General features: G+C 68.2%; 44 protein-coding genes and 1 pseudogene. 22 read left to right on the forward strand and 23 right to left on the reverse strand.

Features of this window, described 5'->3' with window-relative positions; genetic code table 11:
• Window positions 1-381: 381 nt before the first annotated feature.
• Window positions 382-1,755: an RsmB/NOP family class I SAM-dependent RNA methyltransferase gene (locus FV242_RS14885; RefSeq protein WP_246692714.1), complete on the reverse strand. Its 1,374-nt coding sequence runs from the start codon at window positions 1,753-1,755 to the stop codon at window positions 382-384.
• A gap of 57 nt (window positions 1,756-1,812) precedes the next feature.
• Here FV242_RS14885 and FV242_RS14890 point away from each other — a divergent pair, with 57 nt between their 5' ends.
• On the forward strand, window positions 1,813-2,037 hold the full coding sequence (locus FV242_RS14890) for a DUF1674 domain-containing protein (protein WP_147897031.1): 225 nt from the start codon (window positions 1,813-1,815) through the stop codon (window positions 2,035-2,037).
• 14 nt (window positions 2,038-2,051) lie between these two features.
• Here the strand turns inward: FV242_RS14890 and FV242_RS14895 are convergent, their stop codons facing one another.
• Window positions 2,052-3,062, reverse strand: a complete 1,011-nt coding sequence (locus FV242_RS14895; RefSeq protein WP_147907942.1) for a 2-keto-3-deoxygluconate permease — start codon at window positions 3,060-3,062, stop codon at window positions 2,052-2,054.
• 219 nt (window positions 3,063-3,281) lie between these two features.
• Between FV242_RS14895 and FV242_RS14900 the strand changes: the two genes are divergently transcribed.
• Window positions 3,282-3,590, forward strand: a complete 309-nt coding sequence (locus tag FV242_RS14900) for a cupin domain-containing protein (protein WP_147856879.1) — start codon at window positions 3,282-3,284, stop codon at window positions 3,588-3,590.
• Between the two features lie 10 nt (window positions 3,591-3,600).
• Here the strand turns inward: FV242_RS14900 and FV242_RS14905 are convergent, their stop codons facing one another.
• Both FV242_RS14905 and bluB read right to left on the reverse strand, forming a co-directional pair.
• Window positions 3,601-4,110 carry a L,D-transpeptidase gene (locus FV242_RS14905; RefSeq protein WP_147907943.1) on the reverse strand — a complete coding sequence of 170 codons (510 nt, stop codon included), beginning with the start codon at window positions 4,108-4,110 and terminating at the stop codon, window positions 3,601-3,603.
• Between the two features lie 150 nt (window positions 4,111-4,260).
• On the reverse strand, window positions 4,261-4,899 hold the full coding sequence (gene bluB / locus FV242_RS14910) for a 5,6-dimethylbenzimidazole synthase (RefSeq protein ID WP_187278428.1): 639 nt from the start codon (window positions 4,897-4,899) through the stop codon (window positions 4,261-4,263).
• Between the two features lie 457 nt (window positions 4,900-5,356).
• On the opposite strand from bluB, the gene FV242_RS14915 reads away from it, so the two are divergent.
• Complete coding sequence (locus FV242_RS14915; protein ID WP_147857607.1) at window positions 5,357-5,731, forward strand: DUF2794 domain-containing protein; 375 nt, start codon at window positions 5,357-5,359, stop codon at window positions 5,729-5,731.
• Window positions 5,732-5,747: 16 nt separating this feature from the next.
• Here the strand turns inward: FV242_RS14915 and FV242_RS14920 are convergent, their stop codons facing one another.
• The 4 genes from FV242_RS14920 to FV242_RS14935 all read right to left on the reverse strand — a co-directional run bounded on the left by FV242_RS14920 (window position 5,748) and on the right by FV242_RS14935 (window position 11,156).
• Window positions 5,748-6,644 (reverse strand): dihydrodipicolinate synthase family protein, encoded by an 897-nt coding sequence (locus tag FV242_RS14920; protein ID WP_147939459.1) that lies wholly within the window; start codon window positions 6,642-6,644, stop codon window positions 5,748-5,750.
• Window positions 6,645-6,741: 97 nt separating this feature from the next.
• Window positions 6,742-7,512 (reverse strand): Bax inhibitor-1/YccA family protein, encoded by a 771-nt coding sequence (locus FV242_RS14925; RefSeq protein WP_147907945.1) that lies wholly within the window; start codon window positions 7,510-7,512, stop codon window positions 6,742-6,744.
• A gap of 381 nt (window positions 7,513-7,893) precedes the next feature.
• Window positions 7,894-10,473 carry an ABC transporter permease gene (locus FV242_RS14930; RefSeq protein WP_147939460.1) on the reverse strand — a complete coding sequence of 860 codons (2,580 nt, stop codon included), beginning with the start codon at window positions 10,471-10,473 and terminating at the stop codon, window positions 7,894-7,896.
• Window positions 10,473-11,156 (reverse strand): ABC transporter ATP-binding protein, encoded by a 684-nt coding sequence (locus FV242_RS14935; protein ID WP_147907994.1) that lies wholly within the window; start codon window positions 11,154-11,156, stop codon window positions 10,473-10,475. Before FV242_RS14935 ends, FV242_RS14930 begins: the two co-directional genes overlap by 1 nt.
• A gap of 231 nt (window positions 11,157-11,387) precedes the next feature.
• Here FV242_RS14935 and FV242_RS14940 point away from each other — a divergent pair, with 231 nt between their 5' ends.
• Together FV242_RS14940 and thpR are read left to right on the forward strand one after the other, a co-directional pair.
• On the forward strand, window positions 11,388-11,987 hold the full coding sequence (locus tag FV242_RS14940; RefSeq protein WP_147939461.1) for an arylesterase: 600 nt from the start codon (window positions 11,388-11,390) through the stop codon (window positions 11,985-11,987).
• Window positions 11,987-12,526 (forward strand): RNA 2',3'-cyclic phosphodiesterase, encoded by a 540-nt coding sequence (gene thpR, locus FV242_RS14945; protein ID WP_147907948.1) that lies wholly within the window; start codon window positions 11,987-11,989, stop codon window positions 12,524-12,526. Before FV242_RS14940 ends, thpR begins: the two co-directional genes overlap by 1 nt.
• Before the next feature lie 61 nt (window positions 12,527-12,587).
• Here the strand turns inward: thpR and coaA are convergent, their stop codons facing one another.
• The 3 genes from coaA to FV242_RS14960 form a co-directional block, all read right to left on the reverse strand.
• Window positions 12,588-13,577, reverse strand: a complete 990-nt coding sequence (gene coaA / locus FV242_RS14950; RefSeq protein WP_147907949.1) for a type I pantothenate kinase — start codon at window positions 13,575-13,577, stop codon at window positions 12,588-12,590.
• A complete protein-coding gene (locus tag FV242_RS14955; protein WP_147907950.1) occupies window positions 13,574-13,897 on the reverse strand; it encodes a phosphoribosyl-ATP diphosphatase in 324 nt (107 codons plus the stop codon). Before FV242_RS14955 ends, coaA begins: the two co-directional genes overlap by 4 nt.
• A gap of 256 nt (window positions 13,898-14,153) precedes the next feature.
• Window positions 14,154-15,101 (reverse strand): aspartate carbamoyltransferase catalytic subunit, encoded by a 948-nt coding sequence (locus FV242_RS14960; protein WP_147907951.1) that lies wholly within the window; start codon window positions 15,099-15,101, stop codon window positions 14,154-14,156.
• Between the two features lie 192 nt (window positions 15,102-15,293).
• Here FV242_RS14960 and FV242_RS14965 point away from each other — a divergent pair, with 192 nt between their 5' ends.
• The 3 genes from FV242_RS14965 to topA all read left to right on the forward strand — a co-directional run bounded on the left by FV242_RS14965 (window position 15,294) and on the right by topA (window position 20,212).
• A complete protein-coding gene (locus FV242_RS14965; RefSeq protein WP_147939485.1) occupies window positions 15,294-16,157 on the forward strand; it encodes a cytochrome b/b6 domain-containing protein in 864 nt (287 codons plus the stop codon).
• On the forward strand, window positions 16,154-17,119 hold the full coding sequence (locus tag FV242_RS14970; RefSeq protein ID WP_147939462.1) for a molybdopterin-dependent oxidoreductase: 966 nt from the start codon (window positions 16,154-16,156) through the stop codon (window positions 17,117-17,119). The genes FV242_RS14965 and FV242_RS14970 overlap by 4 nt, the downstream gene beginning before the upstream one ends.
• 405 nt (window positions 17,120-17,524) lie before the next feature.
• Window positions 17,525-20,212, forward strand: a complete 2,688-nt coding sequence (topA, locus tag FV242_RS14975) for a type I DNA topoisomerase (protein WP_147939463.1) — start codon at window positions 17,525-17,527, stop codon at window positions 20,210-20,212.
• Between the two features lie 46 nt (window positions 20,213-20,258).
• On the opposite strand, the gene FV242_RS35485 is transcribed toward topA, so the two are convergent.
• Window positions 20,259-20,624: a hypothetical protein gene (locus tag FV242_RS35485; protein WP_246692715.1), complete on the reverse strand. Its 366-nt coding sequence runs from the start codon at window positions 20,622-20,624 to the stop codon at window positions 20,259-20,261.
• A 168-nt stretch (window positions 20,625-20,792) separates the two neighbouring features.
• Between FV242_RS35485 and parE the strand changes: the two genes are divergently transcribed.
• The gene (gene parE / locus FV242_RS14985; protein WP_147939464.1) at window positions 20,793-22,853 is read left to right on the forward strand and encodes a DNA topoisomerase IV subunit B; all 2,061 of its coding nucleotides are present in this window, start codon (window positions 20,793-20,795) and stop codon (window positions 22,851-22,853) included.
• 203 nt (window positions 22,854-23,056) lie between these two features.
• On the opposite strand, the gene FV242_RS14990 is transcribed toward parE, so the two are convergent.
• Window positions 23,057-23,563, reverse strand: a complete 507-nt coding sequence (locus tag FV242_RS14990; protein WP_147907955.1) for a PRC-barrel domain-containing protein — start codon at window positions 23,561-23,563, stop codon at window positions 23,057-23,059.
• 354 nt (window positions 23,564-23,917) lie between these two features.
• On the opposite strand from FV242_RS14990, the gene FV242_RS14995 reads away from it, so the two are divergent.
• Window positions 23,918-24,577 carry a hypothetical protein gene (locus FV242_RS14995; protein ID WP_147939465.1) on the forward strand — a complete coding sequence of 220 codons (660 nt, stop codon included), beginning with the start codon at window positions 23,918-23,920 and terminating at the stop codon, window positions 24,575-24,577.
• A 34-nt stretch (window positions 24,578-24,611) separates the two neighbouring features.
• On the opposite strand, the gene FV242_RS15000 is transcribed toward FV242_RS14995, so the two are convergent.
• The 7 genes from FV242_RS15000 to FV242_RS15025 all read right to left on the reverse strand — a co-directional run bounded on the left by FV242_RS15000 (window position 24,612) and on the right by FV242_RS15025 (window position 33,938).
• On the reverse strand, window positions 24,612-26,507 hold the full coding sequence (locus FV242_RS15000; RefSeq protein ID WP_147939466.1) for a TniQ family protein: 1,896 nt from the start codon (window positions 26,505-26,507) through the stop codon (window positions 24,612-24,614).
• Complete coding sequence (locus tag FV242_RS34565) at window positions 26,504-27,595, reverse strand: ATP-binding protein (protein WP_187278429.1); 1,092 nt, start codon at window positions 27,593-27,595, stop codon at window positions 26,504-26,506. Before FV242_RS34565 ends, FV242_RS15000 begins: the two co-directional genes overlap by 4 nt.
• Complete coding sequence (locus FV242_RS15005) at window positions 27,592-29,835, reverse strand: hypothetical protein (protein WP_187278430.1); 2,244 nt, start codon at window positions 29,833-29,835, stop codon at window positions 27,592-27,594. The genes FV242_RS34565 and FV242_RS15005 overlap by 4 nt, the downstream gene beginning before the upstream one ends.
• A gap of 87 nt (window positions 29,836-29,922) precedes the next feature.
• Window positions 29,923-30,615 (reverse strand): hypothetical protein, encoded by a 693-nt coding sequence (locus FV242_RS15010; protein WP_147939467.1) that lies wholly within the window; start codon window positions 30,613-30,615, stop codon window positions 29,923-29,925.
• 636 nt (window positions 30,616-31,251) lie between these two features.
• Window positions 31,252-31,491, reverse strand: coding sequence for a hypothetical protein (locus FV242_RS15015; RefSeq protein WP_147939468.1), 240 nt, complete (start codon window positions 31,489-31,491; stop codon window positions 31,252-31,254).
• Complete coding sequence (locus FV242_RS15020) at window positions 31,484-33,565, reverse strand: AAA family ATPase (RefSeq protein WP_147939469.1); 2,082 nt, start codon at window positions 33,563-33,565, stop codon at window positions 31,484-31,486. Before FV242_RS15020 ends, FV242_RS15015 begins: the two co-directional genes overlap by 8 nt.
• A 157-nt stretch (window positions 33,566-33,722) precedes the next feature.
• Window positions 33,723-33,938: a hypothetical protein gene (locus FV242_RS15025; protein WP_147939470.1), complete on the reverse strand. Its 216-nt coding sequence runs from the start codon at window positions 33,936-33,938 to the stop codon at window positions 33,723-33,725.
• Between the two features lie 502 nt (window positions 33,939-34,440).
• Between FV242_RS15025 and FV242_RS15030 the strand changes: the two genes are divergently transcribed.
• The 7 genes from FV242_RS15030 to FV242_RS15060 all read left to right on the forward strand — a co-directional run bounded on the left by FV242_RS15030 (window position 34,441) and on the right by FV242_RS15060 (window position 41,701).
• Window positions 34,441-35,133, forward strand: coding sequence for a DNA-binding protein (locus FV242_RS15030; RefSeq protein ID WP_187278431.1), 693 nt, complete (start codon window positions 34,441-34,443; stop codon window positions 35,131-35,133).
• Window positions 35,134-35,413: 280 nt separating this feature from the next.
• Entirely contained in the window at window positions 35,414-37,411 is a 1,998-nt protein-coding gene (gene qatA, locus FV242_RS15035; protein WP_147939472.1) for a Qat anti-phage system ATPase QatA, read from the forward strand.
• A 1-nt stretch (window position 37,412) separates the two neighbouring features.
• The gene (qatB, locus tag FV242_RS36280; protein WP_187278432.1) at window positions 37,413-38,363 is read left to right on the forward strand and encodes a Qat anti-phage system associated protein QatB; all 951 of its coding nucleotides are present in this window, start codon (window positions 37,413-37,415) and stop codon (window positions 38,361-38,363) included.
• On the forward strand, window positions 38,360-39,736 hold the full coding sequence (gene qatC, locus FV242_RS15045) for a Qat anti-phage system QueC-like protein QatC (RefSeq protein ID WP_147939474.1): 1,377 nt from the start codon (window positions 38,360-38,362) through the stop codon (window positions 39,734-39,736). Before qatB ends, qatC begins: the two co-directional genes overlap by 4 nt.
• 20 nt (window positions 39,737-39,756) lie before the next feature.
• The gene (qatD, locus tag FV242_RS15050) at window positions 39,757-40,569 is read left to right on the forward strand and encodes a Qat anti-phage system TatD family nuclease QatD (RefSeq protein WP_147939475.1); all 813 of its coding nucleotides are present in this window, start codon (window positions 39,757-39,759) and stop codon (window positions 40,567-40,569) included.
• 78 nt (window positions 40,570-40,647) lie between these two features.
• On the forward strand, window positions 40,648-41,376 hold the full coding sequence (locus FV242_RS15055; protein WP_147939476.1) for a nucleotidyltransferase domain-containing protein: 729 nt from the start codon (window positions 40,648-40,650) through the stop codon (window positions 41,374-41,376).
• Window positions 41,377-41,485: 109 nt separating this feature from the next.
• Window positions 41,486-41,701: a hypothetical protein gene (locus FV242_RS15060; RefSeq protein WP_147939477.1), complete on the forward strand. Its 216-nt coding sequence runs from the start codon at window positions 41,486-41,488 to the stop codon at window positions 41,699-41,701.
• Window positions 41,702-41,749: 48 nt separating this feature from the next.
• Here the strand turns inward: FV242_RS15060 and FV242_RS15065 are convergent.
• The 3 genes and pseudogenes from FV242_RS15065 to FV242_RS15075 form a co-directional block, all read right to left on the reverse strand.
• Window positions 41,750-43,335, reverse strand: a pseudogene (locus FV242_RS15065) (DUF2235 domain-containing protein).
• A 38-nt stretch (window positions 43,336-43,373) separates the two neighbouring features.
• Window positions 43,374-44,021 (reverse strand): toll/interleukin-1 receptor domain-containing protein, encoded by a 648-nt coding sequence (locus FV242_RS15070; protein ID WP_246692716.1) that lies wholly within the window; start codon window positions 44,019-44,021, stop codon window positions 43,374-43,376.
• Between the two features lie 383 nt (window positions 44,022-44,404).
• Entirely contained in the window at window positions 44,405-47,143 is a 2,739-nt protein-coding gene (locus tag FV242_RS15075; RefSeq protein ID WP_147939478.1) for a PAS domain-containing sensor histidine kinase, read from the reverse strand.
• Between the two features lie 271 nt (window positions 47,144-47,414).
• Between FV242_RS15075 and FV242_RS15080 the strand changes: the two genes are divergently transcribed.
• The 5 genes from FV242_RS15080 (at window position 47,415) to FV242_RS15100 (ending at window position 50,953) form a co-directional block, all read left to right on the forward strand.
• A complete protein-coding gene (locus FV242_RS15080) occupies window positions 47,415-47,789 on the forward strand; it encodes a response regulator (RefSeq protein WP_147939479.1) in 375 nt (124 codons plus the stop codon).
• A gap of 166 nt (window positions 47,790-47,955) precedes the next feature.
• A complete protein-coding gene (locus tag FV242_RS15085; RefSeq protein WP_147939480.1) occupies window positions 47,956-48,426 on the forward strand; it encodes a regulator in 471 nt (156 codons plus the stop codon).
• 423 nt (window positions 48,427-48,849) lie between these two features.
• Window positions 48,850-49,080, forward strand: coding sequence for a hypothetical protein (locus tag FV242_RS15090; protein WP_147939481.1), 231 nt, complete (start codon window positions 48,850-48,852; stop codon window positions 49,078-49,080).
• Between the two features lie 71 nt (window positions 49,081-49,151).
• On the forward strand, window positions 49,152-50,033 hold the full coding sequence (locus tag FV242_RS15095; protein ID WP_246692717.1) for a cytochrome b/b6 domain-containing protein: 882 nt from the start codon (window positions 49,152-49,154) through the stop codon (window positions 50,031-50,033).
• Window positions 50,030-50,953 (forward strand): molybdopterin-dependent oxidoreductase, encoded by a 924-nt coding sequence (locus FV242_RS15100; protein ID WP_147939482.1) that lies wholly within the window; start codon window positions 50,030-50,032, stop codon window positions 50,951-50,953. Before FV242_RS15095 ends, FV242_RS15100 begins: the two co-directional genes overlap by 4 nt.
• Window positions 50,954-51,323 lie beyond the last annotated feature (370 nt).

Raw genomic sequence — 51,323 nt, forward strand, 5'->3', positions numbered from 1 at the left:
GGGGCATTTCCGCACCCCGCCGGGCAGACTACCGCCCGATCTTCACGCCCGTATCCGAGACACGCCCTGCATCGGCACGCCGCCCGGGGCGATGGCGGCTGAGAGCCACCGACGCGGGCATCGCCCCATCCCCCGAGCCCGCCGGTCAGCCACCGGACGGACCCCCGAGGAGCGCCGTGGAGTCACCCCCACACCGCCGAAGGACAGGTGACGGCTAATGAGCACAAAATAGGAACATTGTCAAGAGGCAGCGTAGGGTGCCGATCGGCCTGCACCCGGTCGCGCGCGGTCCCTCGCCCAAGGATCCGCCGTTCTCGAGCGCGTGCTCTGCTCGGATGCGTCGCTGCGCCCGCGATGACGGAAAGGGCCGCGGGGCGCTCCTCACCCCACGCGTTCGAGCCGGCTCGCGAAAAAGCCGTCCAGGCCGCCGCGGGCGCCCGGGACCTCGGGCAGGTGGCACGGCAGGGTGCGCAGGTCCCCGTTGCCGTCGATCATCTCGGCGGCGCCGCCGATCTCCTCCGGCCGCACCGACACGCGCGCGAAGCGGGTGTCCCGGGCCAGGAAGGCGGCGATCTGCGCTTCGCCCTCCTCGGGCTCCAGTGAACAGGTGCAGTAGACCAGCCGGCCGCCCGGGCGCACCAACTCGGCCGCGCTCTGGAGGAGCCTGACCTGGAGCAGCGACAGCCGGATGATGTCGGACTTCGACTTGGTCCAGGCCACGTCGGGGTGGCGCCGGATCGTGCCGGTGGCCGAGCACGGGGCGTCGAGCAGCACCGCGTCGTGGTCCTGGGCCTGGAAGGCCAGGGCGTCGGAGACCGCGATCTCGACGTCGAGGCCGAGGCGGGCGACGTTCTCGCGGAGGCGCTCCAGCCGCGGCGCCGAGCGGTCGACCGCCGTCACCCGCGCGCCGGTGGCAGCGAGCTGCATCGTCTTGCCGCCCGGGGCGGCGCAGAGATCGAGCACCCGGGCGCCCGCCTGCGGGGCGAGCAGCCGCGCCGGGATCGCGGCGGCGGCGTCCTGAACCCACCAGGCGCCCTCCTGGAAGCCCGGCAGGTCGGGAATCGCCGGCCCGTTCTCCGGCAGCCGGAGGGAGCCGGTCGGCAGGCGCACCGCACCGAGCGGCTCGACCCACGCGGCCGCGTCGCCGCGTGGGGTCAGGTCGATCGCCGCCCCGGCGAGATGGGCCTGCGCGATGGCGGCCGCCCGCTCCGGTCCGTAGGCCGCGACCCAGCGGCTCGCCAGCCAGTCCGGCGTGTTGACGGCCAGCGCGTCGGCGGAGGCGGCCAGGATCGCGTCGCGCTCCCGCACGACCCGGCGCAGCACCGCGTTGACCAGGCCGGCCAGATGCGCGGTGCGGTTGTCCCCCTTGGCGAGTCGCACCGCGCAATCGACCGCGGCGTGGTCGGGGACCGCGAGGTCGAGGATCTGGGCCGTCGCGGTGGCGAGCAGCGCGGTGAGCCGCGGCTTGTCGACCGGCAGGCCGCGCTCGAGCCGGGCGGCGAGGGCCGCCCGGATCAGGCCGTAGCGCCGGAAGGTCGCCACCGCGATCGCCCGGGCCAGGCCCGCATCGGCGGGGCTCAGGTTCTCCGTCCGGATCGCCTGGGCCAGGGTCTCCTCGAGGGCCGGGGGGCGCTCCTGGCCGATGATCTCGGCCACCGCATTCAGGGCGGCCCGCCGGGCGCCGAGCCCCGCGGTGTCGGGCGTACCCGTCGATGTGTCGACCGGAATGTTGCGGCCTGTGTCCCGCGATGCCACTTCTACTCCTGAACCCAATGATCCGCTGACACACGCCCTCACACCCGAGCGACCGCGATGCAAGACCCGAACGGACAGGATGCGACCGATGGCGCCGCCGCGGCCCCGCGCAAACTCAGCCCTGCGGCCGAGCGTGCCCTGGCCGAGGCGGCCGAGCGCCGGGCCGCGATCGACGCCCGCGCGGCTGCGATCCGCGCCGCGCCGGAGCATCTCGGCCGCGGTGGCCTGGAGCCGGTGCGCTACCAGGATTGGGAGGTGAAGGGTCTCGCGGTCGATTTCTGAGCCGCCCCCCGACCCTACTCCGCGGGCACGCCCTCGAAGGGCGTCGGCGGCGGCTCGGCCCTGGCCTCCGCCGCGCCCGCCCCGAACCGGCGGTACCAGAGCCCGGTGAGGATCGGCACCAGGATCGACGTGACGATGATGCAGATCGTCACCAGCACCGTGGCGGTCTGCGCCGCCGGGGCGAATTGCGGCGCCACCGCCGCGATCGCCAGCGGGTTGGCGGCGGCCGCCCCGGCGGTGGACGAGGCCGCGAGCCCCGCCGTCCCGGTTCCGCCCCCGATGGCCTTGTCGGCCAGGATCAGCGGTATCCCGGTGAGCACGATGACGGCCAGCGCGAGCACGATCCCGAGTCCGGCGAGGGGCGAGAGCAGGTTGTTGAGATCCACCGTGTTGCCCAGCGCGAAGGCGAAGAACGGGATCATCAGCTGGCCGCCCGGGGCGAACAGGGCGCGCAGTTTCGGATCGAGGTTGCCGAGCAGGAATCCGACCAGGAACGGCAGCACCGCGCCGACGAAGATCTGCGGCTCGAAATGCGCCGCCCCGGAAGCGCCCAGGATGATCATGCTCATCAGCGGGCCGGACTCGATCGAGGTCAGGATGAACGCGCCCGCCTCCTCCCGGCTGCCGTAGGTCTGCATCAGGGAGGCGTAGAGCCCGCCATTGGTCATATCCATCGCGCAGACGATCGCGAGGATCGAGAGGCCCGCGAAGAAGCCGGTCTGGATGCCCTCGGGCGGGATGAACAGCGCAGCCACCAGCACGATCGCCCAGGCCGACAGCAGCTTGGTCAGCACGAGGGTGCCGGACTTGCGCAGGACGGTGCCGGTCGCTTTCAGGCTGACCGACGCGCCCATGCAGAAGAACCAGACCGCCAGGATCGGGATCACCCCGGTCATGATCCCCTGCGTGAAGCCTTTGAAATAGGCCGGCGCTCCCGGCGCGAACGTCTTGCACAGGGCGCCCAGCAGGAGCGGGACCAGCATGAGCCCGCCGGGAATCCTGTCGATCGCCGCCTTGATCTGCATGGCGCGTCCCTCCGGTCGATTCGGCGACGCGCCGGACCCGAACGGATTCGCGGCGTCGCACCGGCCCACGCCTCTGTCGGGCGCCTTGTCGGACCGGTACCGCATCCTGTTGTCGCCCCCGGGAGGCGTCAAGCGGCGACCCAGGCCGAGGCCGCGACACCGGGCGCGGAACGTCGCGGGCCGGGCGCCGTTGGGCTGGTTCACCGACAGGAGACGATGATGGCGACGAAGGTATCGGCCCACGGCGCGGCCGCGGGACCGCACGGCGAGATCACCCTGGCCCGCGGCGAGCGACTCGGCATGCGCATGTGGCGGGCCGAGGAGCCGAACGCCGACAAGCCGATGACGTCCTCGCCCCACGAGACCGTGGGCTACGTCATCAGCGGCCGGGCGGAGCTGGTGGTCGGCGGCGAGACGGTCGCGCTCGCGCCGGGGGATTCCTATTGTGTGCCGGCGGGCGCCGAGCACACCTACCGGATCCTCGAGACCTTCACGTCCGTCGAGGCGACGGCGCCGCCGGCGAAGTAAGGGAAATCCCTCACCGGGTCATGTAGACCTGCGCGCCGACATCGACCCGGGCGTAGAGATCGACCACATCCTGGTTGTACATCCGGATGCACCCGTAGGACGCGTAGGTCCCGACCGAGTTCGGCCGGTTGGTGCCGTGGATCGCGTACTCTCCGCCGGCCAGCGTCATCGCGGCCGCCCCCATCGGGTTGCTGGGCGAGCCGCCCGCGATGACGTTCGGCAGCCGGGGGTTGTCGCGCTTGACCTCGGCCGGCGGCGACCAGGCCGGGGCGACGTACTTGCCGTCGATCGCGGCCGTGCCGAACCATTGCTTGCCGGGCTTGCCCACCGCCACGGGATAGCGGATCGCGGTGCCGTCGCCGTTCACCAGGTAGAGCTTGCGCTGGGACACGCTGATCACCACCGAGCCCGGCGCGACGCCGTTCTGGAACGGCACCACCTCCCGCGCCTGGGCCGCCCCGAAGCAACCCGCCAGCATCGCGCCGGCCAAACCGAATAAAGCCGTCACCCGACCCGACATCCTGGACTTCCTCGACAAGCGTGAGCGTATGCCGGCCAGTAATCCACGGCCGCGCTTGCCGTTCCCTTGAGCGCTATGGTTGACGCTCTGCTTCTCCCGGGAAGTCTTGGGGAGGGTAAAGAAGTAGCCTCAATCGTGAGGCCGGACGGCTCAGCGCTCAAACAACTCGGTGCCGCGGGGGTCTTCCGCCTGCCAGCCGTGGCGCTCCAGTTCCGGGTCGCGATGCTCCTCGACCGGATGGCCGACGCACAGGTAGGCGACGAGCCGCCAGGTCTCCGGCACCGCAAGGATCCCGGCGACGCGGGCGGGCTCCAGGATCGAGACCCAGCCGACCCCGAGTCCGCGCGCCCGCGCCGCCAGCCAGAAGCACTGAACCGCCCCGACCACCGAATAGGCCAGGGTCTCCGGCATGCTGGCGCGGCCGAGGCCGAGGCCGGTCTCGGTGGCGTCGTCGCAGAACACCGCGAGGTGTTCCGGCGCCTCGTTCAGGCCGGCGAGCTTGAGCGCCCGGTAGCGGGCGGCCCGTGCCGCGTCGTAGCCCTCCGCGGCTGCCGCGTTGCAGCGGGAGAAGTCGCTTGCCACGGCAGCGCGCCGGGTCGGGTCGGACACGCGTACGAACCGCCAGGGCCGGCTGTTGCCCACCGACGGCGCCCGGTGCGCCGCGGCCAGGCAGGCGCGCAGGGCGTCCGGGTCCACGGCGTCCGGCCGGAACCGACGCACGTCGCGGCGCCACGCGAACAGCGTGTCGAGGGCCTGGATGAAGCTGACGTCGAAGGCGGGCGGACCCATGATGCGGCTCGCCTTACCTGCATCCGGCGTCAAACGGGAGAACGAAAACACCCCGGCCGCGCATCGGGCCGCGCATCGGGCCGCATGTCGGAGCCGGCAGCGGCCTCTCGGGACGACCCTCCTGCCGGGGCGCGGGACAGGCCACGAAAAAAGGCCGCCCAGAGGGGCGGCCTGAAGTCATTGGGTCTCGAAACCTCGGAGTGCCGAATTCTGGAATCCCGACCGGCGACCGAAGGCTGGGGAGCTGGGTTTCGGCCGCTGGTCCGGCAGGAGCCGGCGAGGTTCAGGCAGTGTTGTGCCAGTGCAACGCGGCCCGGGAAAGGCGGCATTCGGGCGGAACCGTGTTTTTTGTCGCTTGGATGTGTCGTGGGCGACACGGGGTCCCGGCGCGGCCACCCTTGCGGGTCGCGGGCGCGGGGGCCATCATTCGGCACAGCATGGGCACCACGGAGTGACGATGACGGAGCGGACGAGCGCGGAGTCGAGGCCCGAGGAAGCGGCGGGCCATGTCATTCCGTTCCCCGCCCGTGCGGAACCCCCGCAGATCGCCTTCAACCGGGACGAGCTGCGCACGATCTTCAACCTCTACGGCCGGCAGGTCGCGGCGGGCGAGTGGCGCGACTACGCCATGGATTTCCGCCGGGACAAGGCGGTGTTCTCGATCTACCGCCGCGCCTCCGAGATGCCGCTCTACCGGATCGAGAAGGACCCGAAGCTCGCCCGCCGCCAGGGCGCCTACGCGGTGATCGCCGCCAGCGGACTGGTGATGAAGCGCGGGACCGAGCTGGCCCGGGTGCTCGCCGTGCTGGAGCCCCCTCCCCGGGCGGTGTGAGTGTTCCAGGATCGCCTCAGGCGAGGTTCAACCGCTCGACGGTGCTGACGATGTCAGCCTGAACCTCCGGCGGCAGCGGCAGGATCGGCCGTGGTGGTTCGGCGCGGCAGAGGCCGAGATGGTCGGCGAGGGCGTAGACCACCCGCAGGCTCGAATGCGCCTTGAACAGCGTCCAGAGCGGCGCGAGCGCTTCGTTCAACGCCCGGGCCTGCGCGGCGTCGCCGGCCTCGGCGGCGCGCACGATTGCCAGGCAGGTTTTCGGAAACAGGCCGCCGGCCACGCTGAACCAGGCCGTACCGCCCGCGAGCAGCGCCTCGGTCACGTTCCAGTCTCCGCTGAACCCGACCGGAAACTCCGCCGGGACCGCTTCCGTCAGACCGGCAACTCCCGCTTCGGCCGCCGCCGGCTCCGGCGCGGGGCACTTGGCCGCCACGACGCCCGGCAGGCGCGCGATCCGGCCGATCAGCGTCGGCGAGAACTGGAAATGCGTGGTCGCCGGGTTGTCGTAGATCACGAGCGGCAGGCCGCCCTCCCCCGCCACGGCCGCGAAATGCCGATACACCTCGTCGTCGGTGAGCGGCGTGTACGAGACGGGGGCAAGCAGGCCCACGTCGGCCCCCGCGGCCCGGGCCGCCCGAGCGTGCCGGATCGCGTCGTCGGTGCGCAGCGCCCCGATCCCCACCAGAAGCGGCACGCGGCCGGCCACCGCCTCCGCGGCGATCTCGACGACGCGGCGCCGCTCGTCCGGGGACAGGTAGGCGTAGGTCCCGGTGCTGCCGAGCAGGCCGATCGAATCGACCCGTGCATCGACGAGGCGTTCCAGCAGCCGGCACATGGCGGCGGCATCGACGCGGCCGTCCGCGTCGCTCGGGGTGATCGGGAAGGCGGAGAGGCCGGAGATCGGTTGGGGCATGCCGGCATGATAGCCGCCCTCACCTGATCCGCGCAGGCCAAAAAAGAAGCCCCGGCGGTTTCCCGCCGGGGCTTCTGGATCCGGGTTCGTGCAGGACTTAACGGCGGTCGCCGACCAGGCTGAGCAGGAACTGGAACATGTTGATGAAGTCGAGATAGAGGGTCAGGGCGCCGTTCACCGACATCTTGGCCGCCATCTCACCATCGAAGCTGCTGGAGAGATACATCTCCTTGAGCTTTTGGGTGTCGTAGGCGGTCAGGCCCGCGAAGATCAGCACGCCGAGCACCGAGATGGCGAACTGCAGTGCCGACGAGGCGAAGAAGATGTTCACCAGCGAAGCCAGGATGATGCCGATCAGGCCCATCATCAGGAACGAGCCCATGCCCGACAGGCTGCGCTTGGTCGTGTAGCCGTAGAGGCTCAGCGAACCGAACGCCGCCGCCGTGATGAAGAACACCCGCACCACGCTCGCCCCGGTGAAGACCAGGAGGAGCGAGGACATCGAGGCGCCCATCACCGCCGCGAAGGCCCAGAACATCGTCCGGGCCGACGAGGCCGACATCCGGTCCATCCGCATCGAGAAGACGAAGATGAACGCGAGCGGGGCCAGCATCAGAACCCACTTGAGCGGGCTCGTGTAGAGGGTCTGACCGAAGGAGGTCAGGATCGGGCGCGTACCCTGGTAGGACGCAACCGCGGCCATGTTCAGACCGAGGGCGACGAGGCCGGAGATGCCGAGCCCGACGACCATGTTGTTGTAGACGCCGAGCATGAAGGTGCGCAGGCCCTGATCGACATCGACCTGGGTGCCGGCGTACCCGGACGGCTGCTGGGCGCCGTACCGGAAGGGAGAGTTCTCGAATGCCATGGGAGTTTCCTTGCGGAGGCTCTCTCAGCGTGGTGTTTCGGGCGAGGCCCACGCAGGACCTCTGGCGCCAGGCTGGCACCTCGCACAGGAATATGTTGCGCGGCCGCCGCCCGCACAAGTCCCCAGCCACGGTTGCGGGGGCGCTTTTCCGGTGTCGGAGGATGTATTTTTGTCCATGAAGTCAGGGATTAAAACGGATTCCCGCGCTCACGGCCCCGGGTTCGACTGGCGGTTGCCCGGATCGCATCGGGTCGATGTCTCTCCGCCCAAGTCTTAACCATGCGCGGAGACCGGAAGCGGGGCCGCGAAGACCAGCGGTCAGAGCGCGCACCGCCGAAATGGGTACCGGTCCGGCGTCAGCGAGTGCGACTAATCAAGGCTCTAGATCTGCCGGAGATACGGCGCCGGCTTCTGGCCGAGGATGCGCCACGTGCCGGCCAGCCCGAGCAGGATCGCCAGCGCCACCGCGGCGGTCGCCGCCACAAGCGCGCCGGACAGGTCGAGGCGGAAGTCGAGGTGCATGACCTTCGCGACGATCACCCAGCCGGCGAGGCTGCCGGCGGCGAGGCCGAATACGGCCGTGGCGAGCCCCAGGGCGGCGTACTCGATGGCGTAGGCGCTGAGTAGCCGTGTCCGGCTGGCGCCCAGGACCTTCAGCACCACGGCGTCGTAGAGGCGGGCCCGGTGGCCGGCCGCAATGGCCCCGGCCAGCACGAACAGGCTCGCCAGCACCGCCACCGCGCTCGCCCCGCGGATCGCCAGGACCAGGCGGCCGACGAGGTCGCCGATCGCGTCGAGCGCGTCCTTCACACGCACGGCGCTCACCGACGGGAACGTCTTGGCGACGTCGCGCAGGATGCGGTTCTCGGCGCCGGCATCGGTACCGCCGGGCAGCGACAGGGTCGCGAGATCCGAGTGGGGGGCGCCCCGGAAGGTGCCGGGCGAGAACACCATGACGAAGTTGATGCCGAGGTTGCGCCACTCCACCCGGCGCAGGTTGAAGATCGTCGCGGTCAGGTCGCGCCCGAGCACGTTGACGGTGACGGTGTCGCCGACCTTCAGCCCGAGCTGGCGCGCGAGGTCCGCCTCGAACGAGACCAGCGGCTTGGCCCCCTGCTCGGCGCTCCACCACGCCCCCTCGGTGAGGGTCGAGCCTTCCGGCACCGTGTCGCCGTAGGTGATGCCCCGGTCGCCGTCGAGGACCCAGGCGGCGTCCTCCGGGGGGCGGATCTTGTTGGCCGGCACGCCGTTCAGGGCGACGATCCGGCCGCGCATCATCGGCACGTCCTCGATCTTGCCGTTGGGGGCCGAGCGCGCCAGGAACGCGCGGAATTCGGCGGCGTCGCGGGACGGGATATCGAGGAAGAACAGGTTCGGCGCACGCGCCGGCAGGGTCGCGCTGATCGTCCGGCGGACGTTGGCGTCGATCAGGCTGAGGGTGACCAGCAGGGTCACGCCGAGCCCGAGGGACAGCACGATGGCGGGGGTCAGCGCGCCCGGCCGGTGGAGGTTCGCCAGCGCCATCCGGGGCGCCGGCCAGCGCGGATGCGGCAGGCGGCGGGCGAGCGCCATCAGGCCGAGCGCCACCCCGTGCAGCAGCGCGAACGCGATAGCGGCGGCCGCGATGAAGATCAGGGCCACGCGCCGGTCGAACGCCGTGCCGACCGCCAGGCCGACCAGGGCGGCGAGGCTGAGGGCCAGCCAGATCCGGTAGCGCCAGCGCGGGCTGACCCGGGCAGGATCGACCGTGTCGCGGAACAAGCCCGAGACCGGCACGTCGTGGGCACGGCCGAGCGGCGTGATCGCGAACGCGAAGGCGGTCAGCAGCCCGTAGGCGGCGGCGAGCAGCAATTCCCCGGGCGCCAGCGTCGGGTTCAGGGGCAGCGGCAGGTCGGCGGAGAACAGCGCATCCAGGACGAACGGCAGGCTCGCACCGACCGCGAGGCCGATCGCCGTGCCGATGCCCGCGATCAGCATCACCTGGGTCAGGTAGAGGGCGACCACCTGCGAGCCCGGGGCGCCGACGCTCTTGAGCGTCGCGATCGAGGGCCGCTTGCGCTCCACGAAGGCGTGGACCGCGTTGCCGACGCCCACGCCCCCGACGATCAGCGCCGTCAGTCCCACCAGGGTCAGGAACTGGGTGAAGCGCTCGATGCTCTTGGCGAAGCGCGGGTCGGCGTTGCCGCGAGACCGGATCTCCCAGCCGGCCTCCGGAGTCGCGGTTCGGATCCGCACCTGCGCGGCGTCGAGGTCCGGGTCCCGGGCGGCGTCTTTCGGCAGGACGATCCGGTAGCTCCAGCGGTTGAGGCTGCCCGGCTGGACGAGGCCGGTGGCGCGCAGCGTCGGCTCCGAGATCATCAGCCGCGGGCCGAAGCCGATGCCGCCGGCGATCTTGTCGGGCTCGGAGGTAAGCGTGCCGCGGATCACGACCGGGTGCCCGGCGAGCGCGATCCGGTCGCCGACCTTGACGTCGAGGCGGGTGAGCAGGGCCGGGTCCGCGAGGGCGCCGGGCGTCCCGTCGCGTTCCGCCAGCAGGTCGGCGAGCCGGCCCGGCGGATCTGTGACGAGTTCGCCGGCCGCCGGGTAGGTCGCGGGATCGACGGCCTTCAGCTCCACCAGCGCGGCTTCGCCACCGGCCGCCACCGCCATGGCACGCAGGGACGCCACGGCGTCGACCGTGCCCTCGCGCGACAGGGCCTGCCGCTCCGCGTCGGTCGCCTCGCGGTTGATCAGGTTGTAGGCGAGGTCGCCCCCGAGGATCCGCCGCCCCTCCCGGCCGAAACCGTCGGAGAGCGAGCGCGAGATCGACGCCACGCCGGCGATCGCCGCGACGCCGAGCGCGATGCAGGCGAGGAACACCCCGAAGCCGGACAGGCCCGCGCGCAATTCGCGCACGGCCAGACGCAGGGTGAGCGGGATGCGCCGAGGCGCGGGCTCGGGATGCGAGATCGTGCCGTGCATCAGGCGCTCACCGCCTCCTCGACCCGGCCGGAGCGCAGGCGCACGGTGCGGTCGCACAGGCGGGCGAGGCCGTTGTCGTGGGTGACCAGCACCAGGGTGGCGCCCCGGTCGCGCTTCAGCCGGAACAGCAGGTCCACGATCTGCCGGCCGGTGGCCTCGTCGAGGTTGCCGGTGGGCTCGTCGGCCACCAGGATCGCCGGATCGGGGGCGACTGCCCGGGCGATGGCGACGCGCTGCTGCTCGCCCCCGGAGAGCTGGGCCGGATAATGGTGCAGCCGGTGCCCGAGGCCGACCGCCTCCAGCTCGGCGCGGGCCCGCTCCAGGGCGCCGGGCCGGTCGGCGAGCTCGAGCGGCAGCGCGACGTTCTCCAGCGCGGTCATGGTCGGAACGAGGTGGAAGGCCTGGAACACGATTCCGATCCGCCGGCCCCGGAACCGGGCGAGCGCGTCCTCGTCGAGGCGGGCGAGGTCGGTGTCCTCGATCACCACGCCGCCGGAATCGGGTCGCTCCAGCCCGGCCATGACCATCAGCAGCGTCGACTTGCCCGAGCCCGAGGGGCCGACCAGCCCGACCGCTTCGCCGCGATCGACGGTGAGCGAGATTCCGCGCAGGACGTGGACCCGGGCGGCACCGCGTCCCAAGCTGAGATCGATGTCGGACAACGCGATCGCCGGCTCGCGCAGCACCTTGCCGTTGCTCACCGGGCGGCCGATCTGTGGGCGATGACGAGCATGGCGCGCGAGGTCCTGACTTGGCTGCTGACTTGGCCGCTGACGTGGCGACGAACTTGGCGGCACCGCCCGTTGATGCACCGCGATATGGGGGGCGCATTGGGGCTACGCCATGACGGCGCCGGCCGCGTGCGGCGGGCCGCCCTGTTTGTCGCAGCGCTAGCGGGTCTGATATTCCCTTTCATGACAGCGACTCACGCCGCCACCACCGGCCCGGTCAAGCTCGTCGCCCTCGGGGACAGCCTCACCGCCGGCTACCGCCTGCCATCCGACGCAGCCTTCCCGACCGTGCTGGAGCGCCTGCTCAAGGCCAAGGGCGCGGACGTGACCGTCGCCAATGCCGGCGTCTCCGGCGACACCGCCACGGGCGGCCTCGACCGGGTCGACTGGTCGGTGCCGGACGGGACCGCCGGGGTGATCCTGGAACTCGGCGCCAACGACATGCTGCGCGGCACCGACCCGAAGGTCACCGAGGGGGCGCTCGCGGCGATCATCGAGCGGTTGCAGGCCAGGGGGATCCCGGTGCTGCTCGCCGGCATGCAGGCCGCCCCCAATCTCGGGCCGGACTACAAGGCGCGGTTCGACGCGATCTACCCGACCCTGGCCAAGCGCTACGGGCTGACCCTCTACCCGTTCTTCCTCGACGGGATCATCGGCGACCGGGCCCAGCACCTCGACGACGGGCTGCACCCGAACCGGCAGGGCGTCGAGACCATCGCGGCCCAGATCCTCCCCACGGTCGAGACTTTCTTGGGCGGCCTCCGGCAGGGGGCGTCGCGGTAATGCCGCGCCTGTTCACAGGGCTCGCGATCCCGACGGAGATTGCCGAGGCGCTGCGGATCTACCGGGGCGGCCTGCCCGGCGCGCGCTGGATCGAGCCCGGCGACTACCACGTCACCCTGCGGTTCCTCGGCGATGTCGAGGTGCCCGCGGCCGAGGACGTGCTGGAGGCGATGGCCGAGATGCGGGTGCGCCCCGCCCTCACGGTGACCCTCGACGGGCTCGGAATCTTCGGAGGCGACAGGCCGCGGGCCCTCTACGCGTCGGTGGCACCGAGCCCGGAGCTGATCGACCTCCAGGCCGAGCAGGAGCGGCTGGTGCGGCGCACCGGCATCGCGCCCGAACGCAGGAAGTTCACACCCCACGTCACCCTGGCCCGCCTCAAGCGCGACGCCAGCCCGGAGGCGGTGGCGATGTATCTCTCCCAGGCTCCGGCCTTCGCGCCCCTGGCCTTCACCGCCGACCGGGTGACCATGTTCTCGGCCAAGGAATCGACCGGGGGCGGGCCGTACCTCGCGGAGGCTGAGTTTCCGTTCGTCTAACGCCCGCAGTCCAACCCACCACCTCAGGATGAGGGCGTTGGGTTGGATGCCCGGACTGGACCTACAGCCGCCGCAGCGCCACGCTCTCGATCCGGTGGCTCGCGCCCTTGGTCAGGATCAGGCTCGCCCGCTGTCGGGTCGGTAAGATGTTCTCGCGCAGGTTCGGCAGGTTGATCGTGGTCCAGAGCCGGTCGGCGATGTCCAGCGCCTCGGTCTCCGGCACCTCGGCGTATTTCCGGAAGTACGAGCGCGGGTCCCGGAACGCGGTCTGGCGCAGCTTCATGAACCGGGTGACGTACCAGCGGTGCAGGTCGTCCTCGTGGCCGTCGAGATAGATCGAGAAGTCGAAGAAGTCGGAGACGAACGGGATCGCGGTGCCGTCCCGCGGCAGGCGGGCGGGCTGGAGCACGTTCAGGCCCTCGACGATCAGGATGTCGGGGCTCTCGACCACCCGCTCCTCCCCCGGCACCCGGTCGTAGACCAAGTGGGAGTAGAGCGGTGCGGTCACGCGCTTGTGCCCGGCCTTCACGTCGTGGAGGAAGCGCAGCAGCGAGGCGGTGTCGTAGCTCTCCGGGAACCCCTTGCGCTCCATGATGCCGTTGGCGGTGAGCGCGGCGTTGGGGAGCAGGAAGCCGTCGGTGGTGACGAGGTCGACCTTCGGGGTGTTGGGCCAGCGGGCCAGCAGCGCGGCCAGGATGCGGGCGGTGGTCGACTTGCCCACCGCCACCGATCCGGCCAGGCCGATGATGTAGGGGGCCTTGGTCTCGCGCTCGGCCAGCAGGAAGCGCTGCGTCGCCTTGAACAGCCCCTGCGTCGCCGCGACGTAGAGCGAGAGCAGCCGCGACAGCGGCAGGTAGATCGCCACCACCTCCTCGACCGAGATCGGGTCGTTGATCGACTGCAGCCGCTCGATGTCCTCGGCCTTCAGGGTCAGCGGCGTGTCGGCGCGCAGCTGCGCCCATTCCTCGCGGCTGAACCGGCGATACGGCGAGAGCCGATCCGATCCGTCGAGGATCGCCTCGACGGAGCCCGGCAGCGCGGCCGCGTTCACGCGGGCTGCCTCGCGGCCTTCTCGGCGATCCCGCTCTGGGCGGTGCGGCGTTCCAGCTCCGCCATCACGGCGTCGAGCTCGACGCCGCCGGCGCGGAGCAGAACAACCAGGTGGTAGAGAACGTCCGCGGCCTCGTTCCGGAGGCCGGTCTTGTCGCCCTGCACGGCCGCGATGGCCGCCTCCACGGCCTCCTCGCCGAGCTTCTTCGCCGCCTTCGCTGGGCCTTCCGACAGGAGCTTGGCCGTGTAGGAGGTCTCCGGGTCGGTCCCGGCGCGGCTCGCGACGAGCTTGGCGAGGTCGTCGAGCGTGTAGGCGGTCATGACGCGATCTGCATGTGAGGTCGTCTGTAGAGCAACGTCCTGGATATCCGATCCGGTACGATGCGCCAGCGTTTGATGGTGCATCATCGTTCCCCGAAAGCCGGCAACCGCCGCTCGGGATGATGCTTGAAGGTCCGGCCGAGGCCGTATTCGGCAGGAAACTGCGCTGCAGCCGCCCGGCGATCAAGCCGCGCGGGTGAAAGCGCCCCGGCTTTGTCGGGCTTATGCGGGGTCGAAATCGATCCGGGGACGGTGCTCAGCCGTTCGGCAGGTGCCGGGCCAGCGATTCCAGCACGGCCATGCGCACCGCCACCCCCATCTCGACCTGCTCGCGGATCAAGGACTGCGCGCCGTCTGCGATCTCCGAGGAGATCTCGACCCCGCGGTTCATCGGACCCGGATGCATCACCAGGGCGTCCGGTTTGGCGAGCGCCAGCTTCTCGCCGTCCAGGCCGAAGTACCGGAAATACTCTTTCACGGAGGGCACGAACGAGCCGTTCATGCGCTCGCGCTGGAGGCGCAGCATCATCACGATGTCGCAGCCGTCCAGGCCCTTGCGCATGTCCGTGAAGGTCTCGACGCCGAACCGCTCGATTCCCGCGGGCAGCAGCGTCGAGGGCGCGATCAGGCGGACCCGGGCGCCCATCGCCTGCAGCAGGATGATGTTCGAGCGCGCCACCCGCGAGTGCAGGACGTCGCCGCAGATCGCGACCTGAAGCCCTTCGATCCGGCCCTTGTTGCGGCGGATCGTCAGCGCGTCGAGCAGCGCCTGGGTCGGATGCTCGTGCGCCCCGTCGCCGGCATTCACCACCGCGCAATCGACCTTGCGGGCGAGCAGATGCACCGCACCGGCCGATTCGTGGCGCACCACGATGATGTCCGGCCGCATGGCGTTCAGCGTCGCCGCGGTGTCGATCAGGGTCTCGCCCTTCTTCACCGAGGACGAGGCCACCGACATGTTCATCACGTCGGCGCCGAGTCGCTTGCCGGCGAGTTCGAACGACGACTGCGTCCGGGTGGAGGGCTCGAAGAACAGGTTGATCTGCGTGCGGCCCCGCAGGGTCGTGCGCTTCTTCTCCACCTGCCGCGAGATGTCGACGGCGGCGTCGGCGGCGTCGAGCAGCCCCTCGATGTCGGGGCGGGTCAGGCCCTCGATGCCGAGGAGATGCCGGTGCGGGAAGGCCGGGGGCGCGGGGCTCGTCATGATGAGACCGGGGTGTAGGTCCGGCCGGTCGTTCCGGCAAGGCGGACGAGCGCCTGCGGCCCTTTTCATGGCCTGTGCCGGCGGCCTTTTTTCACCGGCTGGTAACTTCGGCGCCCGCGCCACGTATCAGCCGGATCGCGCGGCATCCGCGCCGCCATCGCCTCGCGAGACGCACGCTTGAGAACCGATACTCTGGACGCCGCCCCGGCGCTCGAAGCCCCGGAGACCGTCGACGCCTCCGGGCGGCGCTGGTTCTACCGGCACCCCGCGGTGATCCGGGTGGCGCATTGGGTCAACGCGGGGGTGCTGCTGGTGCTGCTGATGAGCGGCCTGCAGATCTTCAACGCCCACCCGGCGCTGTACTGGGGGGCGGTCTCGACCTTCGACGATCCGGCCCTGGCGATCACCAGCGAGCAGGGACGCGACGGCACGAATCGCGGTGTGGTGACGGTCGGATCGCACAGCTTCGACACGACCGGGGTGCTCGGCCTGTCCCGGGAGGGCGGCACCGCGGTGGACCGGGCCTTCCCGGCCTGGGCGACCCTTCCGGCCGATCAGGACCTCGCCACCGGGCGGCGCTGGCATTTCCTGTTCGCGTGGCTCCTGGTGATCAACGGCGCGGTCTATCTGCTCTACGGGCTGTTCAGCGGCCAGCTCCGCCGCCGCCTGATCCCGGACGGCGACCAGATCCGCGACTTCGCCGGCTCCGTGAAGGAGCACCTGCTCTTACGCTTCCCCGAAGGCGAGGAGGCCAAGCGTTACAACGTGATCCAGAAGCTGACCTACCTCGTCGTGGTGCTGGGCCTCCTGCCCGCCATGGTGCTGGCGGGGCTCGCCATGTCGCCCGGTGTCGACGCCGCCTGGCCCTGGCTGCCGGAGCTGTTCGGCGGCCGGCAATCGGCGCGCAGCATCCACTTCATCGCCGCCGGGCTGCTGGTGCTGTTCGTCGTCGTACACGTGCTCCTCGTTCTGGTCTCCGGCCTCGTCAACAACATGCGCGGCATGCTCACCGGCTGGTTCAGCCTCGGCCGTCCCGAGAAGGAGACCGCGCGATGATCCTGCACCGCCGCAAGCTGCTCACCGCCGGCGCCGGATTGGCGGGGACCGTCCTGCTCGGCGGCTGCGACCGCTTCGCCGGGACCGAGACCGGGCGCCGCACCCTCAAGGTCGGCGAGGATGCCAACCTGTTCGTTCAGCGGCTGCTGATGTCCCCCGCCACCCTGGCCCGGGAATATCCGGCCGCGATGATTTCGCCGTGGTTCAAGCCGAACGGCACCATCGACCCGCCGGACAGGGATTTTCGCGCCCTGGCGGCCAAGAAATTCGCCGACTTCAAGCTGACGGTCGACGGGCTGGTGCAGACGCCGCTGTCGCTCAGCCTTGCGGACCTGCGCGGGTTGCCGGCGCGCACTCAGATCACCCGCCACGATTGCGTCGAGGGCTGGAGCTGCATCGGCCAATGGTCGGGCGTGCCGCTGGCCGAGCTGCTCACCCGGGCCGGCCTGAAGCCGCAGGCGCGCTACGCCGTGTTCCATTGCGCCGACACGCTGGAATATGCCGGCGGCGGCCTCGAGGGCGGCGACGGCGCCTCCCTGTGGCGCCCCGAGCATCCGGGCTCGGTCCGCGACGGCATGATCCAACTTGCCGCCGCCGAGGATTGGGGCGGTGCTCCGCCCAAGGCCGACAAAGGCACGGACGACAAAGGCACGGACGATTGGGGCCAGGGCGCGCCGGAGCCGGAGGCGCCCGAGGATAAGCGGACCCCGATCCGCTACTACGAGAGCATCGACCTGTTCGACGCCGTCAACCCGCAGACGATCCTCGCCTACGACCTCAACGGCAAGCCGCTGCCGGTCTCGAACGGCGCCCCCCTGCGCCTGCGCGTCGAGCGCCAGCTCGGCTACAAGCAGGCCAAGTACGTGATGCGGGTCGAGCTGGTGGACTCGCTGGCGGGCTTCGGCCAGGGCAGCGGCGGCTACTGGGAGGATCGCGGCTACGAGTGGTACGCGGGGATCTGAACAGGTCGAGCCCGCCCCGCCGTCAGTGCGCGCGCGGCGGGGCAACCCGGTCTGGCGCGCGATCCCCGCGTGTAGCGCTGGGCAGGTCGCTTAGCTGGGCGCGTCGCTTGGCTGGGCAGGTCGCTTGGCTGGGCAGGTCGCTTGGCTGGGCGTCCCACGACGGCATGAGGCAAGCCGGCCAGGTCGACGGTGATTGCCGGCGATCCGCAATACTGTCGGATTCGCGCCCCGCGCATGACAGCCCCGGCGAGCCGTTCGGCGACCGTTGCCATTTGACAACCCGTGCCCCGTAACCCACTTGTCCCCGGCGCGCGGCCCCGGCCCGACGGCGGGCACTTGTCCCACGCGAATTTCGAACAGAATTCGTCCGTCGCGCCCAGGCCCCGTCGAGGGGCAGAGGTCTGAATGAAAGTCGTCGTCGTCGAGTCGCCGGCCAAAGCCAAGACGATCAATAAGTATCTTGGCCGCGACTATGAGGTGATCGCCTCCTTCGGGCACATCCGCGACCTGCCGGCCAAGGACGGCTCGGTCGATCCCGAGCAGGATTTTCACATGGTCTGGGAACTCGCGGACCGCGGCGCCAGCCGCGTCAGCGAGATCGCCAAGGCCTGCAAGGGCGCGGACAAGCTGATCCTGGCGACCGACCCGGATCGCGAGGGCGAGGCGATCTCCTGGCACGTCCTGGAGGCGCTGAACGCCCGAAAGGCGCTCAAGGGCATCCCGGTCGAGCGCGTCACCTTCAACGCCATCACCAAGGCCTCGGTCGAGGCGGCGATGCGCAAGCCGCGCGAGATCGACCAGGCGCTGGTGGACGCATACCTGGCGCGCCGAGCGCTCGATTACCTCGTCGGCTTCAACCTCTCGCCGGTGCTGTGGCGCAAGCTCCCCGGCGCCCGCTCGGCCGGCCGCGTGCAGTCCGTGGCTCTGCGGCTCGTGGTCGAGCGCGAGATGGAGATCGAGAGCTTCAAGCCGCGCGAGTATTGGTCGATCGTCGCGACCCTGACCACCAAGGACGGCGCGACCTTCGAGGCCCGCCTGGTCGGGGCCGACGGCAAGCGGATCCAGCGGCTCGACGTCGGCACCGGCGCGGACGCCGCCGCATTCAAGCGCGACCTCGAGCTCGCGAGCTTCCAGGTTGCGAGCGTCGAGGCGAAGCCCGCCAAGCGCCACCCGCAGCCGCCCTTCACCACCTCGACGTTGCAGCAGGAAGCATCGCGAAAGCTCGGGATGGCGCCGGCGCAGACCATGCGGGTCGCGCAGCGCCTCTACGAGGGCGTGGACGTCGGCGGCGAGACGGTCGGCATCATCACCTACATGCGGACCGACGGCGTCGACATGGCGCCGGAGGCGATCCAGGACACCCGCAAGGTCATCGGCACCGAGTTCGGCGACCGCTACGTGCCGGACGTCCCGCGCAAGTACAGCGTCAAGGCCAAGAACGCGCAGGAGGCCCACGAGGCCGTGCGCCCGACCGACATGAGCCGCCTGCCCAAGATGGTGGCCCGCCACCTCGAGCCGGAGCAGGCCAAGCTCTACGACCTGATCTGGACCCGCACGATGGCGAGCCAGATGGAATCGGCTGAGCTGGAGCGCACCACCGTGGAGGTGGCGGCGAGCGTCGGCCCGCGCCGGATCGACCTGCGCGCCACCGGCCAGGTCGTGAAGTTCGACGGCTTCCTGGCCCTCTACCAGGAGGGCAAGGACGACGAGGAGGACGAGGAGAGCAAGCGCCTGCCGCCGATGAAGGCCGGCGACCCGCTCACCCGTGAGCGTATCACCTCGACCCAGCACTTCACCGAGCCGCCGCCGCGCTATTCCGAGGCGAGCCTGGTCAAGCGCATGGAGGAGCTCGGCATCGGCCGGCCGTCCACGTACGCCGCCGTTCTCCAAACCCTGCGGGATCGCGAATACGTCAAGATCGAGAAGAAGCGGCTGCAGCCGGAGGACAAGGGACGCCTCGTCACCGGCTTCCTGGAGAGCTTCTTCCGGCGCTATGTCGAGTACGATTTCACGGCCGACCTCGAAGGCCAGCTCGACCGGGTCTCCAACGCCGAGATCGACTGGCGGGCGGTGCTGCGCGACTTCTGGAAGGACTTCTCCGCGGCGATCGGGGAGACCAAGGAGCTGCGCGTCACCGACGTGCTGGAGGCGCTCAACGGCCTTCTCGGTCCGCACATCTTCCCCGACAGGGGCGACGGCGCGAACCCGCGAACCTGCACGGTCTGCGGCACCGGCCAGCTCTCGTTGAAGCTCGGCAAGTTCGGCGCCTTCATCGGCTGCTCGAACTATCCGGAGTGCAAGTACACCCGTCAGCTCTCGGCCTCGGGGATCGACGGCGACGGCGACGGCTCCTCGGGCGAGGGTGGCCAGCCGGGCGTCCGGGTGCTGGGCGACGATCCGGTGACCGGGATGCCGGTGACGATCCGGGACGGGCGTTTCGGGCCGTTCGTGCAGCTCGGCGAAGCCTCCACCGAGAAGGACGCCGCGAAGCCGAAGCGCTCGTCGCTGCCCAAGGGGCTCTCGCCGTCCGAGGTCGGCCTCGACAAGGCCCTGGCGCTGCTGGCGCTGCCCCGCGAGGTGGCGCGCCACCCCGAGACCGGCGAACCGATCCTGGCCAATCTCGGCCGGTTCGGTCCGTACGTGCAGCACGGGAAGATGTACGCCAACCTCGGCAAGGACGACGACGTGCTGGAGATCGGCGCCAACCGCGCCATCGACCTGATCGTCGCCAAGGAGCAGGGCGGTGGCCGCGGCCGGGCTGCCGCGGATCCGGGCCGCCCGCTCGGCAAGGACGAGACGAGTGGGCGGGACCTCGTGGTCAAGGCCGGCAAGTACGGCCCCTACGTCACCGATGGCGAAGTCAACGCGACGCTGCCGAAGACGATGAATTCCGAGGCGCTGACCCTCGATGAGGGGATCGCGCTGGTGAACGCCAAGCGGGCGTCGGGCGGCGGCAAGCCGGCCAAGCGCAGCTCGGCCCGGAAGGCGCCGGCGCGCGCGGCGGCGGGCGAGAAGAAGCCGGCGGTGAAGAAGACGGCCGCGAAGAAGCCAGCGGCCAAGAAGACGACGGCGAAGAAATCCGGGGCCGGCTGAGCGCCGGACCCGCTAACCGCGAAGAAAGCGTCGCAGTTCGTCGCGTTCAGGCCAGGTAGGTGATCGTGGCCGCCAACGCGGTCGCGACGGTCGCCAACGCGATGGTCAGGCCGTTCACGAGGATGCGGGCCTGCGGAACGACCGAGGGCGCATCGTCCTCGCACCCGAATACGGTGCCGGCGGCTCGCTCGAAGCGGATCAGGGTGAGGCGGCGGGCCTCGATCGCGGCGTTGCTCATCGACGGCGGCTCCCGGACCACGGCCAAGTTCTTTTCCGACAGAACGCGGTCGGAGCCGCCCGGTTCCGATCCGGGCGGCGGCGGAGAAACCGTTAACCCACGATTGTGCAACGTGGCGATGACGGCGCCTTCGCGCCGCGCCGGCCGCGGCCCTCGCTCGCGGCGGCGCAGCATGCGATGGTGGGGCGGTCCGGCGACGCACCGGACCCTCTGGATGTTTCTGTTTTGTTCCGCTATCATGCGGGGATGAAGGCGCATGCTGCACGATCCCAGGTCCGATCGCCAAAGGCCCGTCCGCCCGACGCCGAGCCGGCCGACGCGCCGCGCGCGCGGAGGCCGCGCGTGAGCGATCCGGCGCGCGACCTGTTCGGGCCTGGCGGCAAGCCCCCTGCCCCGCGTCCGGCGGAGCCGCGGCGGCGGCTGGCGAAATCGGCCTCGGTCCCGGCCATCGCGGCGGCCGAGCCGGAGGCCGGCTACACGGCTTCCGACATCGAGGTGCTGGAGGGCCTGGAGCCGGTCCGGCGCCGGCCCGGCATGTATATCGGCGGCACCGACGAGCGGGCGCTGCACCACCTCTTCGCCGAGGTGATCGACAATTCCATGGACGAGGCGGTGGCCGGCCATGCCAGCTTCATCGAGGTCGAGCTGGAGGAATCCGGCTCCCTGGTGATCACCGATAACGGCCGCGGCATCCCGGTGGACCCGCACCCGAAATTCCCCGGCAAATCGGCGCTTGAAGTCATCATGACGACGCTGCATGCGGGCGGTAAGTTCGACTCGAAGGTCTACGAGACCTCCGGCGGCCTGCACGGCGTCGGCATCTCGGTGGTGAACGCCCTGTCCGACCTCCTCGAAGTCGAGGTCGCCCGCAACCAGACCCTCTACCGCCAGACCTTTTCGCGCGGCCACGCGCAGGGGGCCCTCGAACTCGTCGGACGAGTCCAGAACCGGCGCGGCACCCGGGTGCGGTTCCACCCCGATGCCGAGATCTTCGGCTCCCTGAAGTTCGACCCGCGCCGCCTGTTCAAGATGGCGCGCTCCAAGGCCTACCTGTTCGGCGGCGTCGAGATCCGCTGGCGCTGCGCCCCCGCCCTGCTCGAAGGGCTGGAGGGCGTACCGGCCGAGGCGGTGCACCGGTTCCCGGACGGGTTGCGCGACTACCTGGCCCGGGACATCGAGGGCAAGGACCTGGTCACCGACGCGATGTTCACCGGCAAGGTGACCAAGCCCGGCTCCCACGGCTCGCTCGAATGGGCGGTGGCCTGGATGGTCGCCGAGGACGGCTTCTCGCATTCCTACTGCAACACCATCCCGACGCCGGAGGGCGGCACCCACGAGGCCGGCCTGCGGGTCGCGCTGCTGCGGGGCCTGCGCGAGCACGCCGAGCGCGTGAACCAGGCCAAGCGCATGACGGCCGTGACCACCGACGACGTCATGGCGACCTGCGCGTCGATGATGTCGGTGTTCATCCGCGAGCCGGAATTCCAGGGCCAGACCAAGGACAAGCTGGCCACCGTCGAGGCGCAGCGGATCGTCGAGACGGCGGTGCGGGACGCCTTCGACCATTGGCTGGCGGCCTCCCCGGCCCAGGCCAACAAGCTGCTGGACTGGGTGATCGACCGGGCCGAGGAGCGGTTGCGCCGGCGCCAGGAGAAGGAGGTCGCCCGCAAGAGCGCGACCCGCAAGCTGCGCCTGCCCGGCAAGCTGGCCGACTGCTCGGCCGCCGGAACGGCCAACTCCGAGATCTTCATCGTCGAGGGCGATTCCGCCGGCGGCTCGGCCAAGCAGGCCCGGGACCGGACGACCCAGGCGATCCTGCCCCTGCGCGGCAAGATCCTCAACGTCGCCTCGGCCTCCCGGGACAAGCTCGGGGCCAACCAGCTGATCTCGGACCTCACCCTGGCACTCGGCTGCGGCACCGGCGCGGCCTTCCGTGAGGCGGACCTGCGCTACGACAAGGTGATCATCATGACGGACGCCGACGTGGACGGCGCCCACATCGCATCGCTGCTGATCACGTTCTTCTACCGGCAGATGCCGAAGCTGATCGATCGCGGCCACCTCTACCTGGCGATCCCGCCGCTCTACCGGCTGCAGCAGGGCTCGAAGGTCGTGTATGCGCGGGACGACGCCGACCGGGAGCGGATCACCAAAACGGTGTTCAAGAGCGGCAAGGTCGAGATCGGGCGCTTCAAGGGCCTGGGCGAGATGATGCCGGCCCAGCTCAAGGACACCACCATGGATCCGAAGAAGCGCACGCTCCTGCGCGTCGCGATCCTCGAGGAGGCCCGGGAATCCACCGGCGATACGGTGGAGCGCCTGATGGGCAACAAGCCCGAAGCCCGCTTCGCCTTCATCAGCGAGCGCGCCGCCTTCGCCGACGGGGTCGATCTGGATATCTGAGGCGACACGGCGGCCGTAAAACGACGCTTCGTCAGCGTGGCCGCAGCGAAGCGATTCGGGGAAACGCGACACCTGGGGGTCGCGATACCTGGGGATCGCGCGCGACACTGGGTTGCTTCGCGACGGTCGCACTGACGGACTTGCAGACCGCTTTCGGGTCGAAGCGCCTGGATCGCGTCCGCGTCAAGCGATTGCCGGCGAGGCTACTCCGACGCCATGGCCTTGGCCGGATCGAAGGGCTGGGCGGCCGCGACGGTGTCGGTGCTCATGTTGAGAACGGCCGAGAACCGCTCCCCGCCCGGACGCAGCACGAGGGCGCCGGGCTCCACGGCGATCCGTTTGCTGCCGAGGCCCAGCGGGCCGCCGACATCCAGCACGACCGCCTTCAGGGCACCGCCATCGGCGATCAGCAGGTCGTCGATGGTGCCGACATTGTCGCCGGCCGCGTTGCGGACCGTCACGCCGATCATCTTGGAGGCCAGGAACGCCGCCGGCTTGAGGCCCTGGCGCCTGGCCGCGGCCTCGGCGCTGGCCGCCGTCATCAGCCGGCCGCCGCCCTCCCCGCTGGTGGAGGTGCCCGGCCCGGTCCCGGGCAGCACCGTCTTGGTGCCGATCACGCTGGCATCCTGAGCCGGAGCCGGGAGTCCGGACAGGGACAGGACAGTCAGCGGCAGCAGCAGACGGGACGTGATCAGTCGGATCTTGCGCATCGGGATCGCTCCGGCGCGGCCGAGCCATCCGGGCGCCGACCGTGAAAGGCGCCGGCGGCGACGGGTGTTCCTGTCGCCCCTGTCGCACCGGGCCTCGGTGGTCCTGAAACGCAGAAGGGCCCGACCTTGCGGCCGGGCCCCGGGTCACGATGGCGCCTGCACCGCGTCTCAAAGTTGTGTTTTCTCCTCGGAGGGAGACCGCGGTTTTCGTCGCATAGTTCTGGTCATTGCAGAGCCAGAGTTCCGTTTCCCCATCGGCGTGATGCGGCAAAACCGAGGGCCTCGGTTTGTGGCTTGCAAGCCTCGGGATGACATTCGAGCGGGCGCCCCGGGGCGTCGTGCGAGGATGGACCGATGGACTACGATCACGGAAGCAGGCCCAACCGGCGACGCGCGGCCACCCTTCTCGATGCCCTGAAGGGCCGGCTCGTCGATGCGAGCGAGGCGGTCGAGCACCACGTGACGATGCAGTCGGCGACCTCATCCCCGCACTGGCGGATCTCCAACGTGGCTGGCGTCCACGTCTACGAGGTCGCCCGGGGCTGGAATGCCGACTTGGCGTTCAAGAACCTTCCGTTCGGCGTGCCCGCGCTCATGGGCAATGCGGTCCCCGTCAAGACGCGGCGTGAAGCGCTGGAGAGCGCCATCAGGCAGCTGTCCCTCTGCGTCGAGCGCGAGAAGGTGCCCGTGGCCGGGAACGACAGCCCGATGCTGTACTTCGTGATCGACGACATCGAGATCCCGGTCGACCCCGACGACCTTCCGGACACCCGGGCGAAGCTCGCCCGAGAGGGCTACACGGTCGAGCAGGCCGAGGGCCGCCTGGCGTATCTCCGGCACGTCATCTCGGGTGACGAGCCGCTCAACGCGGACAACGTCGCCGAAGCCGACCACGAGACGCGCACCCGCCTGGTCATCGCCTGCCACATCGCCATGGCGCTCGGCCGGACGCAGTTCTCGGTCGACGACGGCACCTGGGCCGACTTCATGCCGACCGCCCCCGGCATGATGTAGTCGGGTCCGACCGGCATCGTCGGCGCCCCGACGGTCAGGCGATGCCCGGCCAGCCGGGGCCGAGGACGTCGGAGCGCGCGAAGATCCAGGCCTTCGCGGTGTCGACGTCGAAGGCGGCCTTCCGCCCGGCCTGCCTGAGGATGCGCAGCGCCATGCGCGACGGGACATCCATGACCTTGCCCACCTCGGCGACGGTCACGTACCTGTCCCGGAAGGCATCCACGCTCTCGCGGGTGACGACCGGGATGCGCCGGCGGTTCCGTGGGCAGAACTCCTCCGCCACGGACAGTTGCCCCGTCGCGATGAGGGCGACCACGACCTCCTTCCGCAATCCCGGGACGACCGACTCGACCTCGTTCTTCTGGAGCCCGGCCTTCGGCGCCTTGGTCCGCATCAGGCGCATGACCTCGTCCGCATCCACGAGCAGGTCGGTGAAGCGGCGTCCTCCGCGCAAGCGGCCCTTCCAGGCCAGGCGTCCGCCGACGACGGCGTCGAACAGGTCGCCGATGCTCGCGGCTGCGCTTGCCCGTGCCGCGCCGAGCGGGACCTGGCGGGCGTTCGGGACCTCGACCTCCACCGCCCCGGCGAAGAGGCTTTCCATGAACGCGTCGATGTCCGCCGGGCGGAAGCGGTTCTTGGCACGGGCGGCCTTGTCGGGACCGGCTAGGGTCGGGACGAGCCCTCGGGCGACGAGTTCGAGGAGATGCTTCCGGGTGATGCCGATGCGCGCCAGCACCTCGGTACTGCCGATCAATCCGGCATGATCCGCGATCAGGCTGGAAATCCCGTCGACGTCGACCGCGGCGCGTGAGCGACCCTTGGCCTCCGCCGGGTCGGGCGACGGTCCGAGGCCATGGCGCGCCATCATCTTCCTCATGGTCGGCCACGTCGTGTTGGACGCCACCGCTGCCGAGAACACGGTGTGCACGCGCTTCCGGTCCAAGGTCTCGCCCAGCACCTGGATCCCGGCTTCCAGGGGAAGGTGGGCGAACGCGTGCTCCCTCACCGCGTCCCTGATGGGCGTGAAGGCCGGGTCCGTCACGCTGCGCCCGAGGCTCAGGATCAGGTAGCCGTAGGTCTCCCTCAACCCGACGCGACCGCGCGCCCGGGCCTTCTCTACCAGGCCGCCGAGCAAAGCATCCACGTTCTCCCTGCCGCCGGACGCGATGCGGAACCCTTCCAGGGAGATGTCGGACCAGTCCTTGAGGGTGAGCCTCCGCATCGACACACCTGCATCGTGGATGGCGGAGACGCCGAGGCCCTCGCAGGTGGAGATGGCGGCATGCACGGGCATGGCGTCGAGCCATGACGCAGCGCCGTCCCGGGATGTCAGGCGACGCATCACCCAGTCCTCGAACAAGTTGGGACTTGCGGGAACGGACTCCGACCTCAGGCGGGCGAGGTGAGGCAGGATCTCGGTGGAAACCGTTCGGGCGAAATCCAGGACCTGCCCGGGCTCGGTGCGATTGCTCTGCTCCAGGAAGACACCGTGCTCCGGACAGGAGCGGACCTGTTCGACGAGCCATTCGAGGCGGAGCCAGGGACGTGCCGCCACCGGGATATCGGAAGGACCGGTTTCGAGATCCGCCGCGAGGCAGTGGGGGCAGTACCGGAAGAACCTCGTGTGGATGCCGCCATGGACGAGCCTCTGGCCGGAAAGCTCCGCATCCAGGCGTCCACGGAGGCGTGGGGTGGCCCTGTCCATCGCCCCTTCCTGGTCATGGTCGAGTCCTGCGAACCGCGCCACGGCCCGTACCGCCGTGTCGTGGCCGGCATTGATCGCCTGCGCCGAGAGACCGTAGGCGGACGCCAGTTCCCAAAGCTCGATGCGGTTCAGGGCGGCCAGCCTCGACGCGTACCCTCCGGCGGGCTCCCGGGGCTTGGGTGGCCGGCACCATTCGAGCGGGGTGATGTCCATCCCGTCCGTCATGCGTCGGCTTCCTCGCCCTTGCGCTTCTCGGCATCGAGGAAGGCCCCCGGTTCGAGGCCTTGCCAGGCGTCCACCATGAAGATGTTCATCCGGTTGTCGTCGCGGGCACGGGAGCTGTTGGCGTAGGCAAGGGCGAAGTGGCCGCGCAGCAGTTCCGTCTGGGTCTTCTTGGCGCGGAGCGCCTGGTGGATGGCCGCGGCGACGAGTTGGCAGATCCGGCCGTACCGGTTGTTGGCCGCGTGCGCGATGCGCTCCGGCATGTCGGTTTCCGTCATCGCACCGAGGCCGAGGCCGGCCGCTTCCGAGAGCTTCACGAGGATATTGGTCACCAGCTCTCGCTGCGTGTCGATGTTCACGTCGGGAAAATGCACCCATCGGCTGCGGCGCTCGAACTGCTCGTCCTTCTGCGCCAGGACCTTGATGCCGGGCAGTCCCGAGAGGACGAAGGCGATGGGCCAGGGCGTGGAGATGGACACGCCCTTGATGGCGTCGGCCAGTTGCTGGCCGTCGTCGGTCGAGCCGCCGCCGTCGCCGCCGCCGCCGCCGCCGATAAGGTGCTGGACCTCGTCGATGTGAACGAGCACGACGCGCCGCTTCCTGAGGGCGGCGGGCATGGCGCTCCATGCATCGCCTTGCCCCGTCTTGGCGTTCACGGGGTGGCCGGAGGCGGCGATGATCTGCACGGCCGCGATCCGGGGCAGGATGTATCCCGCCAGCTTGATGGAGACGTAGGGACGGATGACGCCGAAGGAGGCCTTGCGCGGCTGGAGCGAGGGATGACGCCCCAGCACGCGTGCGACCGCCTCGGTCTTGCCCGCACCGCTCTCGCCGGTGACGAAGAAGATGTTGGCCTCCTTCCGCTGACCGTCCCGGGTCGCGAGGGTGTCCTCCATGAAGGTGTCGAATGCCTCCTTGAGGATCTTGTCGCGACGCCATTCGACGTAGACGGAGTACACCTTGTCCATGCGGGCCATGACGTCCTGGCTCTTCATGGGCATGTCCCCCCGGAGGGAGCGCAGGTAGGCCTCGTCGTCGTCCATGAGGGCGTCGGGGAAGGCCGTGTCGGCGAGTGGGGCGTCGTAGGTCATTCGAGGTCTCCGAGTTCGTCGTCGGTGGGATCGGTCAGGTCCTCGGCACCGGGGACGATCTCGATGACCTGGCGGGTCGGCCGGCGTCCGCCTGGCGGCGTGGCGATGGAGATGCCGAACCGGTCGGGGGCGTCGTCGCCGCTCGTGGCGGGTCCGGAGGGTGCCGGGCGCGCGGAGGTCACCTGCTCGCCCTTGCGCTCGACGAACTTCAGCATCCGGTTGAGCTGGTCCTCCGAGACGACGTCGGACGGGACGCCTGCGCGGCGGCGGGCGTCGTCGGCCTCCTTCATCAGGTCCCGGATCGCGGTGAGCCTGAAGGGATTGCCGGCCAGGCGTTCCTGCTTGGCGAAGCGGAGCATGGCCCGGTTCTCGCGCAGGTATTCCGACAGGGGGACGCCATCGAGATCGGGCGCCCTGAACACGAGGTAGGCGCCGGCCCCGGGGAAGTGCGACCTGGCGTCGGGCGGGACCCGCACCAGGATGCTGCCCATGTCGTTCGGATCGGTGACGATGCCGAAGCGCCTTTCGCCGATCAGGGCCCGCAGCGTTCCCATGTCGGGGTGCTTGTAGGGCGTATGGATGTAGGTGACGCCGTCGGCGGCGAGCATCCGGTTGGGAACCGCCAGGCCGAAGGCGAGGTGCCGGTTGACGTCGTCCGGCGGCGGGTCGAGCTCGTTCTTGGCCAGCCTCCACGCCTCGTAGGGCCGCATGCCGCCGAGCCCGGAATGGGGCGTGTGGTGGTAGATGTCGACGAGGTACCGGACGAGGCGGAGGTGGACGTCCTCGGCGAGGAGGCTGGCCAGTTCCTGCGACTGGTACTCGCCCCGTTCCACCACGTTCGAGAAGCACTGGCCGGTGAACATCCGGCACAGGGTCTTCAGGTTCCTGAAGAACGATTCGATGGTTCCCCGCGAGCGCGGGTCGCCGCCGGGGAGGCGGTGCTCGACCCGCATCTTGCCGAGGCAGGTATGGAAGTCGCCGCGGAACGCCGGTCCGCCGTCGGTGGCCACTTCCAGCGGCCGGGCCGTCATCGGCCAGTCGCTCTTGGCGCCGGCGAGCCGCGCCAGCGGGTTCTTGTCGACGACGATGCTGCGGAGCGCGGACCTCGACCCTGCGGCGGACGGTGCGAACGGGGTCACGTGCAGGCCGACGACGCACTTGGTCACGACGTCGATGGCGACGGTGACCGTGCACCGGACCGTGACGCGGTTCTTCAGGAGGCGTCGCGCCTCGTCCTTCGCCTTCCGGCCGAGTCCGGAGCGGACCGTCTTGTTCCTCAGGACGACGAAGAGATCCATCTCCCAGTCGTCCATCTCGACGCGGTCCATGCGCTCCAGCTGCGTCAGGCCGTCGAGGGAGTCGAGTCCCTTGCCCACCGGCGCGTACTTCAGTCCTGCGCGCTTCTCGCCGAGATGGGCCATGTCGACGAGGATGGGCTGCAGCTTCTTGATCCGTCGCCGGATGGCCGGCTCGCTGACCGAGGCCTGGCTTTCCGGGGTGAGCGAGCGATTGAGGATGAGGAGGTCGGCCTCGACCCTGCCGTAGACGTCGGCAGGCTTGAGGCGCGCGCCCGTGGCGTATCCCCGGACGTGCTTCTCGACGATGCCGCGGACCCTGGGGTCGAGCTGATGGCGGTTGCCGCACTTGTCGTATCGGGGGCGGAACACGCCGGGCTCGTGGTCGCCGGCGTCGAGGAGCGCGAGCCATCCGCGCAGCGTGGTCGAGCTGGGATAGTCGTAGGGCTTGCGACGAAGGCCGGGGATGTTCTTGCCGGGCGGGCGCGCCTTGCCGAAGGTATCGACGAACCACTGGTGCATCGCCTCCCGCTCGCCGGCGATGAAGGCCGCGAGGTCGTCGGGGGTCTTGTTCCTGCGAACCTCGTGGCCGGCGAGCCCCTTCTGGGCGTGCCGGAACCGGGTGCACCACTCGACCTTCCAGGCGATGGTGCGCAGTTGCTCGTCCGTCAGGTCGGACAGGTCCGAGAGGTCGGTGCCGTCCGCGCGCTTGCGGAGAAGCTGGTAGGCCAGGGAGTAGTAGCCCTCCTCGATGCGGATGAGCTTGCTGGCGTTGAGGTGCGTGAACTCCTCGTCGCTGAGCGGCTTGAGGATCGTGTCCAGCACGGCGTCGTTGACGACCTGGCGCAGTAGATTGACGCGTCCCTTCCTGCCCGCAGGCTGGAAATGCACGCCGTCGATGGTTACCCGGTCGTGACGTCCGAGCTTGTATGGTTGAATGGACATGAATGAGCTCCATCGCCACTTCGGCGGGAAGGCGTCGACTGACGTCACCTTCCCGCCTAGAGTTGGCGTTCCGATTAAGAGGAATGGTTATTGTTGTGGGGTGGTGCCGGTCGCTGCCCGGTTCTCCAGCGGCAGGTCGAGGGTGATCCTCTTGCCGCGCGGGTTCATCAGGATGCCGGATTGGAGGAGGGCCACCGCGGCCCTGACCCCTCGTTGTCCGATGCCGGTCGCGAGGGCGACCTGTCGGAGGCTCGTCGCCGGACCGAGGCCGGAGAGCGCCTTGCGGACCGCATCCGTGGCGGCGTGGTCGTGATCGCGACCGCACCGGAGGATGAGGCGTCCGTTCAGCACCGCGACGGGGTCCAGCGTCTCGTAGGTGACGGCGCGGTAATCATGGGCGAACTCGATGCCGTGCTGGGCACAGATCGCCTGGATGATCTCGACCGTCTCGTCCGAGTGCAGGGCCTTGGTCGATTGCCTGACCGCGAAGGCCGCCTTCACGCCGCTGACCCAATCGACGAGGATGTCGAAGGTGTAGATGCGCGGGACGCCGTTGAGGCGATACCGGACCGACCGCTGCTCGTGGATGCGGAGTACCCCCGGGAGCGAGATCAGGACGGTCATGACCGCCCGCTCGACCTCGCTCTCGTAGAAGTAGACCGTGCCCCGGAAGGGATCGACGATGGTGCCGACGGAGGGGCCGCGCCACTTGGGGGTGGGGGTGCGGTCCGGGTCCGTGTCCGAACAGTCGTAGCCGACGAGCCCGGTGGCCGCTTGCACGGCTTGCCCGGTCTCTCCCTTTGGCAAGGGTCAGCCTGTCACCCTTTTGGGGCGACGACCGCTCCGGTCAGGCGCTCGGCGCGACGGTCGGCGAGGCGGGACGCGATGAGGCTGCTCTTGGACGGCATGGGGACCTCCCTGGGATCGGGCATGGGACACCGCGCCCCGTGGAGGGGCGGGCCTTCGGATGATCGCGAAGGTTGGGACACCGCTGAGGGGCCCAGGGTCGGTTCCGGCGTGGAGGGATCGCTGTCGAAGCGCCGCCGGGTCGGAGGGGATGAGCGTCCAGGCCGTTCGAGGGTCGCCTCCTCCTGTCGTCGTCAGGTGGTGGCTTCAGGAAGGTCGGGGTCGGGGTTTTGGGAGGGTTGGAGGGCGCGGGTGGCGCCGGTACTCAGCGAGCGGTCGAGGCTATCGGTAATATCGACGGCGTCGCGGTGCTGAGGATGAGAGGGGCGTTTGCGAACATGTCGATCATCGCTGCCTCCTCCGTCTGTGGCCGCCAGGCGGCCGTCGCGCAAAACTCTGCGCAGGATCCTTTTAGCCCGCGATCTCCTAACGGAGGCTTACGGGCCATGGTGGAAAGTGACGGCATTTCGCGTTTTCACGATTCCGGCCTCGAAGTTTTCGACGACCGTCTCACCGCGAGTCCTGCGGTGCCCGCCCCGGGAAGGCGACGACCTTCTCGGAGCGGTCCGCCCGGAGGAAGGCCTGTCTGCGCAGGGCCCGGCCCTCGGCCTTGCGCATGGCGGCGGCCCCCATCGAGCCCATGATCTCGCCGGCGAGGAAGTCGAATTCTTCCTCGGTGAGAGTGCTGCGCATCCGGAGAACCCTCTTGAAGATCTCGGCGGTGAGGTCGTCGAGATCGAGCTTAGACATCGTAGCCTCCCAGGGTGGTGATGTGGGGCGACGTCGCCATGAGCTGCGAGATCAGGGTTCGCATCTGGTTGCCTGACATGATGCGGGACACGACCAGCCTTTGCGCCAGGGCGTCGATCAGATCCCTGTTCTCGTCGACGAATTCCTTCGCGCGAAGGTACAAAACATTCAGGTCAGCCTCGACGCGACGGCGCATTTCGGGGTCGTGGCGCAGGCATTCCCTGGCCTCCGCATCCGAGGCCCGGTGCAGGAGCGAGCCGCCCAGGCCCATGCTGACATGCATGGAGGCGAGCATGCTGGTAGCCAGGCCGAGGTCGCTGGCGTAGGCGCCGCCAGAACCGGAATTCGCCTCGCCGAACGCCTCGTCCGTGGCCCTTCCGGCCAGGACGGTGGTGACGTAGGCCTCGATGGACGTCTTCGTCAGGATCGTGGCCCGGGGCATGGACGTCCTGGTGAGGCCCCCAAGTCCGTGGGACATGACATTGCTGAGGCTGACGACCTCGCCAGGACCCAGCAGGGTCACGGCAAGGCCATGCCCGCATTCGTGGCGGGCGCAGGAAAGCGCCTCCTCGGGGGACCTCGGGTCGGGCGGTGCGATCTCGCCGACGAGGTCGTCGAGCCGCATCGGACGGCCGGCGTCCCGAGCCCTGCGTCGGGCTCCCGCGACCCAGGCGGTGGCCTCGGCCCCGGTGGCGCCCACACCGATGCTGGCCGGCACCGACAGGTCGGCGCCGTCGAGGACGTCCGGCCCCAGGTGCTGACGAATGATGCCGGCCAGCCCGTCGGCATCGGGCTTCTCGACGGTGATGACCCGTCCAAGCCGACCTGGCCGCAAAAGTGCGGGATCGATCAGGTCAGGATAATTGCTGGCCCCGATCAGAATGATCTTGTCAGTATTTCCGGAGATTGCACCTTCAAATGTAGTAAGACAATGGTTGATGAGCGGAACCCAATAGTCTCTATTTCTTGATCCAAGCGACGCTCTAGATGGAATTCCGTCCATCTCATCTACGAAGATCAAAACCGGTGCCATCTGGGCTGCCATCGTAAAGACCCTGTTGATCTCCTTGATGACCTCATTAAGGTAGCCATTCGTTTGTGAGAACCAAAGCGCAACGGATGTGCTGATAATTGGAATTTCGAGCGTCTTTGCGATACTTCTCACGAGAGTAGTCTTGCCAGTACCTGGTTCGCCCGCGAGCAGGATTGATCTTTCGAGGGAGCTCCACTCGGCCCTCCCAGCCTTCCATTGCGAAAATTCATAGGCGAGCCTCTGGGCGTACTCGCCTGCTGCCCCGTATCCGTGGATTTCGGACAGCACCGGCACGTCCGCGAGGTTCGGATCGATGGCGGCGTTGGCCTTCGAGGCGGCCACCAGGCGCCGGACGCAGCTTGAGGCCAGGGTGCCCTTGCGGATGGAGGCGGCGATCACGTCGAAGGCGAGCCCGCGCGCGATGTCGGGCGGCATGCGCCTGGCCTTGTGACCGGTCAGGGTCAGGATCGTCTTGCGGATCACGTCGTTGGACGGCGTGCCGATCCTGATGCGCACGTCTGCGGCTGCCATCAGCGCCGAGGGCAGGTGCTGCGCCGGCGCGTGCGAGATCCCGAGGACGCGGCCGCCGTTGCCCAGGAAATCGGCCACTTCCATGTTGCCCACGCTCGGGTTCTCGGACGACTTCGAGGCGCCGGCCCGACAGAAGACGTGATGCCAGGAAATCAGCTTCTCGGCGGCCATCCGCATCGCGGGGATCCAGTCGGGCGACGGGACCTCGATGACCACGCCGGCCCCGCCGAAACGCAGCATCCTGACGTGTTGGCTGCTCGTCATCGCCTCGTCCAGGGCGTGCTTGGCCAGGGTGAAGCGGGAGGACCGGATCTCGGCTTCCATCTGGTCGATGGGCGCCCGGTTGTCCGGGAGGCCGTTGAGGAAATCGTCCAGGCTCTCGCCCGAGGGCTTCAGCGTCTTCGGGGCAAGCCTCGCCATCAGGCCCACCTTTGCCTTCGGGCCGGGCTTGGCCTTGGTGGCGGTGGCCTTGGCGGCGGACTTGGTGTTGGGCTTTTGGAAGTTCGTCATGGCGGCTGCCTCCAATTCGAGGCAGCCGGGCTCAATCGAGCGCGCCGGTCAGGCCTCGTGGGGTCGTCGGGAAAGGGGTGCGCGGGCTGGTTTTCGTGGTTTCATCGGGAGTCTCCGGAGTGGGAGGCCGTCGTAATGGGAATGGTTTTCCCGGTCGTCAGCGCAACGGCTTGCCGGCCGCGGTCATGCGGTGATCCAGCGTCGCCAGGACGGCCTGCAGGGCGCCGGCGAGGCCATCCTCGTGGCGTGCGCCGACCTCGAACAGCCGTCGGACCACCCTGCCGAGCAGGGCGTCGGTGCAGGCCGCGCGTGGAGGCGGGTCTTCGAACGAGCGGTAGGGCTGGGGAGGTCTGGTCGGGGTATCGGAAGGCATGACGGTCGCCTCGGGACAGAGGCGAGCGGGCGCAATCGCGCCGGTCAGGCCTCGTCGACGGAGAAGGGAAGCGGGTGGCTGCCCAGGGCGGGGGCGCGCGTCATGGCTATGAGGCGACGGTCGGTATGCATGAACGCGTCCTCCTCGGGTTGGCTCACGGGCAGGGCCGCCATGAGCTTCGGGCCAGCCCCTTGCCGGGGCGAGAACAACATAGGAACACGAAAGTGTTCGGGCAAGCTTAAACTGATCTTCGAAAGCGGTCAGAGTGCTGGGTTGTGGATCCGTGGACGCCGAATGCAGGGGCGCCGGGCTTCGAGGCCTGGGTCGCATCGAAAGGGCCGGTCTCGCCCCGTACGGATGGGGCTGGGAAACCCGGTCGAGGCGCATGGAATGCGGCTCGCAGGAACGCGGAAAGCGGGATGTGCTTCCCTGTGCCCGCTTCCCTGGAATTAAGGAACCCTTGACCATGCCTGCATGGTTTCCCCAGTGCGAGGAGCTTGGGATGCCATCGGAAAAACAGGTCTGGCTGGCGGCCGACGAGGTCCATCAGACGGGGGAGAGGGTCACGCAGGAGCGCGTGATCGCGCTCTTGCAGAAGCGGGGACGGGGCGGGTCGACGCGTCAGGTCGGGCCGCACCTGCTGTCGTGGAAGGTGGCTCGAAACTATCGGCCGCGGCTGGAGGTGAAGGGGCTGCCGGAGCGCCTCCAGGGCGAGCTCGTGGCCTTCGTGGAGCGGGTCTGGGATGTGGCGCTCGTGGAGGCTTCGCTCCGCTACAAGGACGACCGGCTGAAGGTGGAGATCGAGGGCCGGGCCGCGCGCGAACTGATGGACGAGACCTTCGTGAATGAGGAGGTGGCCATCCGCGAGAACGAGACCCTGAAGTCACGCCTGGCAGAGATGGAGGTCGAGATGGCGGCCCTGCGCAAGCGGGTGAGCGACATGGTGGCCCATGAGTTCTGGGATCGGGTGATGCGGGAGATCGAGGGCGTGCTGCCGGAGAGCGGCTGGGTTCCCGATCATGGGGTGCTCGATCTGCTACCGCCGTCGCTCGCCCGGGAGGCTATCGCTCGTGACAAGCCCCTAACGCGAGGACGGCTCAACAAGCAGATGGGCATCCGCGTGACCCATACGAAATACTTCGTGAGCGAGGAGCGCGAGGACGGCGGCACCTTTTACCGCCGCAGGGCAGGGTGAAGCCAACCCAAATCTCGACCTTCGTTGGCGACGTGCATGTCTCCGTCGCAAAGCGATATCGACTGAGGGACCCAGACCACCCCGACAACAAGCCTTGCGTGTGAGCCAAGCGAATTGCTTCGGCGGAACTCAGTTCCGAGGGGGATCGTGCCACTGCGCAGGGAAGGAACAAAAGGTGATTTAGGCGTGCAACCTTAAGCACATCACGCTCGTTGAAATCTTCAGCACACTTCAAGACCCGAAGATCGGACGATACCGGGCGGAAGCGTGGGGGGATGCAATGACGGCAGCATCAACGCCTTCGCTCGGCTACTTGAGCGACGTCGAAACGAAGGTCGACCTGCTCAACAACGAGGCCATAGCCCGGACCATCGTGCGCTTGATCCGGGAGAAGTCGGAACACCCGATCTCCGTCGGCGTCCACGGTGACTGGGGCGCCGGGAAGTCCAGTGTCCTGGAGATGATCGAGGATGCTCTGTCGGAGGACAAGTCGTTCCTCTGCCTCAAGTTCAACGGCTGGCAGTTCCAAGGCTTCGAGGATGCCAAGATCGCCCTGATCGAGGGCGTGATCCTGGGACTGATCGAGAAGCGGTCTCTGTGGTCCAAGGCCTCGGACGAGGTCAGGGAAGCCCTCAGGAGCGTCGATAAGCTGAAGCTCGCCAAGAAGGCGGGCACCCTCGCCTTCACGGCCATGACCGGCGTACCCGCGTTCGGACTGGGTGACCTTCTCGGCTCCGCGGTGGAGTGGGTGAAGGACACCGTCACCGACAAGGACGCGCGCGAGGCGGCCCTCAAGGAGATCGAGGAGCTCAAGAAGGAAGAGGACGGCGAGGACGACAAGCCGAAGGGCAGGATCGAGAAGGGCTACAGCGTCCCGAAGGAGATCGGCGATTTCCGGAAGTCGTTCAAGAAGCTCATCGCCAAGGCCGGCATCGAGCGGTTGGTCGTCCTCGTCGACGACCTGGACCGGTGCCTTCCCGCGACGGCCATCGAGACATTGGAGGCGATCAGGCTGTTCGTCTTCCTCGACAAGACGGCGTTCATCGTCGGCGCTGACGAGGGCATGATCGAATATGCCGTCCGGAAGCATTTCCCCGACATGCCCGAGACCCAGGCTTCGCACGGCTACGCGCGCGCCTACCTGGAGAAGTTGCTGCAGGTGCCGTTCAGGATACCCGCTCTCGGGGAGACGGAAACACACATCTACGTCACGCTCCTCTTGGTCGGCGCCACCTTGGGGGAGAAGGCCCCCGAGTTCGAAGCGCTGATGACGCTCGGGCGTAACGCACTCTCCAAGCCATGGGACACCGAGGTCTTCACCTCGGAGGCGGTCAAGACGGCACTTGGAGCGAAGTTCGATCAGGCGTCGGTGGCCATCCTGACCGCGGACCAGATCAGCCCGGTCCTGTCGGCGGGGACCAAGGGCAATCCCAGGCAGGTCAAGCGCTTCCTCAACGCCCTGACGCTGAGGCTCGCCGTCGCCAGGGAGCGCAACTTCGGTGACGCCATCGGCCAGACCCAGCTGGCCAAGCTGATGCTTGCCGAACTCTTCCTCCCGGAGACGGTGTTCTCCTACATCGCGATGACGGCCGCGAATGCCCGTGACGGCATCTGTCCCGAACTCGCCGAGATCGAGGCCTTCGCGGACGGCGGGGGCGAGACACGGTCTCAGGCTGGACCCGGCGGCAACGAGCCCCCTGGCGATGGCGTGACCGGCTCGGCCGTGGCGGAGTGGAAGCTTCGACCCGACGTGATCCGGTGGGCGAAGGTGAAACCCGCACTCGGCACGACGTCGCTCAGGCCGTACCTGTTCGTCATCAAGGACAGGAAGAACTTCGTCTCGGGCTCGGCTCCACTGTCCGAGAAGCTGCGCAGGTTGGTGGCCATGCTCGGGGCGGGAGAGATGGCCGCGAGGGGCGCGGCGGCGGACGTCAGGACCCTTTCGCCCGTGGAGATCAGCGATGTCTTCAAGGAACTGAAGGCGCGCGTCATCGCCGCGAACCCGCTGGATCAGAAGCCGGATGCCTTCCACGGGGTCGCGCTTCTGGCAACCGAGCATCCGGGCCTGCAGGGTCAGTACGTCGAGATGCTCAACGACCTGCCGGCGGACAAGCTCGGATTCTGGGCCGCGACGGGCCACCAAATGGTCAGGGAAGACCGTGCCAAGGAGAGGCTTCGCGCCGTGCTGACGCGCTGGTCGACCTGTTCCAACACGCGGCTCGCCAGGGCGGCGACCACTGCCCTGGCCCCGCCCAGGCGTGCCGGCAGGGGAACCTGAGATGGGTACCTCGACGCCCTTCGGAGGAGGCAAGAACGATAACCCGCTGATCCCGGGCTGGATCGGAGGTGGGACTGGCAACGGCGGTCCGGCAGGTGCAGCCGGGGCAGGTGCAGCCGGGGCAGGTGCAGTCGGGGCAGGTGCAGCCGGGGCAGGTGCAGCCGGGGCAGGTGCAGCCGGGGGCGGCAATGCGCCCGGTACCACTCCCGGACAAGCGGCGCCTGGTCAAACGGCGGCGCCGGGGCAGGCGCCGCAGCCGAAGCGCTATACCGGACCCAGGTCGAGCTTCACGCGGTACGCTAAGTCCGGCGGAGGCGACGGTCGCGCGCTCGGCAAGGCGGTGTCCTCCTTTGTGAGGCGAACCGGCGGAGGGGCCGCGACCACATCGCGTCGGATGGCGGCGGAGCGTTCGGCGGTCGCAAGCCTGGCCGGAGTTCTCTCACGCGCGTCCACCGCCCCCGGCGGCATCCGCGAGATCGTCCGGACCCTCAATTTCGGTGACCTTGCCGACCGCCCGATCCAGGACGTCTACGCGGCGTTGGTCGACCATATCTGCCCTCCCGACGGAGATCTCGACGACGCCCACGCCCGCGACGCCTACCTCGAAGCCGTCAACGAGGTCATGCAGGACCAACCCTCGGACCTGGAGAAACCATCGCCGGAGACGATCAAGGACATCATCGGAAAGTTCATCGCCAACGCGGTCAACCAGCGTGTCGTGACGGCCATCGGCGCGGGGATCATCACCTTGCCGTCGAACCCCGACGAGATCCGCGCCGTCGAGAAGGGCCTGAAGGATTTCGTCCGCGGGTGTGTCGCCGAGACGATGGACGAGTTCAGCGGTGATTTTCGCGCCGCCGACCTGAGGCCGGAGATCGACGCCATCTTCGAGCGCGCCGCCGAGGTCCTTGGCGAACGAGGCGACGATGCAGCCAAGGAGGCAGCCGAGTGACCAGACATGCACTCGTGGGGCACCTCGGCCCCGCCGATCAGTACCAGCCCCCCGCCGAGGAGGGCGTCACCTTCACCCGGCTCGACCTCGTTGGGGGAGAGCGTCGTCTGAGATACGACATCGGGCAGTCCCTCGACGAACTCAGGGCCATGCGCGTCAGGCCGACCGAGATCGGCGTCGACCTCATGGTGGTCGCCGTCCTGGTGCACGCCCTCGACACGCGGGTGAGCCGGGTACGCAATGCGCAGGATGGATGGACCCGTGAGTTGCGGCTGGTCGTGCCGGTCTCCGATCCGGAACGATGGCAGGCTGCGGCGCCCGTGCTGCAACGGATGCTGCGGTTCCTGACGGGCGACCATTGGGAGGCGACCTTCCGGCCTCGACCCAGCGGGTTCGCGAGCATCTCTCCCGCCGCACTGCCGAACGTCGAGGCGCCCGAGTTCGACGGCGTCTCTCTCTACTCGGGCGGTCTCGACAGCCTGATCGGGGCGCTGGACACCTTGGCCGGCCGCATGCGCCCGCTCCTTGTCAGTCACAGGGGCGAGGGCGCGGTCAGCGGTCCCCAGGGGGTTCTTTTCCAGGCGATGTCAGATGCGGTCGCTCGGATACAGTCGACGAACCGAACGGGGGCACTGAGCGGCCTGCGCTACTCGCTGACGTTCGACAAGAACCTGATCGCCGGGAAAGAGGACTCGACGCGAGGGCGTTCGTTCCTCTTCCTTGCCCTCGGTGGGTTCGCCGGGTCCGGGCTGCAGGGTCCGTTCGACCTGCGCATTCCGGAGAATGGCCTGATCGCGCTGAACGTCCCCCTCGATCCCACGCGTATCGGATCGAACAGCACGAGGACCACGCACCCCTATTACCTCAGGCGCTGGAACGAGCTCCTCGGCCTGATCGGGATACCGGGCACCGTGACGAACCCGTACTGGGACCGGACGAAGGGCGAGATGGTCAGGGATTGCCTGATGCCCGACGCCCTTCGCGAGCTCATTCCGCTCTCCGTGTCCTGCGCGCATCCGTCGATCAAGCGGTTCGCCAAGGACAACAAGAACCATTGCGGAACCTGCGTACCGTGCATCATCCGGCGGGCGGCAATCGAGGCCGCCCTCGGGGCCGGCAACGATCCCACGCGTTACCGGTGCGAGGACCTTACGGCCCAGCCGCTCTCGGCCAAGGGCAAGGACGGCAAGCAGGTGCGTGGTTTCCAGTACGCGCTGGACCGGCTTGCCCGGGAACCGGGCCTGTCCCGCATCGCCGTCCATAAGCCGGGACCGCTGCGGGAGGATGTCGCGAACCTCGACGGCCTCATCGGAGTCTACGAGCGTGGTATGATGGAGGTTGAACGCTTGCTCCACGGCGTCCGAACCACCTAGCGGCACAGACCGGAACGACCGTGACGGGACGCTTGATAGACCTTCATTGCCACCTCGATCTCTACCCCGACTTCGAGCGCCTGGTCGGCGATTGCGACAGGCTCGGCATCTATACGCTCGCGGTGACGACGACGCCTGTAGCGTGGCCGCGCAATCGCGACCTGGCCGCGGGGACGAAGCACGTCCGGGCTGGCCTCGGCCTCCATCCGCAACTCGTCGGGGAGCGTTGGCGGGAAGTAGATATCTGGGAGCGTTACCTGACGGAGGCCAAATACGTCGGTGAGGTCGGCCTCGACGCGGGTCCGAGACACTATCGTAGCCTTGAACGACAGAAGGACGTTTTCGGTCGCATCCTGAAGGGGTGCGCGTCGGAGGGGGGCAAGATCCTGTCCGTCCATAGCGTCAGGGCGGCGACCCAGGTGTTGGACATGGTCGAGGAGCACTTGCCGCCGGGGCGGGGAAAGGTCGTCCTCCACTGGTTCACGGGCTCAACCGCGGAAGCGGCACGGGCCGTGAAGCTCGGCTGCTACTTCTCGATCAACGCCGAGATGCTCAAGAGCGAACGTGGCATGAAGACCGTCATGTCGCTGCCAGGCGATAGGATACTTACGGAAACCGACGGCCCCTTCACGTCTGTGAATGGCCGGCCACGGAGGCCTTCCGACGTTGAAGACGTCGTTACTGCGTTCGCCGAAGCGAAGCGCATCGTGAAGAAGGATTTTCGGGATGCGCTTTTCGCGAACCTGAGAAATCTCGCCTCGGATGCCCGGACAGTCCCGTCGGTCGAACGCGATGGCGCAGGCGAACCGGTATTGGCCCACACCCGATTTTGAAAGGAACCGGCTTGCGGACATACGCACGGCATCATACCATTTATAGGTACGATGCAACCTTGATATGGTGTGAGAACGGTGGCGACCCTCGACTTCATGATGTCCGCACGGCTGCAGCGCGTGCTCGGCGCCGTTATGACCGCGCCCGAGCGTGAGCTGACCCTGTCCGACCTGATCCGGATCGGCGGCAGCGGAAAAGGGGCGACGCAGGCCGTGGTCGCGCACATGCTGAAGGCGGGTATCGTCACGGATCGTCGATTGGCCAACCTCCGCCTGTTCAAGGCGAACGTCGAACATCCCCTGTTCCCGGAACTGCGGGCTCTTTCGGTCAAGGCGTTCGGGGTCGGGGATCGCCTCCGCGAGGTCGTCGAGACGTTGGGAGACAAGGCCGAGATGGCTTTCGTCTTCGGATCCTTCGCTGCGGGAGCGGATGTCGCCGAAAGCGATGTCGACGTCATGCTCGTCGGGACTGCCGACCTCTTCGAGGTCATGGAAGTCCTCGTTCCGGCCGAGAAGGACCTTGGCCGAAAGGTTCACGTCAACGTCTATGATCCCGTCGAATGGCGGGAGGCTCGCCGCGACAAGGTCGTCGCGAGGATACTTGCAGGTCCGAAGATCGTTTTGAAGGGGGATTGCGGTGACGGAGGACCTGGGCGAACGGTTGAAGAACCTCGTGAAGATACGGTCCCTAAAGGAGGGGATGCGGGATCAGCCCGAGATCGACCAGTACCTCGCGAACGCCACCGACCTTCAAAGGGAAGCCGAGTCCGCGACGACGATCATCGGCCGGTTCACGCTGGCGTATGAGGGAATTCATTGCGTCGCGATGGCCGTACTTAACCATCTGGAGTTGAGGCCGGGCGATGGCGAAGGTCATCGCACGGTCGCTCTGCAGGTGGCCGTGGACGCCTTGAGGATGTCCGAGGACGACCCGCAAGCGGCGCGGGTGCTGTCCCATCTGCATGATACGAGGAACAAGAAGATCTATCGTCAGCCCATCCCGCCCGTCACGAAAAGCGCAGCCGACAACGCCGACCTGTTCCTGCGCAGGATGCTACCCCTTGCCCTTGCGGAAACCCGCGTCGACCCGGACGAGGAAGCGAACCGCGATCCTGGCCCCAAGGGACCGTGAGATGAAACCCGCGGCTACTTGGTTGATCGGCAAAGGTAGTCACGGCGTTCAGTCCACTCCCTTCGACGAAGCCACCGGATAGACATCTCTGAAGTCCTTGTGCCCGGCGAGGGCCTCCGGCTTGTAGGGCCCCCGGCCGGCGCACTGCGTGACCTCCGACAGGCCGAAGCGCTCCCGGACGCTCGGGTGGACCAGGGCCTCCTCGGGAACGTCGCGGATCTTCACGGGCCAGCCGAGCCAGCCGAGGCGACGGGCCAGCCAGCCCGGGAAGATGCCTGCGATGGTGTCGCGCATGTTGGCGACCTCGCAGTGCTGCATCCCGTTCGCAGCCGGATGAAGGTGCAACCGACCGGTCCCGGGCTTCTCGTGATCCATGCCGTCGACCAGCAGCGGGTCCGGGATGCGCGTGGCTTGCCCGACCATCCATTCGAGGGCGATGTCGGAGAGCCGGCTCTCGGCCTCGGGGTAGCTCCCGCCGATGTCCGAGTGGTTGCCCGCGAACCACATCTGGATCAGCGGGTCGGGCTCGCCAACGACCTTTTCGCGGACGACGCCCTTGCCGCCCCAACCCACCCGGGGGAAATCCCTCCGGGTCTCGTCGATAGACAGTGCGTGGCGGGCGAAACCGACCTGGCCGCTCAGGAGCCGGTCGTAGTTCGCCGAGCGCCACTGGGCGACGTGGAACCGCGTCTTGCCGTCGACCGGCGAGCCGACGATGAACTTCACCGCCGTCGGCAGCCAGCGCCACAGCACGAAGGCCGCCGACAGCGCCGCGACGATGGCGAACGGCGTCCAGAACCCTGTCCCGAATGCCAGGTCGAGCAGCACGGCCGGCACGGCGACGAGCAGGGCCGCCAGAACGGTCAGGCCACCGGCGATGCCCCACCGCAGCAGCCCGACCGATCCGAGCGAGGCGACGGTGTCGAACACGCCGATGAAGTGAGGGGCGACGTTGGCGCGGTCGTCGTCGCCGGAGCCGTAGGTGCGTCGAAACCGCCTCGCCAGCTCGAAGCGTTCCACCTCGTAGCGGACGCGTGGGTACCCGGCGCCGTATTCGTAGACTCGCATGACCGCCTCGTTGGCGATGTCGCGGGTCGTCTTCCGGAACCTGGGAAGGTAGCTTCCGGGGAGCGGGGCGTCGGCCTGCGCGGCTGGGGCGGGCTTCCGGCCCGGGACCTTCTCCCTCAGCCATCGGCCGACCGCCGCCCATAGGCTTGGGGCCTTGCACGCGCCTCCGGGCGCGGTCGTCGGGACGCCGCAGAGGAAGAGCACGTTCGCCACGCAGCGGGCCGTGTAGGCACCCCGGCTGAAGCCGAGGAGGTAGATGCGGTCGCCCGGCTCGTAGTGGTCGATGATGAAGGCGTAGCAGTCGGCGATGTTCTTGGTGATGCCGAGCCGGTCACCGAGGCGAGGAGCTTCTGCAATCGACGGTAGGCGCCCGAGAAGCCGGTGGCGGAGCCGTCCGTCCCTAGGCCAGGGTCATAGAACGCAACCTGATCCTTCGGGTCGATGCCGCTGTCGGGACCGACCCGGCAGACCCGGTAGAGCTTGTACACGTTGCTGAGGCGCTGCTCCTCATGGAGCCCGCCTTCCTGGCCGGTGCCGTCGGAGAAGACGACGATGTTCTTCGGCATGTCGTTTCCCACCCTCGCGACCGTCACTAATCCGTTCTCTACTTGGCCGCGCGACCTCGGGTGGGCCCTTTTTCCTTCGGAGAGACCCTTGCCTTCGCCGGTACCCTTGAAGCGACCTTGGCCATCGCCCGTGGCTTCTCGGCCTTGGCCGTGGAGGCAGGCCGTGCCCGATTGGGGTTTGTCGCTCTGGCCTTCGCCGGCATCGAGGCCCGTACCGCCCGTACGGTGCCCTTGATGCCCTCGGCCACGTCAGCAAAGGCGTGGTCCATGGACCGCCAGTCAATCACGGAACGCCCGTCGCGGGGGAGAGCCTTAAGATCGGACGCCCCGGTATCCTTCCAGGCACAGGGCCGCACCACGACGACGACGACGCGCAGTAAACCCTTGGCCCGCCTGCCCATCGCCCGGTTGTACTCCAGCTGGCACCAGCGGCTGGCGAGGTACTCGGGGCTCATCAGGGCGACAAAGATGTCCGCCTCCCGCAGGTTTCGCGAGATCTCGGTGCTCAGCTTATCGCCGGCCGCCATGTGATCGTCGAACCAGGTCTCCACCTCGTCGCGTTTGAGTTGCGCCAGGTGGATCTGCAGCTTCGCCTGCTGCACTACGTTCGCGTGGCTGTAGGACACGAAGATCCGTACTGTCGCCTTCTTGGCCTTTGCCTTCGGCGCTGTGGGTTTCGACGGCATCGGGGCACGTGAGGGCGCCGCCCTCTTCGCCGTGGGCGGGGCGGACTTGGCCGGGCTGGTCGTTGATCTCGCGCGCATTCCGGCCCCGCATTGCGGCCAAGCTCATAAATTAAGTCGGTTGGCCACGGTTTGTTCCCGGGCCCAGGTCCCTCGATCACAACTTGAGGTCTTAACGTCCAGGGCGGCTCAAAAGCGGATCGGGACCGGTAGATCCGGCGGCGGGGCGCACATGCCCATCCAGCCTACGCTTGCGGCATCGACTCCGGGGGAAGCGGGAGGCGGGATGCGCATCCTGGTGCCCGCATCCCGAATCGAAGGGTTTCCCTAACCATGATTGAACGTTCGCCCGACATGCCCGCTCCGAAGGGGGACCAGCGGATCGCTCAGTCGGCGGCGATCAATTCCTTGATGCGTGAGGCGAGCGTCTCCAGCACGAACGGCTTGGTCAGGATCTGCATGCCGGGCCGGAGGTAGCCGTTCCCGAGGACGGCGTTCTCGGCGTAGCCGGTGATGAACAGCACCTTCAGGTCTGGTCGCCGCTCCCGGCCGACATCGGCCATCTGCCGGCCGTTCATACCGCCCGGCAGACCAACGTCCGTCACCAGCAGGTCAATGCGCACGTCGGACTGGAGAACCCGCAGGCCGGCGACGCTGTCGGCAGCCTCGATGGCGGTGTAGCCGAGATCCTCCAGCACCTCGGTCACGAGCATACGCACCGAGGGTTCGTCGTCGACGATCAGCACCGTCTCGCCCTGCTCGGCCCGCTCGACCTCGGAGAGTTTTCGCGCGACCTCGTCCTCGTCGGCCTCGCCGTAGTGCCGCGGCAGGTACAGGCAGACCGTGGTGCCCTCGCCGACCTCGGAGTAGAGCCGGACCTGGCCACCGGACTGACGCGCGAACCCGTAGACCATGGACAGGCCCAGCCCCGTGCCCTCGCCGAGCGGCTTGGTGGTGAAGAACGGCTCGAAGACCTTCGTCATGAGATCCGCCGACATTCCGGTGCCGGTGTCGGACACGCAGACGCTGAGATACTGGCCCGGCGGCATGTCGTGCTTGCGGGCCCCGGCGTCGTCCATCCACTTGTTGGCTGTCTCGATGGTGATGCGGCCGCCGTCCGGCATCGCGTCGCGGGCGTTGATGCACAGGTTCAGCAGCGCGTTCTCAAGCTGGCCCGGGTCGATCAGCGCCGGCCATACCCCGGCGAGACCGACGGCCTCCAGGTGGATCGACGGCCCGACCGTTCGCCGAATGAGCTCCTCCATGTCGGTGACGAGACGGTTCACGTTGGTGGGCTTCGGGTCGAGGGTCTGGCGCCGTGAGAAGGCCAGTAGGCGGTGCGTCAGGGCGGCGGCGCGCTTGGCGGCTCCCTGCGCCACCGTCATGTAACGGTCGAGGTCGCCCAGCCGCCCTTGGGTCATCCGGGTCTGCATCAGCTCCAGCGATCCGGAGATGCCCGCGAGCAGGTTGTTGAAATCGTGCGCCAGCCCCCCGGTCAACTGGCCGACCGCCTCCATCTTCTGCGATTGCCGCAGCGCTTCCTCGGTGAGGCGGAGCACCTCCGCCTGTTCCTTGATCTCCGTAACGTCGCGCACCGACGCGTAGACCAGGCCGTCGCGCGGGACCGCGTTCCAGGATAGCCAGAGGTACCGTCCGTCCTTGTGGCGATAGCGGTTTTCGAACGTGGTCTGAGCCTCGCCGCGCGCGAGGCCGTTCGCGGCCTTCAGTGTCGAGGCGACGTCGTCCGGGTGGACGAAGTCGAGGAAGGGGCGTGCCTTCATCTCGGCGTCGGTCCACCCCAGCTTGCTCGGCCAGGCCGGGTTGAGGCTGACGAAGTAGCCGTCGAGGTTGGCGACGCAGAGCATGTCCGAGGTCGCCTGCCAGATCCGGTCGCGCTCGACCGTGCGGGCGGCAACCTGGCGCGCGAGCTCGGCTTCCGTCTGCTTGCGCGCGGTCACGTCCTGCACGAATACATGGAACCCGTCGACGCGGGCGTCGGCGGTCCTGCGGGGCAGGTAGCGGATCTCGGCGACGCGGGGACGTCCGTCTCGGTGCGGCCAATCCAGCTCGAATGTGACGGCCTCCCCGGCCAGGGCTTGATCCATGAAGCTCTTGCGGGCGGCGTAGCCCTCCGGTCCTAGCAGCACGCGCACATCCTGGCCGACGACCTGCTCGGGCGGCATGAAGAACCAGTCGTCGTACGCCTGGTTGGCGAAGCGATAGAGGTAGTCCGCGTCGATGAAGGAGATCAGGACCGGCAAGGCGTCGGTGATGAGGCGGAGCTCGCGCTCGCCCGCTTCGGCGCGCTTCTCCATCGAGCGTCGTTCGGTGATGTCCGAGAAGAAGACCGCAACCCGGTTCGCGCCTGGCTCGCCGGTCCGCAGGGCGCGCACGTCGAACCAGCGCCCGAAGACCTCGGCGTAGTGCTCGAAATGCGCGGGTGTGCCGGTCTGCGCGACTCCCCCATAGGTGTCGAACCAGTGACGCTCAAGGTCCGGGGCGAATTCGCTCACCCACTTGCCGGCGACGTCGGCGCCGGTCTGGCGCACGAAGGCGGGGTTCGCCTCGACGATGCGATAGTCGACGGCGCGGTCACCCTCGAACCTCATCTCAATGATGCAGAACCCGACCTCGATACTTTCGAACAGGGTCCGGTAGCGTGCCTCGTTCTCGCCTAGGGCGACCTCGCCGAGAGTGCGTTCCGTGACGTCGTGCCCCTCGACGAAGATGCCGGTGACGGCACCGTCCGCATCCGTGATCGGCTGGTAGACGAAGTCGAGATAGCGTTCGTGGACCGGGCCACCCGGGGTCGCCTGGACATCGTAGCGGGAACCGGTCGCCCTGTGCGTCCGGCCGGAACGGAACACCTCGTCGAGTAGGTCGACGTAGCCTTGCGCCGCCGCATCCGGCAGCGCTTCCGCCACGGTCCGACCGACTACGTCGCGATGGTCGATGGCCCGCTGGTAGGCGGCGTTGGTCAACGTGAAGCGATGCTCCGGTCCTCCGAGGAGCGCGATGAAGCTCGGCGCCTGCTCGAACATCTCGGCGAGCGAGGCCGACTGGGAACGCAGGCGAAGAACCTCGGCTACGAGTTGTTCGCGCGAAAGGGCTTCGGGGTCTGGCATGGCGGTGGCAGGCATCCGCGCCGGTTACCCTTCGATTGTGTTTCGCGCGAGTCGCGATGCGGGATGCGAACGGCATCGATGGGTTGCCGGGCCGGGATACGCCACATCTGGAGGAGCATCACCCGACCTGGTTGCGCCTCGCCTTGATCCGAGTCGTCCCAGGCCGTCGACCGCCCGAGACGGATGGAGTGATCCGCGTGCCGGACCCGACCGTGCAAATGACGCGTCGGACGGTCGGCAACCAATCGCCTTGAACCTGTGTTGCGAAACGATGACCGCGAAGCGCTCCATGAAAGCCTCGGCCGTCCTCGTGGTCGAGGATGACGACCTCGTACGCCTTTGCGCCGTCGAGATGCTGGAGGATGCTGGCTTCACAATCGTCGAGGCGCGCCATGCCGACGAGGCATGGTTCATCCTCCACGAACGCTCCGACATCGGCGCGCTGTTCACCGACGTCGACATGCCGGGCACCATGTGCGGGGTGACACTGGCCGGACGCGTCCACGACGCCTGGCCCGACATCCGTCTTGTCGTGACCTCGGGACGCCAGCGGTTCACCAACGGGGAAATACCCAACCACGGCCGCTTCGTACCCAAGCCCTACAGCTTGGACCAGGTCGTCGACGCCATCCAGCACGCGGTCTGACCGTCGGTCGGTTGCCTTCGACCGCATGCGGCAGGATCGCTTTACTCGAAAGCGCCACCGCATCGATCCATCGCGTGGGACGTTGGCCTTGGATCAGATCATCCGAGGCGGCGGAAAGCCGTTTGTTCGCCAAGAGCGGCCGGATGGGGGAACGCAAGGAAACGAGATGCCGAAACCCATGTTCGACGAGAGCAACATCACCTGGCGGACCCTCGACTGGCTCCCTCACATCGCTTTCTTCGTCTACAAGGTCGACGAGGAGAACCGCATCGTCGACGTCGTCTTCAAGTTCGCGGCGAACGAGAAGGTGATGCTGCACCGGCACAAGAGCCCCTACGTGACGCTCGTGTTGCAGGGCGAGCTCAGGTTCTACCGTGAGGACGGGACCCATAAGGAGACGCGCCCCACAGGCAGCTACGTCTCGGGCGTGGCGAACGGCGACCCGCACATGGAGGGCGGCGGCGACGAGGACGCCATCGTGTTCTTCAGCAACCGCAATATCGAGGACGCGCTCTACGAGTTCCTCGACGAGTCCGGCAATCCCGTCCAAGTCCTTGGTATCGCCGACTTCAAGGCCCAGCTTGAAGACCAGATCGCGACCGGTACCTTCGAGAAGGTGACCGCCAGGGCTGCTTGAGGGTCGCTCCGGACGCTACCAAGCGTCTAGGTTGGACAGTTCGCGATACGAGAAGCTCAATCGCCAAAGCTAAAGTTATTCATTCGACATATTCGGGGCGCCCTGTCCGACGGGGCGCCCCGCCTCATTTTAAGTTGGTAGCGCACGGAACACCAAGGGACGAAACCGGACCCTTAGGTCAGCTATCGCCGGTCACCGCCCTCGAACAAGCTTTTGGCGGTCCTGAAACTTATCGTCGACCGATCCCGTAGCCATACGTGACGACAAATGATCCCCGTGTTCGAAGCCCTGGCTTGAGCGCGCGAGGAGTATTGCCAAGAGTTTTAATCAAAGAAATCGATCTAATATTTCTCGGAACAACGATAGAATAATCCTGTTGCCCAGTAGGATGAATAAATCATTCATCTCTACGGGAGATATCCAGTGAAGAAGTTCTCGCTCGTCTTGACCGCGCTGACCGCCTTCGGTGGCATCGGCCTCGCGGCCGGTTCGGCCACGGCCGCACCGATGTCCGTCAACGGCCTCCAGTCCGAGAGTGGCGTTACCCAGGTGCGCATGATGCACGGCGACCGGATGATGAAGAAGCGCATGATGCGGAAGCAGATGATGAAGCGCCGCATGATGAAGAAGCGGATGATGAACCGCGGCATGTGATCGCCAACGCTTTCGGAGGCCCCGTTACGGGGGCCTCCGCCCTGGACGACAAGCATCGTGAGGGAGACCGCTTGCCCCGTACCTACCTGACGCGTTCCGCGCCCGACACGGGTGAGGTCGAGCGCCGCCGATGGATGTTCCGGCACCCAGTCGTGATCCGTGTCACCCACTGGATCAACGCGATCTGCCTCCCGGTGCTACTGATGAGCGGCTTGCAGATCTTCAACGCTCACCCAGCCTTATATTGGGGGAAGGTCTCGACCTTCGACACGCCGCTGATGGCGATGTCCTCCACCGAAGACGACCCGCCCAAGGGCACGACGACGGTGTTCGGTCACGTCTTCGACACCACGGGTTGGCTCGGCTCCTCTGTTGGCTCCAACAGCGAGGCGGCCGACCGCGGTTTCCCGGTCTGGGCGACGCTGCCAAGCGACCAGGACCTCACCGGCGGTCGCTCCTGGCACTTCTTCTTCGCCTGGGCCTTCGTCCTGAACGGCCTTGCCTACCTGCTCTACGGGCTGGTCAGCGGACAGCTTCGGTTCCGCGTGATCCCGTCGCGCGACCAGATCCGGCATTTCGGCGCTTCGATTTGGGAGCACCTGACGCTGCGCTTCCCGCAGGGCGAGGAGGCCAAGCGCTACAACGTCATCCAGAAGCTTACCTATCTCCTGGTGCTGTTCGTGCTCCTGCCGCTGCAGGTCCTGGCCGGCCTCGCGATGTCTCCGGCGATGGACGCGGCCTTCCCGTTCTTGCTGACGCTATTCGATGGGCGCCAGTCGGCCCGCACGATCCATTTCGTCGTGGCGGCCCTGCTCGTCCTGTTCGTAGTAGTGCACGTCGCCCTCGTCGTCCTCTCCGGCTTCTGGAACAACATGCGCGGCATGCTCACCGGTTGGTTCGTGATCGAGCGCAAGGTCGAGCCGGCACCGGTCACCGGGGAGACCCGGCCATGAGCCACCTTCCCAGCCGACGGGCCCTCCTGACGGGAGCGTCCGCCATGGCCGCGGCGGCCATGCTCGGCGGGTGCGACCGCCTCGGCAACGCGGAGTGGTTCCGGCGCACCCTCAAAACCGGCGAGGACGCCAACCTGTTCGTCCAGCGCCTGCTGCTCACCGACCGGGCGCTGGCCCCGGAATACGCCGAGGCCGACATCTCGCCGTGGTTCAAGCCGAACGGAACCGAGGACCCGCCGGACAAGGCATACAAGGTTCTGGCGAAGGCTAAGTTCGCCAAGTACCACCTGGAGGTCGATGGCCTCGTGGAAATGCCCCTCAAGCTTTCCCTGGCCGAACTCCGCAAGCTTCCCGCCCGAACCCAGATCACCCGGCACGATTGTGTCGAGGGCTGGAGCGCCATCGGAAAATGGACCGGGGTGCCACTCGCCAACCTGCTGTCCCGGGCCAAGCTCAAGCCGCAGGCGCGCTACGTGGTGTTCCACTGCGCCGACACCATGGACCAGGGCAATGCCCTGGAAGGCGGGGGGAACGGTGAGGAGACCGACGAGGTCCCCGCCGGCAATGCCAACCCAAGCATGACGAAGCAGTCGGGCGGCGACGAGAGCAGGAAGGACTCCGGTGGCCAACAGGCGACGGAGGACGATGCGGCCAGCGGCGGAACGCCGGTTCGGTTCTACGAGAGCATCGACCTTGTCGACGCGTTCCACCCGCAGACCATCCTGGCCTACGACATGAACGGGGAGGCGCTTCCCGTATCGAACGGCGCACCGCTGCGGCTGCGCGTGGAACGCAACCTCGGCTACAAGCAAGCGAAGTACGTGATGCGCATCGAGGTGGTCGAGAGCTTCGCCCACCTCGGCGACGGCAAGGGCGGCTATTGGGAGGACCAGGGCTATGCCTGGTACGCCGGCATCTGAGTTGGCGTGGACGTGACGTCTTTGTCACTGCGAGCATTCAAAGCGCCACCCTCTCTTGGCGAGCTCCGGTAGGGTTTTCCCGGTGACATCCGGCGCTCGCAAACTGCGGAGTGGGTTCGGCCCCGCGCCATGTAGCTGGCTATCAGACCGGCCACGCGGCCTCGAAGCGTCCGATTTAAGCGGCCCGCGGACCAGACTGACACGCCCGGCCTGACGAAATCTGCGACGGACCGATGTTCGGACTGCAGCGCAAATACTGAAGGGCAATGCCGTCATGTCCCTACATTTTGAACGCCTCGGCACCGGCAGGCCGCTACTCATGGTCCATGGGCTGGGGTCCAATCTCCGCACCTGGGACCCGCTCTTGCCC

The organism is Methylobacterium sp. WL64 (assembly GCF_008039945.1).
In the GTDB taxonomy this organism is placed as follows: domain Bacteria; phylum Pseudomonadota; class Alphaproteobacteria; order Rhizobiales; family Beijerinckiaceae; genus Methylobacterium.

What these genes read in the sequence shown, in the direction of transcription:
- FV242_RS14890 (WP_147897031.1), top strand. Translation starts at nt 1,813, where the DNA reads ATGCAAGACCCGAACGGACAGGATGCGACCGATGGCGCCGCCGCGGCC.
- FV242_RS14895 (WP_147907942.1), bottom strand. Translation starts at nt 3,062, where the DNA reads ATGCAGATCAAGGCGGCGATCGACAGGATTCCCGGCGGGCTCATGCTG.
- FV242_RS14900 (WP_147856879.1), top strand. Translation starts at nt 3,282, where the DNA reads ATGGCGACGAAGGTATCGGCCCACGGCGCGGCCGCGGGACCGCACGGC.
- FV242_RS14905 (WP_147907943.1), bottom strand. Translation starts at nt 4,110, where the DNA reads ATGTCGGGTCGGGTGACGGCTTTATTCGGTTTGGCCGGCGCGATGCTG.
- bluB (WP_187278428.1), bottom strand. Translation starts at nt 4,899, where the DNA reads ATGGGTCCGCCCGCCTTCGACGTCAGCTTCATCCAGGCCCTCGACACG.
- FV242_RS14915 (WP_147857607.1), top strand. Translation starts at nt 5,357, where the DNA reads ATGACGGAGCGGACGAGCGCGGAGTCGAGGCCCGAGGAAGCGGCGGGC.
- FV242_RS14920 (WP_147939459.1), bottom strand. Translation starts at nt 6,644, where the DNA reads ATGCCCCAACCGATCTCCGGCCTCTCCGCCTTCCCGATCACCCCGAGC.
- FV242_RS14925 (WP_147907945.1), bottom strand. Translation starts at nt 7,512, where the DNA reads ATGGCATTCGAGAACTCTCCCTTCCGGTACGGCGCCCAGCAGCCGTCC.
- FV242_RS14930 (WP_147939460.1), bottom strand. Translation starts at nt 10,473, where the DNA reads ATGCACGGCACGATCTCGCATCCCGAGCCCGCGCCTCGGCGCATCCCG.
- FV242_RS14940 (WP_147939461.1), top strand. Translation starts at nt 11,388, where the DNA reads ATGACAGCGACTCACGCCGCCACCACCGGCCCGGTCAAGCTCGTCGCC.
- thpR (WP_147907948.1), top strand. Translation starts at nt 11,987, where the DNA reads ATGCCGCGCCTGTTCACAGGGCTCGCGATCCCGACGGAGATTGCCGAG.
- FV242_RS14955 (WP_147907950.1), bottom strand. Translation starts at nt 13,897, where the DNA reads ATGACCGCCTACACGCTCGACGACCTCGCCAAGCTCGTCGCGAGCCGC.
- FV242_RS14960 (WP_147907951.1), bottom strand. Translation starts at nt 15,101, where the DNA reads ATGACGAGCCCCGCGCCCCCGGCCTTCCCGCACCGGCATCTCCTCGGC.
- FV242_RS14970 (WP_147939462.1), top strand. Translation starts at nt 16,154, where the DNA reads ATGATCCTGCACCGCCGCAAGCTGCTCACCGCCGGCGCCGGATTGGCG.
- topA (WP_147939463.1), top strand. Translation starts at nt 17,525, where the DNA reads ATGAAAGTCGTCGTCGTCGAGTCGCCGGCCAAAGCCAAGACGATCAAT.
- FV242_RS35485 (WP_246692715.1), bottom strand. Translation starts at nt 20,624, where the DNA reads ATGCTGCGCCGCCGCGAGCGAGGGCCGCGGCCGGCGCGGCGCGAAGGC.
- FV242_RS14990 (WP_147907955.1), bottom strand. Translation starts at nt 23,563, where the DNA reads ATGCGCAAGATCCGACTGATCACGTCCCGTCTGCTGCTGCCGCTGACT.
- FV242_RS14995 (WP_147939465.1), top strand. Translation starts at nt 23,918, where the DNA reads ATGGACTACGATCACGGAAGCAGGCCCAACCGGCGACGCGCGGCCACC.
- FV242_RS15000 (WP_147939466.1), bottom strand. Translation starts at nt 26,507, where the DNA reads ATGACGGACGGGATGGACATCACCCCGCTCGAATGGTGCCGGCCACCC.
- FV242_RS34565 (WP_187278429.1), bottom strand. Translation starts at nt 27,595, where the DNA reads ATGACCTACGACGCCCCACTCGCCGACACGGCCTTCCCCGACGCCCTC.
- FV242_RS15005 (WP_187278430.1), bottom strand. Translation starts at nt 29,835, where the DNA reads ATGTCCATTCAACCATACAAGCTCGGACGTCACGACCGGGTAACCATC.
- FV242_RS15015 (WP_147939468.1), bottom strand. Translation starts at nt 31,491, where the DNA reads ATGTCTAAGCTCGATCTCGACGACCTCACCGCCGAGATCTTCAAGAGG.
- FV242_RS15020 (WP_147939469.1), bottom strand. Translation starts at nt 33,565, where the DNA reads ATGACGAACTTCCAAAAGCCCAACACCAAGTCCGCCGCCAAGGCCACC.
- FV242_RS15025 (WP_147939470.1), bottom strand. Translation starts at nt 33,938, where the DNA reads ATGCCTTCCGATACCCCGACCAGACCTCCCCAGCCCTACCGCTCGTTC.
- FV242_RS15030 (WP_187278431.1), top strand. Translation starts at nt 34,441, where the DNA reads ATGCCATCGGAAAAACAGGTCTGGCTGGCGGCCGACGAGGTCCATCAG.
- qatA (WP_147939472.1), top strand. Translation starts at nt 35,414, where the DNA reads ATGACGGCAGCATCAACGCCTTCGCTCGGCTACTTGAGCGACGTCGAA.
- qatB (WP_187278432.1), top strand. Translation starts at nt 37,413, where the DNA reads ATGGGTACCTCGACGCCCTTCGGAGGAGGCAAGAACGATAACCCGCTG.
- FV242_RS15060 (WP_147939477.1), top strand. Translation starts at nt 41,486, where the DNA reads ATGTCCGAGGACGACCCGCAAGCGGCGCGGGTGCTGTCCCATCTGCAT.
- FV242_RS15070 (WP_246692716.1), bottom strand. Translation starts at nt 44,021, where the DNA reads ATGCCGTCGAAACCCACAGCGCCGAAGGCAAAGGCCAAGAAGGCGACA.
- FV242_RS15075 (WP_147939478.1), bottom strand. Translation starts at nt 47,143, where the DNA reads ATGCCAGACCCCGAAGCCCTTTCGCGCGAACAACTCGTAGCCGAGGTT.
- FV242_RS15080 (WP_147939479.1), top strand. Translation starts at nt 47,415, where the DNA reads ATGACCGCGAAGCGCTCCATGAAAGCCTCGGCCGTCCTCGTGGTCGAG.
- FV242_RS15085 (WP_147939480.1), top strand. Translation starts at nt 47,956, where the DNA reads ATGCCGAAACCCATGTTCGACGAGAGCAACATCACCTGGCGGACCCTC.
- FV242_RS15100 (WP_147939482.1), top strand. Translation starts at nt 50,030, where the DNA reads ATGAGCCACCTTCCCAGCCGACGGGCCCTCCTGACGGGAGCGTCCGCC.